The sequence below is a fragment of the Oribacterium sp. HCP3S3_B9 genome (assembly GCF_052064255.1).
Lineage (GTDB): Bacteria > Bacillota > Clostridia > Lachnospirales > Lachnospiraceae > Oribacterium.
Genome location: NZ_JBQHVY010000001.1, coordinates 230,686 through 288,356, shown reverse-complemented (window position 1 = coordinate 288,356; position 57,671 = coordinate 230,686). Strand labels below are relative to the sequence as shown.

46 protein-coding genes (2 of these 46 only partly in view) are annotated in these 57,671 nt (G+C 54.4%); 39 read left to right on the top strand and 7 right to left on the bottom strand.

What is annotated here, in order from left to right; genetic code table 11:
• On the bottom strand, positions 1-788 hold the 5' portion of the coding sequence (locus tag ACTNC3_RS01225; RefSeq protein ID WP_410042364.1) for a LysR family transcriptional regulator. The gene continues 199 nt to the left of window position 1, outside the view; the window shows 788 of its 987 coding nt (coding positions 1-788); its start codon is at positions 786-788; its stop codon lies beyond the left edge, outside the window.
• Between the two features lie 192 nt (positions 789-980).
• On the opposite strand from ACTNC3_RS01225, the gene ACTNC3_RS01220 reads away from it, so the two are divergent.
• Genes ACTNC3_RS01220 through ACTNC3_RS01210 form a run of 3 tightly spaced genes read left to right on the top strand, consistent with a single transcriptional unit; the run spans position 981 to position 4,096 of the window.
• A complete protein-coding gene (locus tag ACTNC3_RS01220; protein WP_441226198.1) occupies positions 981-2,279 on the top strand; it encodes an SLC13 family permease in 1,299 nt (432 codons plus the stop codon).
• 13 nt (positions 2,280-2,292) lie between these two features.
• A complete protein-coding gene (locus tag ACTNC3_RS01215; RefSeq protein WP_410042366.1) occupies positions 2,293-3,204 on the top strand; it encodes an alpha/beta hydrolase in 912 nt (303 codons plus the stop codon).
• Positions 3,197-4,096 carry an alpha/beta hydrolase gene (locus ACTNC3_RS01210; RefSeq protein ID WP_441226197.1) on the top strand — a complete coding sequence of 300 codons (900 nt, stop codon included), beginning with the start codon at positions 3,197-3,199 and terminating at the stop codon, positions 4,094-4,096. The genes ACTNC3_RS01215 and ACTNC3_RS01210 overlap by 8 nt, the downstream gene beginning before the upstream one ends.
• A 29-nt stretch (positions 4,097-4,125) precedes the next feature.
• On the opposite strand, the gene ACTNC3_RS01205 is transcribed toward ACTNC3_RS01210, so the two are convergent.
• Entirely contained in the window at positions 4,126-5,055 is a 930-nt protein-coding gene (locus ACTNC3_RS01205) for a LysR family transcriptional regulator (RefSeq protein WP_410042368.1), read from the bottom strand.
• A 289-nt stretch (positions 5,056-5,344) separates the two neighbouring features.
• Here ACTNC3_RS01205 and ACTNC3_RS01200 point away from each other — a divergent pair, with 289 nt between their 5' ends.
• The 14 genes from ACTNC3_RS01200 to add all read left to right on the top strand — a co-directional run bounded on the left by ACTNC3_RS01200 (position 5,345) and on the right by add (position 22,120).
• Entirely contained in the window at positions 5,345-6,676 is a 1,332-nt protein-coding gene (locus ACTNC3_RS01200; RefSeq protein WP_410042369.1) for an enolase C-terminal domain-like protein, read from the top strand.
• A gap of 462 nt (positions 6,677-7,138) precedes the next feature.
• Positions 7,139-7,633, top strand: coding sequence for a tripartite tricarboxylate transporter TctB family protein (locus ACTNC3_RS01195; RefSeq protein WP_441226196.1), 495 nt, complete (start codon positions 7,139-7,141; stop codon positions 7,631-7,633).
• A 16-nt stretch (positions 7,634-7,649) separates the two neighbouring features.
• On the top strand, positions 7,650-9,152 hold the full coding sequence (locus ACTNC3_RS01190; protein WP_441226195.1) for a tripartite tricarboxylate transporter permease: 1,503 nt from the start codon (positions 7,650-7,652) through the stop codon (positions 9,150-9,152).
• Between the two features lie 89 nt (positions 9,153-9,241).
• The gene (locus ACTNC3_RS01185; RefSeq protein WP_441226194.1) at positions 9,242-10,306 is read left to right on the top strand and encodes a tripartite tricarboxylate transporter substrate binding protein; all 1,065 of its coding nucleotides are present in this window, start codon (positions 9,242-9,244) and stop codon (positions 10,304-10,306) included.
• 204 nt (positions 10,307-10,510) lie between these two features.
• Entirely contained in the window at positions 10,511-11,377 is an 867-nt protein-coding gene (locus ACTNC3_RS01180) for a hypothetical protein (RefSeq protein ID WP_441226193.1), read from the top strand.
• A 122-nt stretch (positions 11,378-11,499) separates the two neighbouring features.
• Positions 11,500-12,849, top strand: coding sequence for an enolase C-terminal domain-like protein (locus ACTNC3_RS01175; RefSeq protein ID WP_441226192.1), 1,350 nt, complete (start codon positions 11,500-11,502; stop codon positions 12,847-12,849).
• Positions 12,850-13,130: 281 nt separating this feature from the next.
• Entirely contained in the window at positions 13,131-14,018 is an 888-nt protein-coding gene (gene garR, locus ACTNC3_RS01170) for a 2-hydroxy-3-oxopropionate reductase (protein WP_441226191.1), read from the top strand.
• 217 nt (positions 14,019-14,235) lie between these two features.
• Positions 14,236-15,135: a dihydrodipicolinate synthase family protein gene (locus ACTNC3_RS01165; RefSeq protein ID WP_410042376.1), complete on the top strand. Its 900-nt coding sequence runs from the start codon at positions 14,236-14,238 to the stop codon at positions 15,133-15,135.
• Positions 15,135-15,989: an aldo/keto reductase gene (locus ACTNC3_RS01160; protein WP_441226190.1), complete on the top strand. Its 855-nt coding sequence runs from the start codon at positions 15,135-15,137 to the stop codon at positions 15,987-15,989. Before ACTNC3_RS01165 ends, ACTNC3_RS01160 begins: the two co-directional genes overlap by 1 nt.
• A gap of 237 nt (positions 15,990-16,226) precedes the next feature.
• On the top strand, positions 16,227-17,828 hold the full coding sequence (locus tag ACTNC3_RS01155; RefSeq protein WP_441226189.1) for a PrpR N-terminal domain-containing protein: 1,602 nt from the start codon (positions 16,227-16,229) through the stop codon (positions 17,826-17,828).
• Positions 17,829-17,845: 17 nt separating this feature from the next.
• A complete protein-coding gene (locus ACTNC3_RS01150; protein WP_410042379.1) occupies positions 17,846-18,319 on the top strand; it encodes a PPC domain-containing DNA-binding protein in 474 nt (157 codons plus the stop codon).
• A 1-nt stretch (position 18,320) separates the two neighbouring features.
• Entirely contained in the window at positions 18,321-19,466 is a 1,146-nt protein-coding gene (locus ACTNC3_RS01145) for a glycerate kinase family protein (RefSeq protein WP_441226188.1), read from the top strand.
• Between the two features lie 297 nt (positions 19,467-19,763).
• A complete protein-coding gene (locus tag ACTNC3_RS01140) occupies positions 19,764-20,999 on the top strand; it encodes an NAD(P)-dependent oxidoreductase (protein WP_410042381.1) in 1,236 nt (411 codons plus the stop codon).
• A 107-nt stretch (positions 21,000-21,106) separates the two neighbouring features.
• Positions 21,107-22,120 (top strand): adenosine deaminase, encoded by a 1,014-nt coding sequence (gene add, locus ACTNC3_RS01135; protein WP_441226187.1) that lies wholly within the window; start codon positions 21,107-21,109, stop codon positions 22,118-22,120.
• 204 nt (positions 22,121-22,324) lie between these two features.
• Here the strand turns inward: add and ACTNC3_RS01130 are convergent, their stop codons facing one another.
• A complete protein-coding gene (locus ACTNC3_RS01130; protein WP_441226186.1) occupies positions 22,325-22,906 on the bottom strand; it encodes an ECF transporter S component in 582 nt (193 codons plus the stop codon).
• Between the two features lie 480 nt (positions 22,907-23,386).
• On the opposite strand from ACTNC3_RS01130, the gene ACTNC3_RS01125 reads away from it, so the two are divergent.
• The 3 genes from ACTNC3_RS01125 to addA all read left to right on the top strand — a co-directional run bounded on the left by ACTNC3_RS01125 (position 23,387) and on the right by addA (position 32,087).
• On the top strand, positions 23,387-24,700 hold the full coding sequence (locus ACTNC3_RS01125) for an O-acetylhomoserine aminocarboxypropyltransferase/cysteine synthase family protein (protein WP_441226185.1): 1,314 nt from the start codon (positions 23,387-23,389) through the stop codon (positions 24,698-24,700).
• 216 nt (positions 24,701-24,916) lie between these two features.
• Positions 24,917-28,477, top strand: coding sequence for a PD-(D/E)XK nuclease family protein (locus tag ACTNC3_RS01120; RefSeq protein WP_441226184.1), 3,561 nt, complete (start codon positions 24,917-24,919; stop codon positions 28,475-28,477).
• Positions 28,461-32,087 carry a helicase-exonuclease AddAB subunit AddA gene (addA, locus tag ACTNC3_RS01115; RefSeq protein ID WP_441226183.1) on the top strand — a complete coding sequence of 1,209 codons (3,627 nt, stop codon included), beginning with the start codon at positions 28,461-28,463 and terminating at the stop codon, positions 32,085-32,087. Before ACTNC3_RS01120 ends, addA begins: the two co-directional genes overlap by 17 nt.
• Positions 32,088-32,170: 83 nt before the next feature.
• Here the strand turns inward: addA and ACTNC3_RS01110 are convergent, their stop codons facing one another.
• Positions 32,171-32,815, bottom strand: a complete 645-nt coding sequence (locus ACTNC3_RS01110; RefSeq protein WP_410042388.1) for a hypothetical protein — start codon at positions 32,813-32,815, stop codon at positions 32,171-32,173.
• Between the two features lie 392 nt (positions 32,816-33,207).
• On the opposite strand from ACTNC3_RS01110, the gene ACTNC3_RS01105 reads away from it, so the two are divergent.
• The gene (locus ACTNC3_RS01105; RefSeq protein WP_410042389.1) at positions 33,208-34,425 is read left to right on the top strand and encodes an iron-containing alcohol dehydrogenase; all 1,218 of its coding nucleotides are present in this window, start codon (positions 33,208-33,210) and stop codon (positions 34,423-34,425) included.
• 141 nt (positions 34,426-34,566) lie between these two features.
• Here ACTNC3_RS01105 and mgtE read toward each other — a convergent pair whose 3' ends face one another.
• Positions 34,567-36,159, bottom strand: a complete 1,593-nt coding sequence (mgtE, locus tag ACTNC3_RS01100) for a magnesium transporter (RefSeq protein WP_410042390.1) — start codon at positions 36,157-36,159, stop codon at positions 34,567-34,569.
• A 383-nt stretch (positions 36,160-36,542) separates the two neighbouring features.
• Between mgtE and ACTNC3_RS01095 the strand changes: the two genes are divergently transcribed.
• From ACTNC3_RS01095 to ACTNC3_RS01070, 6 genes are all read left to right on the top strand, one after another.
• On the top strand, positions 36,543-37,424 hold the full coding sequence (locus tag ACTNC3_RS01095) for a sulfide/dihydroorotate dehydrogenase-like FAD/NAD-binding protein (protein ID WP_410042391.1): 882 nt from the start codon (positions 36,543-36,545) through the stop codon (positions 37,422-37,424).
• 14 nt (positions 37,425-37,438) lie between these two features.
• Entirely contained in the window at positions 37,439-38,833 is a 1,395-nt protein-coding gene (gltA, locus tag ACTNC3_RS01090; protein WP_441226182.1) for an NADPH-dependent glutamate synthase, read from the top strand.
• A gap of 171 nt (positions 38,834-39,004) precedes the next feature.
• Entirely contained in the window at positions 39,005-39,697 is a 693-nt protein-coding gene (locus ACTNC3_RS01085) for an iron-sulfur cluster assembly scaffold protein (RefSeq protein WP_410042393.1), read from the top strand.
• Positions 39,698-39,721: 24 nt separating this feature from the next.
• The gene (locus ACTNC3_RS01080; RefSeq protein WP_410042394.1) at positions 39,722-40,732 is read left to right on the top strand and encodes a GGGtGRT protein; all 1,011 of its coding nucleotides are present in this window, start codon (positions 39,722-39,724) and stop codon (positions 40,730-40,732) included.
• Positions 40,733-40,813: 81 nt separating this feature from the next.
• Entirely contained in the window at positions 40,814-42,388 is a 1,575-nt protein-coding gene (gene cls, locus ACTNC3_RS01075) for a cardiolipin synthase (RefSeq protein WP_441226181.1), read from the top strand.
• A gap of 17 nt (positions 42,389-42,405) precedes the next feature.
• Positions 42,406-43,005: a manganese efflux pump MntP gene (locus ACTNC3_RS01070; protein WP_441226180.1), complete on the top strand. Its 600-nt coding sequence runs from the start codon at positions 42,406-42,408 to the stop codon at positions 43,003-43,005.
• A gap of 130 nt (positions 43,006-43,135) precedes the next feature.
• On the opposite strand, the gene ACTNC3_RS01065 is transcribed toward ACTNC3_RS01070, so the two are convergent.
• Together ACTNC3_RS01065 and pdxR are read right to left on the bottom strand one after the other, a co-directional pair.
• Positions 43,136-43,663 (bottom strand): signal peptidase II, encoded by a 528-nt coding sequence (locus ACTNC3_RS01065; RefSeq protein WP_410042397.1) that lies wholly within the window; start codon positions 43,661-43,663, stop codon positions 43,136-43,138.
• 25 nt (positions 43,664-43,688) lie between these two features.
• Positions 43,689-44,918, bottom strand: coding sequence for a MocR-like pyridoxine biosynthesis transcription factor PdxR (gene pdxR / locus ACTNC3_RS01060; protein WP_441226179.1), 1,230 nt, complete (start codon positions 44,916-44,918; stop codon positions 43,689-43,691).
• Between the two features lie 123 nt (positions 44,919-45,041).
• On the opposite strand from pdxR, the gene ACTNC3_RS01055 reads away from it, so the two are divergent.
• The 12 genes from ACTNC3_RS01055 to ACTNC3_RS01000 all read left to right on the top strand — a co-directional run.
• On the top strand, positions 45,042-46,238 hold the full coding sequence (locus ACTNC3_RS01055) for an A/G-specific adenine glycosylase (RefSeq protein WP_441226178.1): 1,197 nt from the start codon (positions 45,042-45,044) through the stop codon (positions 46,236-46,238).
• Between the two features lie 222 nt (positions 46,239-46,460).
• Positions 46,461-48,656, top strand: coding sequence for a protein translocase subunit SecD (secD, locus tag ACTNC3_RS01050; protein WP_441226177.1), 2,196 nt, complete (start codon positions 46,461-46,463; stop codon positions 48,654-48,656).
• Positions 48,657-48,945: 289 nt separating this feature from the next.
• A complete protein-coding gene (gene tgt / locus ACTNC3_RS01045; RefSeq protein WP_441226176.1) occupies positions 48,946-50,127 on the top strand; it encodes a tRNA guanosine(34) transglycosylase Tgt in 1,182 nt (393 codons plus the stop codon).
• A 136-nt stretch (positions 50,128-50,263) separates the two neighbouring features.
• Positions 50,264-51,154 (top strand): helix-turn-helix transcriptional regulator, encoded by an 891-nt coding sequence (locus tag ACTNC3_RS01040; protein ID WP_441226175.1) that lies wholly within the window; start codon positions 50,264-50,266, stop codon positions 51,152-51,154.
• A gap of 3 nt (positions 51,155-51,157) precedes the next feature.
• A complete protein-coding gene (locus tag ACTNC3_RS01035; protein WP_410042403.1) occupies positions 51,158-51,430 on the top strand; it encodes a type II toxin-antitoxin system HicB family antitoxin in 273 nt (90 codons plus the stop codon).
• 325 nt (positions 51,431-51,755) lie between these two features.
• The gene (locus tag ACTNC3_RS01030) at positions 51,756-53,081 is read left to right on the top strand and encodes a dihydroorotase (RefSeq protein ID WP_441226174.1); all 1,326 of its coding nucleotides are present in this window, start codon (positions 51,756-51,758) and stop codon (positions 53,079-53,081) included.
• A 141-nt stretch (positions 53,082-53,222) separates the two neighbouring features.
• On the top strand, positions 53,223-53,948 hold the full coding sequence (locus ACTNC3_RS01025; protein WP_410042405.1) for a dihydroorotate dehydrogenase electron transfer subunit: 726 nt from the start codon (positions 53,223-53,225) through the stop codon (positions 53,946-53,948).
• Positions 53,942-54,853 carry a dihydroorotate dehydrogenase gene (locus ACTNC3_RS01020; protein ID WP_441226173.1) on the top strand — a complete coding sequence of 304 codons (912 nt, stop codon included), beginning with the start codon at positions 53,942-53,944 and terminating at the stop codon, positions 54,851-54,853. The genes ACTNC3_RS01025 and ACTNC3_RS01020 overlap by 7 nt, the downstream gene beginning before the upstream one ends.
• Positions 54,854-54,877: 24 nt before the next feature.
• Positions 54,878-55,576 (top strand): orotidine-5'-phosphate decarboxylase, encoded by a 699-nt coding sequence (gene pyrF, locus ACTNC3_RS01015; protein WP_410042407.1) that lies wholly within the window; start codon positions 54,878-54,880, stop codon positions 55,574-55,576.
• Between the two features lie 123 nt (positions 55,577-55,699).
• Entirely contained in the window at positions 55,700-56,344 is a 645-nt protein-coding gene (gene pyrE, locus ACTNC3_RS01010; protein WP_410042408.1) for an orotate phosphoribosyltransferase, read from the top strand.
• A gap of 54 nt (positions 56,345-56,398) precedes the next feature.
• Positions 56,399-57,316: an aspartate carbamoyltransferase gene (gene pyrB, locus ACTNC3_RS01005; protein WP_410042409.1), complete on the top strand. Its 918-nt coding sequence runs from the start codon at positions 56,399-56,401 to the stop codon at positions 57,314-57,316.
• 11 nt (positions 57,317-57,327) lie between these two features.
• A protein-coding gene (locus ACTNC3_RS01000; protein WP_410042410.1) for an aspartate carbamoyltransferase regulatory subunit crosses the window boundary here: on the top strand, positions 57,328-57,671 show its 5' portion. The gene runs 88 nt beyond the window's last position; only the first 344 of its 432 coding nucleotides appear in the window; its start codon is at positions 57,328-57,330; its stop codon lies off the right edge, out of view.

Here is a 57,671-nt window from a genome sequence, read left to right as displayed (position 1 = left end):
AGTCCTGAAATATGGGTGGCACTTTCTTCATCGACAAAGCCGGCGTAGTTTCCTTCCATGAGTAGCTGATGATTGGTCAGTCGGTTCGACGTTTGAAGCTGAATATTCAGCTGAATCTGATGGCTTTTCAGGAAGTGATTCACGCACCGTCCGATGACCGTCAGTTCATCAGGAAGAATGAAGGGGGCATCTTTCATTAAAGCGAAATCCTCTATAGATAAAACGGAAGGTGCGGTGGCCGTTCCGCCCTGTACATACAGGGCATGGAAGCTGGGAATCCCCATCAGAATTCGTTTTTTTTCCAGTGGCAAAAAGTGAACATCCAAAGGCTTCAGGTCCATCCTGTCTTCGGTCATCAGAAGGATGAAATCGAGCTCTCCCGCCAGTAGCTTCTGATAAAGCAGGGTTGATCTCTCGTTGATGACCGAAACGTGCAGCGATGGATAGCGCTCAAGCATATGGGGATAAATATAGGCCAGAGAAGCACCGCCACGGATGGGTGGGATGCCAAAGCGAAGAAGATTTGGGGTGCGTGCACCGTTCAGTTTCTGATGAAGCTGCGACTGAAGGAATTGAATCTTTCGAGCACTTTTCAAGTAGAGGGTACCGGCTTCTGTCAGCTCATAGCTTCCGGAGGCGGTAGCAAAAAGACGAATACCGGTATCCGTTTCCAGATTCTGAAGGTATCTGCTGAGTACAGACTGCGATACATGAAGCGCATGTGCAGCCTGCGTCAGGGTCTTGTTCTCTGCTATAGCGATAAAATAATCATAGTGAAGAATATTCATGTAGATCGTCCTGTCTCGTAAAAAGCCTTATGCTTTTTCCTTATAGTTATATGTTCAGTATATATTAGAATCAGAAGTGCATCAAGCGTACCATAGGAGCATAGAGTAGCCGTGAAAACAACGGCTGGAATGTGAGCCGGGCCTGGAAGTCGCATCCTATATATGCAGTTCATTTATTGTCAAGGAGGTCAAATGAACATGAATGTACAATTGGTGATCACACTGGCGGTACTGGCGTTTATGGCGGTATCGTTTATGATGAGAAAAATATCCTATGGAATGACAGGCATGATTTGTATGCTGGTACTGGCCATGACAGGTATTGTCGACTTGCCCACCGCTTTTTCGGGTTTTTCAAATAAAACCACGATTCTCGTGGCAACCATGATGCTGGTTGCAGGTTCGATCGGAAAGACCAGTCTCGTCAGCGTTATCCGTGGACATATGTCTACCATTCAGAAGAAAAGTGGTTTGCTGCTTCTGCTTGCCATCTTCGGATTCACGATTCTTTTGACACAGCTGATCGGCATGACGGCGCTTATGTCGGTTATGGTTATGCTGGTGGTCACCCTGGATGATACAACGGATCTGTCGCAGTCTCGTGTCTTTTTTCTGATTGCAGCCATCAACATCGCCTGGTTCGGCCGTTTTCCGGTCGGCATGGGAGCGGCGCTTCCACTTATGCAGAATGCTTATTATGAAGGTCTTGTGGAGAGCAATCCAGAGTATCTTTTAACTGTGTTTGACTATATGAAGGCCGGTATGATTCCATCGATCGTACTTACACTGTACTGCCTGTTTGCCTGGAAACTGATTCCGAAAACAAAGATGGATATGGATGCCATGCAGCAGCAGGGCGGCAGAGAGCAGGCATCCAAAATGACAAAGCGCCAGGAGCAGATTATATTTGTAGTATTTATCATCATCATGCTTGCGTTTATTTTCTCTACACAGCTTGGAAATCTGATTTATCTTCTGCCGATTGCCGGCTGTATCGTACTGATATTAACAAAGGTCGTATCTCAGCAGGAGGCGTCCTGCATACTGGCTGGTGATATGGTTTTCTGCGTTGCAGGTGTTCTTGTGGTTTCTTCAGCATTAAGCTCCTCTGGTGCGGGTCAGATGATCGGTGATTTCGTGCTGAGACTTTTAGGAAGTAACCCGTCAAGTGTTATGGTCATTACGGTTTTCTGTGTGGTGACAGTCGTGATGACGACGTTCCTCAGTAATAACGGTACGGTGGCAATAATGACACCGATTGCGGCATCGACGGCCCTGGCTGGTGGTATGAATAAAGCGGTTGTTTTAGTGGTTTTCCTATCTTCTTGTCTTGCAATTGCGTTTCCAACCGGCTGTGCGGCATCCATGATGGCATACTCCATCGGAAATCACAATCCGGTAAAGCTTCTTCGCTTTACGATTCCGTACCTGATACTGGGGTGTATCTCTGTGATTATTTCAGCAAGTATTTTCTACCCAGTGTATGGTTGATAAGGAGGCGATGATGTTAAGTGAAGAACAGGTGAAGGAACAGCTCGAAATTCTGGATCGCACAAATATGCATAAAAATGCAGCTAAGGAGCGGGTGATTCCGGAGGATTATCTGGAGTATCAGACGAAAGTAGAGCGGACGGAGAGAATGCTGGAAAGTGTTTCGACAGGTGTGGCCGTACGATGCGTTTTCACCAAAGCAGTGGACTGTCTGAAATCGATGCCGATTTTTATCAACCTCCATGGAGGCGGCTTCATCCATCCGCAGGATTCGGATGATGATCTGCTCTGTGCACATATTGCCAATGCAATACAGGGACTGGTAATCGATGTGGATTATGCTGTAACTCCGGATTATGTATTTCCGACCGCGTTTGAGCAGGTATGGGATGTAGCGGAGTGGGTGTTTGCACATGCAGAGGAACTGAAAGCGGATTCGACACGGATTTCGATCGGCGGGCATAGTGCTGGTGGAGCGCTGGCTGCGGCAGTATGCCTTCGTGCTGCGAAGAGCGGGCACATGCACTTCGCGCTGCAAATACTTGATTATGCTGCTCTGGATAATGCGATGGCATTTGAAACGGCCGGAAATGAAAGAAGCAGGGCATTCTCTACCCTCTATTGTGGCGGAAACATTCGCCTTTTAAGCAGTCCATACTGTTCACCGGTGTTTGCTTCCGATGAAATGCTGAAGAACCAGCCACGCACCTTAGTGATCAATGCAGAGTTTTGCCCGTTCCGTAAGATTACAGAACGTTATGGTCAGAGACTGGCGCAGGCAGGAAATGAGGTCGCTTTTAAATCGTATCGAGGAAGTGCACATGGTTTTACGGTTCGCATGACCGGTGCATGGCAGGATGCGCAGGAGCTGATGATTCGCTATCTTCGCAATAGCAAAGTCAGAGAGGTGCAGGAAAATGACTGAAGAGAGAAAACAGGAAATACTGAACATTATTAAAAAGACGAATCGCAGGCCTGCTTCAGCCGCGCCATCCTATCCAGAAGAAATTCGTGCATATCTGGAGCGATGCGAAGCGATTCGGTCTATCACCAGAACCGTCGATGGTTTTTTGTATCGAATGGACATTTTAAATGCGAAAAACAGATCTGCAGACTGTCCGGTTTTTATAAATATCCATGGTGGCGGATTTATAGGACCGCATCGTGAAAATGACAGCTATTACAGTGCATATGTGGCGGATCAGATTCGCGGAATCACAGTGGATATCGATTATACACTTTCGGATACGGCACCTTATCCGGTCGCTCTGTACCAGTGTATGGATGCGCTGGATTATGTAGTGAGCCATGTAGAGGAGTGGGGAGCATCGAAAGAAAACATCACGGTGGCTGGATACAGCGCGGGTGCTTCTCTGACCGCGGCGATGGGAATTTGCTGTGCAGAGCGAGAAGGATTCATGCCGAAGCTTTTAATTCTTGCGTATCCGCCACTGGAATACAGGATTCCGGATCAGTACAAGATTGATTCCTATGATCGCCAGATCGGCATGGAACGCTCGAAAGCTTTTGCGGATCTGTACTTCGATGATAAGAAAGAGAACTTCGAAGATTATCATAATTCGCCACTCTATGCACCGACAGAATTACTTGCCAGACAGCCGAAAACGCTGATTATTTCAGCTGGGCTTTGTAATTTCCGCTATGAAGATGAAGATTATGCGCTTTGCCTGGCGGAAGCTGGAGTAGAGGTGATTCTGAAACGCTTCCCTGGAAAATCGCATGGCTTCATTCCGCACTTTATGGAGGGCTGGCAAGAAGCTACAGAGCTTATGGTGCGCGAAATCACAGAAGACTGATAGTGCGACGGGTTCGATATTCTGGCTGTTTAGTTATTCTGCACCGGTGTCAGGTGCTCAGTCCAGTACGCGCGTACCATGGCGATGAAATCCTTCGCGGCGTCGGTGAGGTATGCCCCTTTTCGATATGTGATACAGAGATCCCAGGTCGGGTGATTCGGTAATACGAAGCATCCGATCTTGGGATTTTTTTCGTCTGCGTAGTAGCGCGGCACGATCGCACAGCAGAGACTGGCTTCCACCAGGGTCGGAAGACTGGCGGTCGAGTTTGTTTCCATGAGGATCATCGGCTCGAAGCCGGCATTCCGAAAGATATCATCGGTGATCTGGCGATTCGTCGATGCATGGGAGAGCACGACGAATGGCTCGTACTGCAGGTCTCGGAGATCGATGACCGGAAGCTCCGGGCCGCTGAAGGAGTAGCGATCGCAGAGAGGATGCGTTTTCGGCACCAGCACGCACATCTCTTCGGAACCGACGGTCAGATAATCGTCGCTGGTCCGCTGATCCTTCCGCAGTGTGACGAAGCCGAGATCGATGTTTCCGGCATTCAGTTCCTTCTGAAGATTCGACACGCTCATTTCCTGCGGACTGATGCGCAGCTCGTCGTACTTCTGGTGGAGCGCAGGATATATTTCTGTGAACATGCGGATACCACGATTGGTTGTAAGACCGATCCTCAGCTCGGATTTTCCGGAGTGTGTGATATTGTAGATTTTCTTATAGGTATCCTGCTTGATCAGGAGGGCTTTGCGCGCGCCCTGCAGATAGGCTTCCCCGGCTTCGGTCGGATGCCAGTCGGTACGGGAACGCACGAAGAGCTGCGTACCTAACTCCTTTTCCAGCTTGAGAAGCTGTTGATTCAGGGCAGACTGGGAGATGAAGAGATTTCTCGCAGCCTTCGTTATATTGTTTTCCTTCGCAATTTCAACCATATACTCACATTCCCGGAAATCCATGTGTTCCTCCTTATAAAAAGATCGTTACATATCGATGATTCAACGTAAGTTTTCCTAATGCTTCCATAAGTAAAGCTAAAAGCAAAACTTATTGAAAATGCAAAGAACCATAAGTTGTGCTTAGTATACCATAAGAGTTACGCGCTTTACTAAAAAAGCTGAAAAATCTATAATTTCTATATAAGCAATCGAGTATTTCTGCAGAGCACTGTGGTGTGTGGACAGCTTCTGAACTGCAGAAACGATGTACACAAGCGTGTGTGCATGATTCATGTAAGGAGGATAGAACATGATTCCAGTAGTAGAAAAGATGGAAGTATTTCCAGTTGCCGGCTTCGATTCCATGGAGCTGAACCTTTCCGGTGCGCATGCACCATACTTCACCAGAAACATCGTCATCCTGACCGATTCAAACGGTGTAGAGGGTATCGGCGAGGTTCCGGGCGGTCAGAAGATCACAAACGCACTGGAGGCGGTAAAGGATCTCGTCATCGGCACGAAGATTTCAGATTATAAGAATACCTTAAATCGTGTACGTGCATGGCTCGATGCAAACATCAAGGATGATGTCAGAGGACTTCAGACCTTCGACCTTCGTACCGGTGTACATGTTGTAACGGCGATCGAAGCTCCGCTTCTCGACCTGATGGGTAAGTTCCTCGAGGTTCCGGCGGCTTCTCTCATGGGTGATGGCCTTCAGAGAACGTCCGTACGTTTCCTTTCTTACCTTTTCTATGTCGGTGATCGTAAGAAGACCACGCTTCCATACATGGATGAGTCCGACTCAGACTGTGAGTGGTACAGACTTCGTAACGAAGAAGCGATGGACCCGGAGCACATCGTCGCACTTGCGAAGGCAACGGCGGAGAAGTACGGCTTCGAGGATTTCAAGCTGAAGGGCGGTGTGTTCGAGCCGGAAGAGGAGTATAAGGCAGTCGCTGCCATCAAGAAGGCATTCCCGAATGCACGTGTCGATCTCGATCCGAACGGCTGCTGGTCGCTCGAGAAGTCGCTCGAGATGGCACCGAAGTTTAAGGAGATCCTGGCATACATCGAGGATCCATGCGGCGCAGAAAATGGTTTCTCCGGCCGTGAGGTGATGGCGGAGTTCCGTCAGGAGTCCGGCATGTTTACCGCCACCAACATGATCGATACCGACTGGCGTCAGATGCGTCACTGCATCGAGCTGAAGGCAGTCGACATCCCGCTGGCAGATCCGCACTTCTGGACCATGGAGGGTTCGGTACGTGTCGGTCAGCTGTGCAACGACTTCGGTCTGATGTGGGGCTGCCACTCCAACAACCACTTCGATATTTCCCTCGCGATGGTTGCACAGTGTGCCGCTGCCATCCCTGGCCGTATGAACGGTATCGATACGCACTGGATTTGGCAGGAGGGCAGAAACCGTCTGACGAAGAACCCGATGCAGATCGAGGGTGGATGCATCCACAACATCGATAAGATGGTGGGCCTCGGTGTCGAGGTCGATCGTGAGCAGATCATGAAGGCAAACAAGCTCTATATGGATAACTGCCTCGGCGCACGTGATGATGCCATCGGCATGCAGTTCCTGGTACCGAATTGGAAGTTTGATAACAAGCGTCCTTGCATGGTTCGCTGATGTAGTGCGCACTTCCGGCATCCGTACCGGAGGCGTCCACGTTTTGAAAATGGGCTCTCTTTAAGGCGAACAGGAATCTATGGTTCCTGCCCACTTTAGAGGGAGCTTTTTTCTACCTGAAAGTGGATGCAGCAGCGGAGTGTCCGCCAGACTGAAACGCACAACTATTAATGAAAATGCACGTCTAAAATTTAACGTAAGTTTTTCTAATGCGCACATAAGCGAAGCTAAAAGTAAAACTTATCGAAAGATACATCGGTTATAAGTTTTTCTTAATTTCACATTAGAGTTACGAGCTTTACGAACGACATTGTGAATTTTATACTAATTATAACAAAGAAACACGAGACAACTTGTGGAGCATGAATTTTGTAGGCGGGGGCCTATGGAAGATAAAACCTCTGGAGTACACAGATTGCACAGAGGAGTGTCCGGGGGACGGACAGGAAAGGGGGAACTTCAATGTTCTTAAAGAAATATGGCGACATGATCGTCGGCATCTTCTACGCGGCATTAGGCATCGCACTGATCATCGGTGCCGGAAAGCTGCCGAAGTCGAAGGTAATGGAAATCGGTCCGGATTTCATGCCACGTCTGGTAGGTATCATCATTCTGGTACTGGCACTTTTGCTTCTGTTCTGGACTGTCAAGGGACTGAAGAAGCATGTCACGGAGGTGGAAGCATCCGGTTATAAGGATACATCCGATTATAAGAGAGTACTCGGAAGTCTCGTATCCGCAATCGTGTATGTGAACATCCTCGAACCGATCGGCTTCATCATCAGTACGCTGCTCTATCTGTTCATTCAGATCACGATCCTCGCACCGGATGCACATCGTACGAAAAAGGATCTTATTCAGTACCTTGTGATCGATGTGATATTTACATTTATCGTCTACTTCCTGTTCCGCTACGGATTCAAGATCGTCCTTCCGGCAGGAATCTTTGCACTGTAATAAAGGAGGAAACAGAATGAACGCATTAGCACAGTTAGGTGCCGGTATCGTTTCAGTTTGCCAGCCGGTTTCCTTACTTTTCATGATCGCCGGTGTGGCGATCGGTATCGTCTTCGGATCGATTCCTGGTCTTTCCGCATCCATGGCCGTCGCCCTGATGCTCCCGCTGACCTTCAGCATGGAAGCCTCCCTCGGTATGAACACCCTGGTTGCTGTTTACATCGGAGGTATCTCCGGCGGACTGATCTCCGCGATCCTCCTCAACATGCCGGGTACCGCTTCTTCCATCGCGACCACCTTCGATGGCTACCCGATGGCGCAGAAGGGTGAAGCGATGAAGGCACTTGGTGTCGGCATCGTCTTCTCCTTCCTCGGATCACTGTTTTCGTTCTTTATCCTGTCCTTCTTCGCACCGATGCTTGCAGATGTTGCGCTGAAGTTCACTCCGGTTGAGAACTTCGGTATCTGCTTTTTCGCTCTTACGATGGTGGCGATCCTCTCCTCAGGAAATATGATCAAGGGTCTCCTCGCAGGCCTCTTCGGACTGGTGTTCTGCTTCATCGGTATGGCACCAATCGACGGTACGGCACGTTTTACCTTCGGCAATGCGAATCTTCTTGCCGGCTTCAACCAGCTGACCACCCTCATCGGTATCTTCGCTGTTGCGGATATTCTGAAGTCCGCAGAGGAGATGAATGCGAAGGGCGTACAGACCATCCCGACTTCAAAGGTGAAGGGCTTCGGTTTCTCCATGAAGGAGTTCGTTTCCTGGCTTCCGGGCGCACTGAGAGCAGCCCTCATCGGAACTGGTATCGGTATCCTTCCGGGTATCGGCGGTTCTACCTCCGGTATGCTGGCTTACGTTACGGCAAAGAACATGAGTAAGCATCCGGAAACCTTCGGTACAGGTGATCCGGAAGGTATCGTTGCAACCGAGTGTGCGAACAATGCAACGATCGGTGGTGCGATGATTCCGCTTCTCGTTCTCGGTATCCCGGGCGACGGTGTTACCGCGATGATGCTTGGCGGCTTCCTGATTCACGGCCTGTCCGCCGGTCCGCTCCTCTTCGTAAAGAACGCCGACGTCGTATACGGCATCTTCGCTGCATGTATGGTCTGTGACCTTATCATGCTGATCGTTGAGTGGACATGTATCAAGGGCTTCGTACAGATTCTGAAGGTTCCGAAGCACATTCTGATGCCATTGATCCTCGTACTCTGCGCAGTCGGTGCATATGCAACCAACAACCGTGTCTTCGATGTGCAGTCCATCATCGTCTTCGGTGTGGTCGGCTACATCTATCACAAGCTTAGTCTTCCGACGACACCGTTCGTCCTTTGCTTCCTGGTCGGCTCGATGACGGAGACCTACCTCCGTCGAGGCATCATGAGCTACAAGAGCTTCGGCGCATTCTTCACACATCCGATCTTCGATGTATTCTTCTTCATCGCCTGCGGCGTTCTCCTCTGGTCTATGTTTAAGGAGCTCAAGCACGGTGGCAAGAAAGTCGATGACTAAGTGAAAACAAAAACTGTACTAAACTTCCGCGAGACGGAAGAAGTAATAAATCATGGGCGCCGGGGGGCGCCCCGAAAAAGGAGAAAACTATGAAAAAAAGAATCTTATCCGCACTTCTTGCAGGTAGCATGGCACTCGGCCTCGCTGCATGTGGCTCTTCCTCAACCGGTAGCACCACCGCTGCTGCACCAGCAGAGACGAAGGCTGCAGAGAGCGCTGCATCCGGAGATGCAGCTGAAAGCACCACCGCAGCTGCAAACACCACCGCAGGTGACTGGCAGCCATCCGGTCCGATTTCCCTGGTTCTTCCGGCAGGTGCAGGTGGAGACACCGACCTTTCTGCTCGTATCTTCGCACAGTATGCGAAGGAAGCAACCGGCGTTGACTTCGTCGTTGTAAATGCAAGTGGTGCATCCGGATCCGTTGCTGCAAATCAGGTTCTGTCCGCAGCCAACGATGGCCAGACCGTTCTGTATGGTCACAACCTCGTAAATGTGGCTAATGTTGCCGGCATCACCGATTATGACTACACCGCATTTACACTCGGACCAACCTTCGCAAAGAATGATGCACAGGGTCTCTATGTAAATCCGGATAAGTATAAGGACCTCAATGAGTTCATCGAGGCTGCCAAGGCAAATCCTGGTCAGCTGAAGGCTTGTACCGAGGTGGGTGCATATACCTACTACGAGCTCCTCAAGTTTGAGCAGGTAGCTGGTATCGATCTCGACCTCGTAGACGTAGGATCTAACTCTGATAAGGTAACGGCGATGCTTTCCGGTCAGGTAGATATGATGCCGGGTGCATTCGTAAATACCAAGGATTATCTTGATGCAGGTCAGTTTGTATGTGTAGGTATCCCTACAGAAGAGAGATCCGCACTGATGCCGGATGTTCCTACTCTGAAGGAGCAGGGCATCGACATCGTTTACCCTGACCTTGACTACTCTTTCTACTTCCCGGCTGGAACCGATGATGCTGTCATCGCATGGTTTGAGAACACCACCAAGGCTGTTACGGAGAACGAGAAGTGCCAGGAAGACCTCAAGAACATGGAGATCAATCCGTACTATCTCTCTGCTGCAGATTCTGTAGAGAACGATAAGAACTACCTTGCAACCTTCAAGGAGATTGCTGAGTCTGTTGAAAAGTAAAAACGTAATCTTCTCCATATAACTTCCTTTAGCCCGGTTCCGGCAGTCTGCCGGAACCGGAATTTAAAAGAATCAGAGATCATCGGATGAGGAATCATATGGTGATCTATGACCCTTTTACATCATCTATATACAGGGCATCACGGGAAACCCCGCGTTTTCAGCCGGCACTCCCTGCGTGCTCATCACAGGAAAGAGGTACTTATGGCAGTCAGAAAAACGCAGGATCAGTACGTACAGGAGCTGGCGCAGGAGAACAAGCGCATTCATTACATGGCGTATGCGCTGATCGTTCTGCTCATCGCCGTCATCGTGGTTTCCGTCTTAAAGCAGTTTATGCTCACCTCCATCCTTCTGGTGGTCGCCATCCTGTATCAGATTTTCGTCGTACGAAAGCAGCAGCGCGCCTATCTTAAAAAGTGTGAAAACACGAATCTCGAGCTGAGCACACTGAAGGATTTCAGCGATACCGAAATCGAAGAAAAGGGAACGCAGCTTTCCGAGCAGGATCTGGAAGCCGCCGGACTTCTGCCGTTTGTGCCGAAAACCGCGAGCTTTTTCAAATCCATTCATGGAACGAAGGGAAAGCTCGAGATCCGCTCGACGGACTGCTCCGTCGCACAGCACCAGCATGAAAAGGGCGTTGCCGCTGACATCAATACCGGCAACTGGATCCGTATTCGACTCCCGAAATCCACCGGACTGAATGTACGCATCCTTGAGGATGGCGTGTTCCCGGTAGAATTTCAGACAGACTTCTATAAAAAACAGCAGCTTGACGAAGCAGCACGTCCGGAGGGCGTCCCTTCGTCGATGCATCTCTATACCGCTGATCAGGACGCGAAGCTTCCGAGCAGTGCCTTCCTACAGAAGCTTCGCGCCTTTTCAGAATATACACCTGGAAAAATCTCCGTAAGCATCGAGGACGATGTTCTCGACGTCTATATCCGAAATCGCTTTTTAAGCGCCGGTTTTTCTGTTCGCGAAGCGGTTACGAAGCAGGAACTCACGAGAGATCCATATCCGGAGCTCCATCACGTTCTCGAGCTCGTCTCATTTTTAATTCGATAATTTCAGTAGCTTCGCTGCTGCTTTTATAAGCACCTTTACTGCAGAAAAGGTGAGCATACGATTTGTGTTGGAAGATTCATTTTTCCGACGCTTATGCACCATAGAAGAAAAGAGGTATGAAAATGGCAGATACACCTATTATTAAGAAGATGCAGGTCATCCCGGTGGCCGGCTACGACAGTATGCTGATGACTCTGTCGGGCTGTCATGCACCGGCATTTACAAGAAATCTGGTGATTCTCGAGGATAGTGCGGGACATCAGGGCATCGGTGAGATTCATGGTGGAGATTACACCTGTGAGTGTCTGAACGCAGTAAAGCCACTCGTAGAGGGACAGCCGATCGCGAAGTATCGTCAGATCCTCCAGAAGATCCATAAGCTGGCGAACCCTGCCGCAGAGGACGATGGCGAGGGTATCCAGACGCTGGATATCTCGAAGCTGAAGTTTGTCGTAAAGAGTGAGTGGGCACTGGAGTGTGCGATGCTCGATCTGATGGGCCAGTTCCTGGGCGTACCGATGTGTGATCTTCTCGGTGAGGGACAGCAGCGAAAGGAAGTCGAGATGCTCGGCTATCTCTTCTATGTATCCGATAAGAAGAAAGTACCGGCAGGCGAGATGCAGTATCTCGATGAGAGCGACAGCTCGGATCCATGGTTCCGTCTGCGCCGTGAGGAAATTCTGACACCGGAGAGAGTGGTCGAAGAGGCGGAGGCGCTGACCGAAAAGTACGGTTTCCGCAACTTCAAGCTGAAGGGCGGTGTACTGAAGGGCTCCGAGGAGATGGATGCGATGCGCGCACTGAAGAAGCGTTTTCCGGATGCACGTATCAACATTGACCCGAATGGCGCATGGAGCCTGAAGGAGGCCATCGAGCTCTGCAAGGATATGCATGGAATCATCACCTACATGGAGGATCCATGCGGACCAGAGGCCGGTTATTCCAGCCGTGAGATCATGCGTGAGTTTAAGAATGCGACGCAGTTCCAGGTGGCGACGAACATGATCGCAACCGACTGGCGTCAGTTCTATCACACCGTAAGCCTTAATGCCTGCGATATCATCCTCGCAGATCCGCACTTCTGGGGCTTCGATGGTGCGATCCGTATGTCACAGCTTCTCAACTCCTGGGGTCTTACCTGGGGTGTACACTCGAACAACCACTTCGACATCACACTGGCAGCCTTTGCACAGGTGGGTGCCGCTGCGGTCGGCGATCCGGCACCACTGGATACTCACTGGATCTGGCAGGACGGTCAGAATCTCCTCGATGATACGCCACAGATCATCGGCGGCAAGCTGCAGGTTCCGGATGCACCGGGACTCGGCGTACATCTCAACATGGAGAAGGTCATGAAGGCAAATAAGCTTTACAACAGCCTGCCATCCCATGATCGTGATGATGCGAAGGCGATGCAGTATCTGATTCCGGGCTGGAAGTATGATCACAAGAAACCGGCACTGGTGAGATAAGTGCGGCTTCTATAGATAGTCGAAGCTCATAGAAGCATTTTGAAACATATCTGAATCAGATGAAACGGAGCGTTGCAGCAAAGGAATAAATACGAATTAAAATGAAATGATATGAAATGAATAACAGAGATTTGACGAATCGGGCAGAAAATAAATTATCTTTGGTCAGTTTCATTCTAGTTTTACATTTACCGTTTCAGTAAGATAACAGCGTGAGATGCGAAAGCACTCCACTACATAAGTACATAAACATTTTTTTATTAAGAAAGTGAGGAATAAACATGAAGGTTGGATTTTTAGGACTTGGTATCATGGGTAGACCGATGGCGAAGAACCTGCTCAAGGCTGGTCACGAGCTGATGGTATTTGACTTCAACCAGGCTGCAGTTGATGAGCTGGTAGCTGCTGGCGCAAAGGCTGGTACCTGCGGTAAGGATCTTGCAGAGTTCGCAGATGTTGTCATCACCATGGTTCCGAACTCCCCACACGTACGTGCCGCTGTATTTAACGAGAAGGGCCTCGCAGAGGGCTTCCGCAAGGGTGAGTCCGTACTCATCGATATGTCTTCCATCGACCCGGTTGAGTCCAAGAAGATCGGTGCTGACCTCGAGAAGATCGGCGTAGACATGCTCGATGCTCCTGTATCCGGTGGTGAGCCAAAGGCCATCGACGGCACACTTTCTGTCATGGTTGGTGGTAAGAAGGAGACCTTCGATAAGTACTATGACATGCTCATGGTGATGGCTGGTTCTGTCGTATATGTCGGACCTCTGGGCTCCGGTAACGTTGCAAAGCTTGCAAACCAGATGATCGTAGCTGCCAACATTGGCATCGTTGCAGAGGCACTGACCTTCGCTAAGAAGGCTGGAACTGATCCTGAGCTCGTATACCAGGCAATCCGTGGCGGTCTCGCTGGTTCCACCGTTCTCGATGCAAAGGCTCCGATGATGCTTTCCGGCAACTACAACCCAGGCTTCAGAATCGACCTTCACATCAAGGATCTTACGAACGCCCTCAATGCTTCCCATGCCATCAACATGCCGGTTCCGATGACCGCACACATGATGGAGGTTATGCAGGAGCTGAAGAACCACGACGAGGGTGCCTGCGATCACGACGACATCGTTCGCTACTATGAGAGAATGACTGGCGTATCCATCGCAAAGTAATCTTACAAATTAGTGTTATAGCTTCATACTGATCTGAAGCCCGGCACCGAGCGCTTTTCCCTTCCATTTTAACGCCGGTTGCCGGGCTTTTTGTATTCGGAAATATCCAGCCGGATAGGGTCTGGACTGAAGCTTTACCATAGGATAAGAAATCATTCGTCCAGAATGAAAAGCAGTCAATCAATATTATGATTATAGAATCAGAAAGAGGATTTTCATGAATACAGAGTTTATCAAGGGTGTAGTTGTTCCGATTATTACCGTCATCGATCAGGATGAGAAGATCGATGAGGCCGGCATGCGGAAGCAGGTGGATTATGTCATCGATGGAGGCCTTCAGGGCATCCTGGCGTTCGGTTCCAACGGCGAGTTCTATCAGCTCGAGGAGGACGAGATGGAGCGCGGTCTCAAGATCATGGTGGATCAGGCCGCTGGTCGTGTGCCGGTTTACTTCGGCATCGGTGCCATCAATACGAAGAAGTGCATCCGCCTCGCCAAGATGGCCGTCGCAAACGGCGCATCCTGCGTTTCCATCCTTCAGCCGATGTTCCTGAAGCCGACCCATGACGAGCTCTATCGTCATTTCAAAGCCATCGCGGATGCGATTCCGGAGACGCCGGTGCTTCTCTACAACAACCCTGGCCGTGTAGGTTATGGCCTCAGTGCAGATATCGTGACTGAGCTTGCACATGACGTCGCAAACATCGTCGGCATGAAGGATACCTCCGGCGACATCACCCTCACCGAGGAGTGCGTACGCAGAAACCGTGACGTCGACTTCAAGGTCTTCGGTGGCAAGGACACCCTTCTCTTCGCATCGCTCTGCGTCGGCGCGGTCGGCGGCGTATGCACCGCTGGTAACTTCATGCCGGAGCTGATCGGTGATGTCTATAAGAAGTACACCGAGGGCGATTTCGAGGGTTCCCGTGAGGCACAGTTCAAGCTGAATCCGGTACGTCTTGCGATGGATAAGGCATCCTTCCCGGTAGCTGCGAAGGATATGGCAGCGATCCGCGGCCTCGAGGTCGGTGATCCGTACCTTCCATCCCTTCCGACCACAAACGAAGCTACCCTTGAACACTTTAAGAAGGTGATGAAGGAGGCAGGTCTGATCTGATGAAGCACACAGTCACACTCGCAAACGGTGCCGTCGTTCCGGCACTCGGCCAGGGGACCTGGTACCTCGGCGAGAACCGGGCGCAGCGTCAGCAGGAAATCGAGGGCATCCGCCAGGGCATCGCGGCCGGCATGACCCTCATCGATACCGCGGAGATGTACGGCAGTGGTGCTGCAGAGGATATGCTCGGAGAGGCGCTCAGCACGGAGGATCGCTCGAAGCTTTACCTCGTGTCGAAGGTGCTTCCGGGCAATGCCGGCGGCAAGCGTATGCGCCGCGCTCTGATGGGCAGCCTCGAGCGCATGGGGCAGCAGTACCTCGACCTCTATCTCTACCACTGGCGGGGCAACTACTCTCTGGAGGAGACGGTGAGCTGCCTCGAGGAGCTGCGCGCCGAGGGCCTGATCCGGGCCTGGGGCGTCTCCAACTTCGACATCGATGATATGGAGGAGCTCTGGGCGATCCCGGAGGGCCGGAACTGCCAGGTGAACCAGGTGCTCTACCATACCGGCTCCCGTGGCATCGAGTATTCCCTCCTTCCGTGGATGCGGGAGCATCAGGTGGCCCTCATGGCCTACTGTCCGCTCGCGCAGGCCGGTTCACTCCGGAGTGGCCTCTTCTCAAACAAGACCCTGCAGAGCATCGCCGAGGCGCATCATGCGACGGTGCCGCAGATTCTGCTCGCCTGGAACATCCGTGACGGACACACCATTGCGATTCCACGCAGCTCCCGTGCGGAGCATACGCTGGCCAATGCAGGCGCCGATCAGATCACACTGAGCCCGGAGGAGCTGCAGGCCATCGACCGCGTGTATCCGAAGCCGACGCACAAAGAGTATTTAGACATGCAGTAAATACGAAAACGGACAGGGCACTCCGCACTCACTCAGTTCAAAGTACAGAACCACAGCGGAGTGTCCGTGTCCGATCTGACAGAACGCGTTCTGCATATCGGACGCGGACACTCCACTGGAACCTGTTCTTTGAATTCGCAATTTAGCGGAGTGCCCTGCTCCGTTTTCTTACATTATGGCCACGACTATGGTATGATGGAATAAGTTGAAATGTATTGAAATAAAACGAGGTGTACCATGGCCAACATTGCACTGCTGGTTCCGAATGATGAGCTGTTCCGTCTGACGCATGATGTGCTGCAGGAGCAGCAGAAGCGTCTGTTTCTGATGAAGGTCATCGAGTCGGAGCGGGCGGTGATGGAGGCGCGGCAGGCCATTAACCAGGGGGCCGATATCATCATCGCGCGTGGTCTGCAGGCGACGATCATCAAGCAGTACACGGACATTCCGGTGGTGGAGATCGTGCTGACCAGGCAGGGTGTGATCGACATGCTCGAGCGTGCGAAGCGGGTCGTGCATAAGTCCCATCCGCATATCGCGATCGTGACCTTCAAGAACATGGCCTGCGACATGTCTGGGCTCGATGAGCAGTGCGGGGTACATCTCCATGAGTACTTCGTGCAGAACCCGGAGCTGCTGCGACCGGCGGCCATGCAGGCGATCGAGGATAAGGTGGACCTCATCATCGGGGGACAGACGGTGCTGACCGTCGCGGATGATGCGGGGATTCCATCGATTTTTATCACGAATACGGAGGATGCCGTCGAGGCAGCGATCCGGGAGGCCTTTCAGCTGGCAGCAACCTTCGATGGAAATGGCGGGCTTCCGGAGGCGAAATACCGGAAGCCGGAAATGGGCGGAAAGGCTTCGTCCTTCGTGAATTTCCCATACAGCAGTGCGCGTATGCAGGCGGCGGTGACGCTGGCGGAGCAGCTGGCCGCGACAGACTGTCCGAAGCTTCTGATCGAGCCGGTGGGGCGTCTCTACCGTGCCTTTGCCAATGCCATGCACAACAAGTCGAAGCATTCGCAGGAGAAGCTCGTGGAGTACGACTGCATCGCTGGAGAGTCTGCCTATGAGGCGCTGTTCGGGCGTCTCGGAAAGATGAACGATGCCGCGAAGGGCACCCTTCAGATCAACTTTATCGAGCATCTGGATCTGCGTTCGCAGAAGAAGCTGCTGGAGATCCTGATGTTCCGGAACGTCATCGTCGTGACGAAGAAGACGGACCTTCGACCGTATCTGCTGCCGGAGCTCTATGAGCGTCTGATCGCGTTTGCGATTCGCATTCCGATGCTTATGGAAACGCCGGAAGAGATTCCGTTTCTTGCGGATCTCTATATGCGGCGGCTTGCGGAGCAGTATGGGCGCTACCATGTACTGACGAAGGATGCGATGAAAACGATCGCGGCGCTTCCATGGAATGGCGGACGTATCCAGCTGGAGAGCTTCCTCGAGCGTCTCGTCATCACGGCGGATCATCGAAGTATCCGCCCGGACGACATCACGAAGCTGTACGCGACGATCTACGGGGCAGAGACATTGGCCTCCGGAACAGAAGCGGACAGAAGCACTGACGGCGGCGCGATGAACGCCGGTGGACAGCACGAGGACGCTGAGCTTTCGGTCGGGGGAAGGGCAGAAAGCGATGCAGCGTGCTCTGATGCGGAAGCAGATCGTGCACGCCATACGCCGGTCACATCCGTACAGGCGATGGAGCGGGAGCGCATCGTCCGGGTGCTCTCTGAATGCATGGGCAGCCGGGAGAAAGCCGCTGCGAAGCTCGGTATCAGTAAGACGACCCTGTGGCGAAAGCTCCGACAGTATCAGATCATTTAAATTCTTAGGAGGTTGGCATGGATTACAGAAAATTCGGAAATCAGATCGTGTTACGTGTGGATCGTGATGAAGAGGTCATGACGGAGATTACAGCACTTTGTGAAAAGGAAAATGTACATCTTGCGTCCATCAGCGGACTGGGTGCGGCCGATCATCTCGTGATGGGGCTCTACGATGTGGAGGCGCAGAAATTCACGGAGACCGTGCTGGATCAGCCGCTCGAAATCACGTCCATCATCGGCAGCGTCACGGAGATGGATGGAAAGCCGTATCTCCATGTGCATATCACGGTTGCGGATGTGGATGGACATGCCTTCGGCGGACATCTGAAGTCCGTGCGCATCGGTGGAACGGCGGAGATCTTCCTCACGGTCATCGACGGGCAGGTCGGCCGGAAGAAGGACGAAATCACGGGGACCGGACTGAATCTTTTTGATTTCAGCAGTAAAAATGATCATATAATGACTGCCGAAGGGCAGCAGGAGGTATAACATGAAATTTCTTTTTGCTTCGGATTCCTTTAAAGGAACCCTCACGAGCGACCAGACCATCGAGCTCCTCACGAAGGCAGCCGAGGAGGTTTTCGGAAGCTGTGAGACGAGTGGTGTGCCGGTCGCAGACGGCGGTGAGGGTACCACTGATGCCGTGGTGAAGGCGAGAAGTGGCGAGATCATCACGGTGCCGGTACATGGCCCGCTGATGGAGATGGAGCAGGGCTTCTATGGCCGTCTGTCGGACACGGAGGCCATCCTCGAGATGGCGGCGGCATCCGGACTTCCAATGGTGCCGGAAGAGAAGCGGAATCCGCTGAACACCACCACCTATGGCACCGGTGAGCTGCTGAAGGCGGCGCTGGATACCGGCTACACGGAGATCGCGATCGCGATCGGAGGATCGGCGACCAATGATGGCGGCATGGGGTTTGCATCCGCCCTCGGTATTCGTTTCCTCGATCAGGAGGGAAATGTACTGGAAGGCCGTGGCGAGAACCTCGAGAAGGTGGCGCACATCGATATGAGCGGCCTCGATCCGGCGGTACAGAAGGCGCACTTCACCGTCATGTGTGATGTGACGAATCCACTCTGCGGTCCGAATGGCGCGACCTATACCTTCGGAAAGCAGAAGGGCGGCACACCGGAAATCCTCGACCGGCTCGAAAAGGGTATGCAGAACTACCGTGATGTCATCATCCGTGAATTCGGTATCAACCCGGATGAGATCCAGGGCAGTGGTGCGGCCGGTGGACTCGGTGCCGCACTGAAGGTGTTCCTGCACGCAGAGATGAAGTCCGGCATCGAGACCGTGCTTGATCTCATCGACTTCGATGCACGCCTCGAGGGTGTTGACCTCGTCGTGACCGGTGAGGGCCGAACCGACTGGCAGTCCTGCTTCGGCAAGGTGATGCAGGGTGTCGGTGATCGCAGTGCGAAGCACCAGGTACCGGTAGCGGCACTCTGCGGCGGACTCGGCCCGGACTATGAGAAGATCTATGCCCATGGGATCCGCTCGATCATGACGACCGTCGACGGCCCGATGCCACTGAAGGAGGCCCTGGACAACGCCAGCGAACTCTACTATAAGGGCGCGATCCGCATGTTCCGCTTCCTCCAGACCGGTATGCAGATGAACAGGCACTAATACTGGATAAATATATAATGAACATAAATTTATAGTCCGAAAGACGAAATAGAGTGTTTATTCGGACGAGTGAAATCTATTTTTACATCAGCGCAGATCGTTTTTGCATGACGATCTGCGCTGAAATTCGATTCGGGCACAGGTTATAAAATTAACGCGGAAGTCAGAAATTTAACGTTCTTTTCTTGTCAGATAAGTTATGTATTTAACGCATGACATTCGTGAAATCCTGTATTAGGATGGAGCGTGTTGAGTTTGAAAAAGTACAGATGATTCGATATCAGGGGAGGTTTGAAGATGCCCATTCATGTTTTGGAGGAAGCCAATCGCTGTCTGCAGTGTAAGAATCCACAGTGCCGAAAGGGCTGCCCGATCAACACCAACATTCCGGAGATGATTCGTCTCTTTAAGGAAAATGAGCTGGAGACCGCGGCCGCGATGCTGTTTGCGAACAATCCGCTTTCCGTCGTATGCTCACTCGTATGTAATCATGGAAAGCAGTGCGAGGGCCACTGTGTTCGCGGCATCAAGGGCTCCCCGGTTCATATTTCGTCCATCGAAAACTATATTTCCGATTCCTGCTTCGAGCGTATCAAGGTGAAGATGGCGGAGCCGAACGGCATGAAGGCAGCGGTCATCGGTGCCGGTCCGGCCGGCATCACCATCGCGATCCTGCTCGCCAGCAAGGGCTATAAGATCACCGTCTTCGAGAGCCGTGATAAGATCGGCGGTATCATGCGCTACGGTATCCCGGAGTTCCGCCTGCCGCACAGCATCCTTGACCGCTACTACACGAAGATGCGTGAGATGGGGATCCTCTTCCGTCCAAACTTTACCATCGGCGGAAACATCACCCTCGAGGATCTTTTCCACGATGGCTATCGCTCCATCTTTATCGGCACTGGTGCATGGCGTCCGCGCCGTATGCTGATTCCGGGTGAGACCTTCGGCAATGTGCATTATGCGATCAATTATCTTAATAATCCGGAGTCTGTCGACCTCGGCCAGTCTGTGGCGATCTTCGGTTCCGGAAACTCGGCGATGGATGTCGCACGTACCGCGATCCGTCAGGGCGTGAAGAACGTAACGGTATACGAGCGTCGTGATAAGGTGACCGCCTCCCCGGATGAGTTTGAGTTTGCGAAGCTTGATGGTGTGCAGTTCGAGTTCCACGAGACCGCTACCGCCATCAAGGATGATGGCGTGATGCTCTCCGAGACGGAGGTGCAGGAGGATGGCAAGGTCGTGACGAAGCCGGGAACGGAGCACTTCGTTCCGTGTGATTCCGTCGTGATCGCCGTTTCCCAGGTGCCGAAGCACCGTCTCGTCGAGCACAACTCCGGCCTCAAGCTGAACGAGCGTGGTACCCTCGCGACCGATGCCGAGGGTGAAACCACCATGCCGGGCGTCTTCGCCTCCGGCGACGTCGTGACCGGCGCAAAGACCGTCGTCGACGCCGTTCACGTATCGAAGATGATCGCGGAGGAGATGGACCAGTATATGCAGGCGCACAAGGACGATGTGAACGCCTAACACTGCGAAGCATCCGCCAGGTCTCCCTGTGACAGTCCACAGGGAGACCTGGCTCTGTCTATGAAACCATGCTAAAATAGAACTATCTATAGAAAGCAGGTGACACGATGAAACGACTGATTGATTTACATGTCCATCTGGATGGTTCGCTTCCGTACGAAACCGTCCATAAACTGATGAAGAAGGAAGGACTGCCGGCGAAGACAGATGCGGAGCTCTATCCGCTGCTTTCGGTGCCAGAGGACTGCCGGGATCTCAATGAATATCTGGAGAAGTTCGATTTTCCGCTTCAGCTCATGCAGAGCGCCGGAAACATTGAACAGATCGTGTATGATCTTCTGAACGTGCAGCGCGCGGAGGGCCTCGTGTATACGGAGATCCGTTTCGCACCGCAGCTCCACTGTCAGCAGGGGCTCACGCAGGCGGCGGTGGTCGAGGCGGCCGTGGCGGGGCTTCGTCGCTTCGAGAAGGAGCAGTACAGCTGTACCTGCACGGAGACGACGCCGGAGCTTCATGCCGGTCTCATCCTCTGTGCGATGCGTGGCGCTGGTAATGAGGAAGCAAATCTGGAGACCGTTCGAGTGGCTGCGAAGTACCTCGGAAAGGGCGTGGTGGCGCTCGATCTCGCAGGTGCGGAGGCCCTGTTCCCGACGCGGGATTTCGAGGATGTCTTCGCACTGGCTCGAGAGCTCGAGGTACCGTTTACGATCCATGCCGGGGAAGCCGCTGGACCAGACTCCATCCGCACCGCGCTTGCCTTCGGTGCCCGCCGGATCGGCCATGGTGTCCGCGCGCTCGAGGATGCCGCGCTCGTGAAGGAGCTCGCCGAAAAGCAGATTCCACTGGAGTGCTGCCCGACCTCGAATCTCAACACGAAGATGTTCCCGGACATGGCACATTATCCGATCCGTGCGCTGCTCGAAGCCGGCGTGAAGGCCACGGTCAACACCGACAACATGACCGTTTCCGATACCACGGAGTCGAAGGAGTTCGCGAAGCTCGAGCAGGCCATCGGCCTGACCGCAGCCGAGGAAAAGCAACTTCTGCTCAATGCAGCCGACGCAATCTTCGGTGGCGAGGATGAAAAAGCACGGCTCCGGAAGCTGATCGCCGAGATGTGATCGTTTTAAACTGATTTCCTGAAATGGAAAAGTGGCACTGCAGGCAGTATCAATCTTGCCTGCAGTGCCACTTTTTATACTTTATGTTTACTTTTTTCTTCCGAAGTTCTCATGCTCCTGCTCGCGGAACTTCTTATTCTTATGAAGATAGGACTGGAAGGCCTGTCCGGTATGGGTCCATTCTCTCTGTTTCCTGTGCTGCCATCAGTGCGTAAGCTTCATGAAGAAGCCGGCCTTCTGAAGTGCCGGGCGCAGTGCCGCATACACGGCCACAGATACGACGAGGGATACGACCGCGTTGATCGTGGTGGCGACGAAGTTGATCTTCAGGGACAGATCCGCTGCCGGCTTTCCGAGGATGAGAATTTTATACCAGTAGCCGATGATCGGGTCTGCAAACATGTTGAAGATCAGACCGCAGGCAGCGGCGATGATGGTCCAGCGAAGGATGTGCTTCGGATCATCGGTCGTCGTGATGCCGCCGATTCTGTGTGCGACGAAGCCGGTGATGAGACCGATGAGCAGCTTGCAGAACAGTGTCTTCGGTACGAGCGGTGCATAGACCGGATCCAGCAGATCACCGATGCTCATGCCGATCGCACCGGCGATACCCCCAAGCGGACCACCGATGATGAACGCACCGAGTACCACGACGGCATTTCCGAGGTGGATGGATGTCATATCCGCACCGACCGGAATCTTGATCTGCAGGAAGGTGAAGACTGCATAGGAAAGCGCTGCGAACAGAGCGGCAAGCGCGAGCTGATAGGTTTTCGAGTTTTTCATAGTGTTGCCTCCTCAGGTGTGTTCAGGCATCTGCCTGTTCTGCCCTGCATTATAGGTTACAGCTGGCGATATCGTAACTACCAGATAATATTTATTTTATATAACCAGATGGCTGGATGAGACCACATCTGCTATAGAATAGACAATGGATCGTCTGGGAGCCGCAGGAGACCTGGCTTAGATTTTGCCGGCGGCGGAGTTCTGTGCTTCTGTTACCGGTCCCCTGCGTCTTCTCTTCGACATTGATATAAAGCCGATTTATATCTGACTCCAAACAGCAAGTATTATACAATAGCAGATACGGGTGCTATGATTTCACCATCAGCTGAAGGAAATCACTTAAGAAACTGATGAACGTAAAGATGAAAACATCGGAATGAAAACACCGATGCAGACTGCAGAAGCCACCTGAATCATAGAGGAGAGTTTGGGCGCCTCGCAGATAGGAACGCGCAGCCGGAGCTGCAGAAGGAGAACATCATGCCGAAGAAGCCATATGTAGACAGAAATTACGGATTTGATACCAAGGCCATCCATGTAGGACAGGAAAACCCGGATCCAGCCACCGGTGCGAGAGCGGTTCCGATCTACCAGACCAGCGCATTCGTATTTAACGATGCGGATCATGCAGCCGCCCGTTTCGCGCTGAAGGATGCAGGTAACATCTATGCGCGACTGACGAACCCGACTGAGGATGTCTTCGAGCAGAGAGTCGCCGCCCTCGAGGGTGGTGTCGCCGCCCTCGGTGTTGCATCCGGTGCAGCTGCGGTTACCTACGCATTTAAGGCCGTTGCGCATGCCGGTGACCACATCGTTTCCGCGAAGAACATCTACGGCGGAACCTACAATTACCTCGCCCATACCTTTACCGACTACGGCGTAACGACCACGTTCGTCGATCCGTACAATTACGAGGAGGTAGAGGCAGCCATCCAGCCGAACACGAAGGCCCTCTATGCCGAGACCCTCGGTAACCCGAACGGTGAGGTCCTCGACCTCGACAAGTGGGTAGAGATCGCTCACAAGCATGACCTCCCGCTCATCATCGATAACACCTTCGCAACCCCGGTACAGATCCGTCCGATCGAGCACGGTGCCGACATCGTCGTTCATTCGGCGACGAAGTTCATCGGTGGTCACGGAACCACCATCGGCGGCGTCATCGTCGATGCCGGCAAGTTCAACTGGAACCAGCCGGAGAAGTGGCCATGGCTTGCCACGAAGAACGAGTCCTACCATGGTGTGACCTTCGCTACCGACTGCGCACCGGCCACCATCGCTACCTATCTTCGTGCCATCATTCTGCGTGACGAGGGCGCAACCCTTGCACCGCTCAATGCATGGCTGCTCCTGCAGGGCATCGAGACCCTGGCGCTCCGCGTAGAGCGTCATACCGAGAATGCACTGAAGGTCGTCGATTACCTGTCGAAGAATCCGCATGTGGCCTACGTTTCTCATCCGGCTGCCTCGAAGGATCCGGTACAGCAGGCCCTCTATCAGAAGTACTATCCGAACGGTGCCGGCTCCATCTTTACCTTCGACATCGACGGTGACGAGCAGAAGGCGAAGGACTTCATTGATAATCTCGAGCTCTTCTCACTGCTGGCCAATGTTGCCGACGTGAAGTCTCTCGTCGTACACCCTGCAACCACGACCCACGCAGAGTGCAATGACGCCGAGCTCGCTGACCAGGGCATCAAACGGAATACCATCCGTCTCTCCATCGGTATCGAGAACGTCGAGGACATCATCGCCGACCTCGACCGCGCATTCAAGGCCGTCTTCGGAGACTGATAAAATTTCATAACACAGATCATCTCGTAAACCGGAAGCCCCAGGCTTCCGGTTTTTTCGTCCATTATTTGAAGGATATGCTGACATCTACAGTCTGCTGTGCTGCCAGAAAATTGTGCAACAGTCTGTTGCACAATTTTTATTTCAACCAATGTGCTGAAAAATGTACCTGCCCCTGTGCTATCATAGAGCTATCAGAAAAAAGGCAGGTAGCTTATGAGCTTACGTTTCATTTTCGGCGCGAGTGGCGCTGGTAAAACCGAATATCTTTTACAGTACTTCTTGAAGCACGCCCCGGAGAATTTCCGTAAGAACTGGTTCCTGATCGTGCCGGAGCAGGATACCCTGGCGATGCAGAAGAAGATCCTCGCGCATCCGGCGAATCCGGGCGGCGGCATCCTGAACATCGATGTGCTGAGCTTTAACCGTCTGGCCTATCGTGTCTTCGAGGAGCTCAGTCTTCAGGCGATGACCATCATCGACGATACCGGAAAGATCATGATCCTCCGCTCCGTAACGGAGAAAGTCAGGGGGAAACTGCGCCTGTACCAGCGTGAGCTCAACAAGCCGGGCTTCCTCGAGAGTCTGAAGTCTCAGATCTCTGAGTTCTATCAGTACCACATTACGCCGGAGATGCTGGACCTCGCTGCAGAACGCGCCGAGTCGCAGTATACCCGGAGTAAGCTCCAGGATATCGCGCTGATCTATGAGCATTTTCAGCAGTACATGGAGGAGCACGGCTATCATACGCAGGAGGAAATCCTCGACCAGCTGTATGCGCACCTTCCAGAGTCTCAGCTGCTGCGGGATGCGGTCGTGGCATTCGATGGCTTCACCGGCTTCACACCGATCCAGCTTCGTATTCTCGAGGAGATCCTGCCGGTGACAGCGGAGACCCTCGTGAGCTGCGAGGTGAGTCTCGATGCACACGACTCGATCTATGAGCTGCGCGGTCCGGAGGACCTCTTCTATCTCTCACGGCAGACCGTGGCGAAGCTGACGAAGATGGCCTCCGATCTGAAGCTTCTGGTGGAGGCACCGATCGATGTGAACCGCTTCGATGCGCGCACCGGAGAGCCGCGACCGGCGGGTGCGGTACTGCCGCGCTTCGTGAAGGCACCGGCGCTCTCCACGATCGAGGCACGCCTCTACCGCTTCGATGCAGCGAGTGAGAAAGCAGCCCCGGACAGCTCCCTCGTGATCCGCGAAGCGGCGGATCTCCGTCAGGAGGTCGAGGCGATGGCCACCAGTATCGAGGAGGCCGTACGTCGGGATGGTCTCCGCTACCAGGACATCGGCATCATCCTGACGAATCCGGAGAGCTACCGGGACATCGTCTATAAGGTATTTTCCGAGGCGGACATTCCGTACTTCTTCGATGACCCGGCAAGTCTGCTTGATTCTCCATACACGGAGCTCATGCGGGCGGCACTGGAGGCCGTCGACCGGAATTTCAGCTTCGATGCGGTCCTTCGTTTCCTGCGTGCCCTGCCGTCTGTAACACCGGAGAAGGAGCAGCATATCGACCGGCTCGATAATATCCTGCGGGCCACCGGTATCCGTGGTGCTTCGAAATATGACGCGGTATGGACGGAAGCAGATGGTAGTGTGGGCGAGCGGGAGGCCCTCCGTCAGGAGCTGATCCTGCCGTTGCTGCATCTTCGCACGCGGTCCGGCGAGCGTGGTGCGAGCGTGGCGACCCGCGTGGAAGCACTGGAGGCGCTGATGCATGAAATTGCGGCCCCAGAGGCCATCGCAGCGCTGGTAGCTGCACTCCGAGCGGCCGGTGATCAGAACCGTGCGGAGGCGCTCGAGGAGAGTGTGACGGCGATCGATGCGGTGCTCCGGCAGCTTCGCTCGCTGCTGGGGGAGACCTCGGTATCCCGCGCAGAGTTCCGGGACGTGCTCGATGCTGGCCTTCGTCAGGCCTCGGTGCGCGTGATTCCGGCGACCCTCGACCAGGTCGTGATCGGTGATCTCACGCGCTCGCGCTTCTCGAATCCACGCCTCTTTTTCGTGGCCGGACTGACGGCGGATGAGGTGCCGAAGGCAGAGCCCGACACGAAGCTGCTGACCGACCGGGACCGCCATCTGTTCAGGGACTTAGACATTGAACTCGCCCCGGACCGGGTGGAGAGTGCGCTCGTGCAGCGCTTCTATATCTACCGTGCACTGCTGAATCCGTCGGAGCGCCTGGTGCTGAGCTATGCCCTGAAGGGGCGTGACGGCAAGGGCTGCCGTGCGTCCGGTCTGATCAAGGAGATTCGCGATATGTTCACGGAGCTTCCGGTGGAGAAGCTGCGTGATCGTGCGCCACGCGCCTACACGATGAAGGAGGCCGAGCGTCTGATCGCCGGCGCGATGCAGGAGCTCGAGACACTGGCCGCGCAGGACGCAGGGCCAATGCTGACGCCGGAAGCACAGAGGACGGCGCAGGACACGGCGGCGGGCACCAGGACAGGGGATGCGGCAGCTTCACAGAATCATCGTGCGAAGGCGCAGCAACAGGAGACGGCGAAGCTGACACGTCTGCTGGAGTATCTCGCCATCCTCGACCGGGATCCGGCACAGCATGCGAAGGCGCAGCAGCTGATGGCAGCGGCGTTCACGCATTACGAGGAGGATATGCTGTCCCGGAAGGTCGCTGAGGAGCTCTATGGCGGACGGATCCTCGGTTCCATCACGCGCCTCGAGCGCTACAGCCAGTGCGCGTACCAGCATTTCCTCCGCTATGGTCTTAAGCTGCAGGAGAGGGAGAGCTTCGATCTTCAGATGTATGATATCGGAAATCTCTACCACGGAGCGATCGAGCAGAGCTTCCGGCGTACGCTGGAGGCGGAGAAAAAGCTGGAGACGCTCAGCGAGGAGGAGCTCGGTACACTCGCGGAGGAGAGCGTTACACAGGTGTCCGCGAGCTACAATCATGGACTTATGATGGATACGGCGCGCAACCAGTACCTCGTACGGAAGGCGACGGCCATCACGCGGACGACGCTGTGGGCGCTGGCAGAGCAGCTGCGCCGTGGCGAGTTTCATGTGGACGGACTCGAGAAGAACTTCGACTACATCCGCGACGGCATGCGTCTCACCGGGCGGATTGATCGTGTCGATGTCGCCCAGGACGAGGGCCATGTCTACGTAAAGGTCATCGACTACAAGTCCGGAAAGACGAGCTTCGATTTAAGCCGCGTCTACAACGGAACGCAGCTGCAGCTCACGACCTATATGAATGTTGCGATGAACGCGTATCAGCTGCGCTATCCGGAGAAAGAGATCGTGCCGGCGGCGATGTTCTACTATCGCATCGACGATCCGGTGCTCGATTATGATGCGGCAGCCAGTGCGGAGGACCGTGAACGTGCACGTCTCCGGAAGCTGATGGTTGACGGCCTCGTGAACACAGAGCTGTCGGTCGTACAGAAGCTGGATACGGGTATCGAGAAGGCGTCGGATATCCTGCCGGTGACGATTCGGGCGGGTGCCGTCGATGCGACGAAGAAAAATGTCGCCTCGACGAAGCGCTTCCGGGACCTCGGACGCTTCGTCGACCGGAAGATGCAGGGCTTCGCACAGGAGATCCGCGATGGCCGCATCCGCGTCGACCCGATCCGGATCAGTACGGATACGACGGCCTGCAGCTGGTGTCCGTATCATAGTATCTGTCGCTTCGACCCGCGGATCGACGGCTACGCCTACCGGAGCGGAGAGAAGCTTTCGGCAGAGGAAATCTGGAACGAGATTTCACCAGAGGAGAAGAGTGATGCAGTGGACGACTGAACAGGAAAGTGTAATCAATCATACAGCGGGTGATCTGCTGGTCGCCGCAGCGGCGGGCTCCGGCAAGACGGCGGTGCTCGTGCAGCATGTGATTTCCCGGATCATGGACCCGGTGGATCCGGTGAAGCTGTCCGAGATGGTGATCATGACCTTCACAGAGGCGGCGGCACAGGAGATGCGGGACCGGATCAAGACGGCGCTTGAGGAGAAGCTCCGGGAGCATCCGGACAGCGCAGAGCTGATCCGCGAGGCCGGCAGTATACAGAATGCGAGCATCTCCACCATCGATGCCTTCTGTAAGCATTTCATCACGGAAAACTATGCGGCGATCGACCTCGACCCGGGCTTCCGCATGGGCGACCAGGGAGAGCTCCGGCTGCTGCAGGGCGATATCCTCGAGGATCTGCTGGAGGAGGAGTATGCGGCCGGCGAAGCGGATTTCCTTCACTTCGTCGACACCTTCGCGCAGGGAAAGACCGACGCGGGCATCGCAGAGCTGATCCAGAAGCTGTACGAGAGCGCGGCCTCCCACCCATGGCCGGAGGAGTACCTCGAGGACTGTCTCGCGGCGGAATCCGCGGATGGAAAGAAGTTTCTGCTGGAGCAGCTCGCAGCGCGTCTTCGCGATGATGCGGAGCGGATGGGCTATGCGCTGTCCATCTGTGCTGAGCCGGATGGACCGGAAAGCTATCTTACGAATGTGGCGCAGGAAAAGCAGGCCCTCCAGTATGCGGCCGCAGCGGAGGATCTTTCAGAGCTGGTTCTCCGAACGCAGGCGATCCGTTATGACCGCCTGAAGCCGACGAAATCCGCACTGAAGACACGCGTGACGGCGATCCGTGATGAGGTGAAGAAGGATACGAAGGACATCGCCGGGCTGCCGGTCGCCCTGGATCCGGAGGCGGAGGAGAAGATGGAGGCGGGCATCGAGTGCAGCCTGCGTGGCCTCGTACGTCTCACGAAGAAGTTCAGTGCGCGCTACCAGGAGGAGAAGGAAAAGCGGCATGTACTGGATTTCAGTGATCTCGAGCATAAGGCGCTGGAGATCCTCTATACCACGGATGCAGAGGGCGTCCGCCACCCGTCGGCGATCGCGGATGATGTCGCACAGCAGTATCGTGAGATCCTGGTGGACGAGTACCAGGACTCGAACTTCGTGCAGGAGGAGCTGATCCGTGCCCTTTCGGCGGCACGCTTCGGTCGTCCGGATGTCTTCCAGGTCGGTGACGTGAAGCAGTCCATCTACAGCTTCCGTCAGGCGCGCCCGGATCTTTTCCTCATGAAATACCAGGATCCGGACTATCCGAAGATCGAGCTGAGCCGGAACTTCCGAAGCCGCAACGAGGTAGTGCGGGCGGTCAACCGCGTGTTCCACCGCGTGATGCGCCCGATGCTGGGCGGCATCGACTACAACGAGAAGGTGGCGCTTCACTATGGTTATCCGAAGGCACCGGAAAGTGAGGACATCGATCCGCGCTATCAGACAGAGCTTCTGCTGCTCGAGGTCTCGAAGGAGACGTCAGAGGAGCTGTTCGGTGCACAGATGTCGAAGGAAGAGGCGGAGTCCCATATGATTGCGGAGCGCATCCAGCGCCTCCATGCGGATGGTGTGAAGTACCGTGATATGGTGATCCTGCTTCGCTCCCCGGGCTCCTGGGCGGATACCCTCGTGGAGATCCTCGGTGCGGATGGCGTCCCGGCCTACTGCACCAGCAACGAGGGCTATTTCGATACCGTCGAGGTGGAGACTGTGCTGGCGCTGCTCGATGTCATCGATAACCCGCAGCAGGACATCCCGCTGGCGGCCGTCCTCCACTCGCCGATCTACCGGTTTACGGACGAGGAGCTGGCAGCGCTCGTCGCACATTTCGGATCCCTGCAGGCCGCGCTGCCGCAGGTATCTGAGGCCAATGCTGCCGACGGTACAGCCGATGGCAGTGCGGATGTGAGCGACTGCGGAAGAGCGGAGGCCGACGCGGTCGACGGCCCATCCGCGGAAAACGAGGCGAAGCCTCCGCTTGCACCGGCACTGCAGGCGAAGCTCGACCACTTCTGTGCAGACCTCGCGCGCTACCGCGCCATGGCCCACTACCTGTCGATTCATGAGCTTCTGTACCGGATCTTCGACGAGACCGGCTACGATCACTATGTCTCGGCGATGCCGGCGGGTCGGCGTCGAAAGGCGAACCTCGACGCGATGATCGATATGGCGCTTTCCTTCGAGAAGACCTCGTACAAGGGCCTCTTCGACTACATCCGCTATATCGAAAAGCTGAAGAAGTACGACAGTGACCAGGGCGAGGCGACGGTGTTCTCCGATCAGGATGACCTCGTACGCATTATGTCGATCCATAAGTCGAAGGGCCTGCAGTTCCCGGTGGTCTTCCTCTCCGGTATGAGCCGGAAGTTCAACACACGCTCGCTGAACGAAGCGGTGCTGGTGGATGCGGAGCTGGGCATCGGCTGTGATTATGTGGACCTCGAAAATAAAGTGAAGATTCCGTCCCTGAAGCGGGCGGCGATTCGGAAAAAGCTGGAGACCGACCAGCTCGGCGAGGAGCTTCGCGTGCTCTATGTTGCGATGACACGCGCCGAGGAGAAGCTGATCCTGACCGCTACGACGGGCGACATCGAAAAGCTTCTCCAGAAGTATCCGGATGCGGATGCACCGCTCTCCGGGGCGGCGCTCGAGAGCGCCCGCTGCTATCTCGACTGGATCATGATGGCCGAGGGTGCTGAAAAGCTGCAGCGGGTCGGTGCAACGCGGGATGTCATCGAGCTCTTCGATTATACCCTGCACGATATCCATCTCGCCGCGGAGCAGACGGCACTGAACCGTCTTCGCCAGGCAGAGAAGCTGCAGCAGGCCGTCGCCGCAGTGGACCCGGGCGCGGCATCCTATGTGGAGGCCATGGCGGATCTTTCCTATCACTATCCGCATGCGGCGGCGACCCGGCTCTATCCGAAGCACTCCGTCTCCGAAATCAAGGAAACGGCGATGGAGGCCTTCGAGGAAGCCCACGCACGTGCCGGCCGGGAGCATTGGCAGATCAAGGTGGATCACAGCGAGACCGATCCGTCCGGCAGGACCCAGGAAAAGCCGGTGCACTACCAGGAAAAGGCGGGCGCAGATGTCGGCGATGCCTATCATCATGCGCTGGAGAAGTACGATTATCTTGATACGGCGGATTTCATGGCGCAGCTCGAGAAGAAGCTGCCGGAAGCGGAATATAAGCTCGTAAATCCGAAACGTTTTCAGGCCTTTCTGCAGTCACCGCTCGCGGCACGCTTCCGAAAGGCGCAGGCGGCGGATACACTCTACCGTGAGCAGCATTTCATGAAGCAGGTGCCGAATGATTATCTCTTCCCGGGCAGTGACACGTCGGAGCCGGTCATCCTGCAGGGCATCATCGACGCCTTCTTCATCGAAGACGGTGAGATCGTTCTCGTGGACTACAAGTCCGACCATGTCCGGGAGGCGGAGACGCTGATCGGACGCTACCAGAAGCAGCTCGAGCTCTACGCGGAGGCCCTCGAGAAGATCACCGGGCTCCGGGTGAAGGAAAAGCTTATCTACTCCATCATCCTCGAGCGGACGATTCCGGTATGATATTTCATAAGTATATAAAAAGACCAGGCGGGCAGTCGCTCGTCTGGTCTTTTACTAGGCATCTATGTGCGCTGTGCGTGGTCTCAGGCCTCCGGTTCCGCGTTTTCCGTCTCCGCGAGGATGATCTCCTTCGCGTAGGGGAGGGTCTCGATCCAGTGGCAGAAGGTATGCCACTCGTCGAGCTTATGATTCTTCCGTGCGAAGTAGATGTTGATCAGCGTCTCATAGTTCAGGGAGATGGTGCGCATCTGGTTGTAGGACTCCGGGAGCATCTCGATGAGATCATACCAGTCGGCCTTATCCTTCCCGTTCTCCATATAGCGGAGGCGGATCTTCTCGATCTCCGCGATGTAATTCTTCATGATCTCGAGTGCATCGTCGGTCAGATGATCATGCGAGAAATCCTCGAGCTCGATCGGCTTACTGTGGATTTTATGCATGGTTGAGGTAGAGTTTGCGACGGTCGCCACCTTATAGGTATCGTACTCCTTCCACCAGTAGAGCGGTGCTGTGACATCACAGCAGACGAAGATCTGGCGGACATACTTCCGGTGATCGGAGCCGGCGAGACGGAGACGCTTTGCGAGGGAGAGATCATTCGGTCCCAGCACATAGTTTCCATCCTCATCGTAGTAGCTGTCGGAGCGTGCCCAGGAGTTCAGCGGATTCCGGGCACCGCGCATCGCGTTTTCCAGATTCATCACGGATGTTCTTTCGACTTTTAACATGTATACCTCTTTCTTATGTGTATCGATTTTTCGATCAGGTTTGGGTCAATGCCTCTATATTAACAGATATCGCAGGGAAACGGAATACAGATCAGGCATGGGCCGGAGATCAGGTAGCGGAACGGTTACGCAGAAGGGACCTCTCCGTAGGGCTTCTGCTGCCTGCGCTCCGGGCTTCCTGACGAATCCGCAGTGGCTTCAACTTTCGTCTACTTTGTCAAAAAAATGCGAATAATTTGTTGAAATTATACTAAATCACTTAATCACCATTGCTATTGACTGAGCAAAATGCTATAATGTCTTTGAATGTTAAAGAAATAACAAACCTCGGCGGGCGGACACATCGTTCGTGATGCGACAGAGGCTTGTCAAAAAGAAAGAAGGAATATACTATGGCTAGATTCTGTTTACCAAGAGACATTTATCACGGTAAGGGCGCATTAGCAGAGCTCAAGAACTTCAAGGGTAAGAAGGCGATGATCTGCGTCGGTGGTGGATCCATGAAGCGTTTCGGTTTCCTCCAGAGAGCAGAGGAGTACCTGAAGGAGGCTGGATTTGAGGTTCAGCTTTACGAGGGTATCGAGCCGGATCCATCCGTTGAGACCGTTATGAAGGGCGCTGCAGCCATGATCGAGTTCCAGCCTGACTGGATCATCGCGATGGGCGGCGGATCACCGATCGATGCTGCGAAGGCAATGTGGATCAAGTATGAGTATCCAGATTGCACCTTCGAGGATATGTGTAAGGTATTCGGTATTCCGGAGCTTCGCCATAAGGCACACTTCTGTGCGATTTCCTCTACTTCCGGTACTGCAACCGAGGTAACTGCCTTCTCGATCATCACGGATTATCAGAAGGGCACCAAGTACCCGATCGCTGACTTCGAGATCACACCGGATGTTGCGATCGTTGATCCTGAGCTTGCAGAGACCATGCCGAAGAAGCTCGTTGCGCACACTGGTATGGATGCGATGACACATGCTATCGAGGCGTATGTTTCTACCGCAAACTGCAACTACACCGATCCGCTGGCAATCCATGCCATCGAGCTCATCCAGAACAACCTTGTAAAGTCCTACAACGAGGATATGGTTGCGCGTGATACCATGCATGATGCACAGTGCCTCGCTGGTATGGCATTCTCGAACGCACTGCTTGGTATCGTTCACTCTATGGCACACAAGACCGGTGCTGTATTCGCTGATTACGGCGCACACATCATCCACGGTGCCGCAAATGCTATGTACCTTCCGAAGGTTATCGCTTTCAACGCAAAGGACGAGACCGCAAAGAAGAGATATGGTGTCATCGCTGATTACATGCACCTCGAGGGCGCAAACGATGATGAGAAGGTTGCAAACCTCATCAAGTATCTCCGCAAGATGAACGATGAGCTGAACATCCCGCACTGCATCAAGAACTATGGCGCAGATTCCTATCCGACAGAGCAGGGCTTCGTACCTGAGGATGTATTCCTTGAGAGACTCCCTGGCATCGCAGAGAGAGCGATCGGTGATGCATGTACCGGTTCCAACCCTCGTCAGCCGTCTCAGGAAGAGATGGAGAAGCTGCTGAAGGCTTGCTACTATGACACAGAGGTAGATTTCTAATCAGACCTGATCTGATCCATACGAAAGCTTAGTCAATGACTTTTTCTCTTAAAAGGAGCGCCGCCCATCCGGGCGGCGCTCCTTTTTGGGTAAAACAATGGGCGCAGGGCCCTGGAGGCCCTGCGCCCATGAAGATTCAGATTATTCAAGATATGGGAGAAACGCGCTGGCGAGTCCGAGGAAGATGAAGAATCCGAGGACATCCGTCGCAGTTGTCACGAAGATACTCGACGCGAGGGCCGGGTCAGCATGCAGCTTCTCGAGCGTGAGCGGTACGAGGAAGCCGAAGATGCCGGAAACCACGAGGTTGCCGATCATCGCGAGGAAGATGATGAGTCCGAGATAGACATTGCCATAGAGAAGGGCGACCACGATGCCGGTAACGAGACCGGTAGCCGCACCATCGACGACGCCGAGCAGGATCTCCTTCACGAAGGGCTTCCAGTTCTCCTTAAACGTGATCTCGCCGTTTGCGAGCTCACGGACCATGACGGACATGGTCTGGGTGCCGGCATTGCCGCCCATACCGGAGACGATGGTCATCGTCGCGGAGAGGGCGACCACCTTCGCGATGGTCGATTCAAACATCTTGACGGTGAAGGACGCGAGGAATGCCGTCAGCAGGTTGATCAGCAGCCACGGCAGACGCATGCGTACCGATTCCCAGAGGGTCGTATCGAGACCCTCCTCTGCGGAGGTACCTCCTAAGTGCGCGATATCCTCATCGTGCTCCTCATTGATGACATCGATGATATCATCGACGGTGATGATGCCGAGGATGGAACCCTTACTGGACACGACGGGGATGGCCTGCAGATCATACTTCGATACGACCTGGGCGACCTCCTCCTGATCGACCTCCGGCTCGACGGACACGACCTGATCGTCCATGATCTCGGACAGCTTTGTGTTACGCGGAGAGCTCAGGAGATCTCTGAGGTCGACGGTGCCGACCAGCTTCTTCAGGCGCTCCTCGTCGGTGACATAGATCGTTTCGATGACCTCGGTCTTCGGACCGATGTCACGAATCGTGTCGAGTGCCTGGGCACAGGTACGGTCCTCACGCAGGGCGATGTACTCGGTGGTCATGATACCACCGGCACTGTCATCCGGATACTGCAGGAGGGTATGAATGATCCGACGGTCGCCGGACTTCATGCGGTTCAGCAGTCGCTTCTGATGAGCGATTTCCATCTCGCCCAGGATATCTACGATATCATCCTTCGACATGTCCTCGAACATGGCGAGCAGGGTATCATCATCGAGGTGCTCACTGATACGCTGACGCGTGTCATCATCTGCCTCCTCCATGATCTCGGTCAGCTGTTCGGTATTCAGGAACTTCGGGAGCTTCTGCAGGTCCTCATCATCGAGGTCATCGACCTCTTCGACGAAGTCGGCCGGCTGCATCTCCTCGTAGTACTCACTGATCTCTTCCTTATTCCCCTCGTCGATGAGCTCTTCGAGTTCGTCCTCACGTTCCGGTTCGTCTGCTCTGTCCTCATCGAAGTCATCGGTATCAGTATGGATCTGGCTTCGCTCATCATCGTCTGATTTTTTATCATCATCCGGGATGGACTCGAAAAGGTCGGTCAGGTTCGGGCGCGACTCCTCCGGAATCTCCGGTTCGTCGTCTTCCCATGAACGGGGATCGACATTCGAAACAGACTTTCCTGCAGCGCTTGTTTCCTGATTCAGCTTATGTTCTTCATCCTGCTGCTTCAGTTCATCCATGGCGCACCTCCTGATCTATGCATGAGGGCAGAAACCCCTGCATACCGTTTACTTCTCTTCCCATTTTAAAAATTCGGCTTCGATATGGCAACCTTTTTTTGAATTGTACGGACAGATAAGCATCCACCGTTTTCCTTATATATAGGAAGCGGCATCACTGACGATACAGAAGTGGCAGAAAACGTACTTTCTGCTGTGAAGCAGCCGGAGAATATATGAATGATATGTATAAAAGCCATAAAGAGATCGTTAAATAAACAGCAATCCTGTGAAACTTTTGTTGAGATTGCGATGGGAAATGTTATAATAAAAGTATTGTGATTCAGTCGCAGAAGTCGCTCTGCGTTCTGGAATCTCAGAGAACGAAGAACATGGAGGAAATCATGTACGAAATAACCAAAGTTGAGCACCTTGTTGACAAGGACTGGCTTATGGTCATCAAGGCACCATTTGTTGCCAAGAAGTGTGAGCCTGGTCAGTTTATGATTGCGAAGCTCGGAGAGCTGGGCGAGAGAATTCCGTTTACCATCGCAGATTACGATCGGGAGGCAGAGACCATCACCATCGTATTCCAGGTAGTCGGCGCTTCCACCGAGAAGATGAGCCACCTGAAGGCCGGTGATTCTTTCACGGATATCGTAGGACCGCTCGGCAGACCGTCCGAGATGATCGACACACCGATCGAGGAGCTGAAGAAGGAGTCATTTATCTTCATTGCCGGCGGTGTTGGTGCTGCGCCGGTTTATCCGCAGGTGAAGTGGCTGCATGAGCACGGCATCGAGGCGGATGTCATCCTCGGTGCGAGAAACAAGGATCTTCTGATTATGGAAGAGGATCTTCGCAAGGTGGCGGCCAATGTCTATGTATGTACAGATGATGGCTCCTACGGCGAGAAGGGTGTCGTAACCGACATTCTGAAGAAGCTGGTCAATGAAGACGGCAAGAAGTATACGAAGTGCGTAGCCATCGGACCAGTCATCATGATGAAGTTTGCCTGCCTCACCACAAAGGATCTCGGCATCCCGACCATCGTTTCCATGAACCCGATCATGATCGATGGTACCGGCATGTGCGGTGCCTGCCGTCTGATCGTCGGCGATAAGGTGAAGTTTGCCTGCGTGGATGGACCTGAGTTTGATGGACATCTCGTAGACTTCGACCTCGCGATGAAGCGTCAGAGACAGTACAAGGATGAAGAGGGAAGAGCGATGCTCGCATTACAGGAGGGTGCTACACACTCCGGCGGCTGCGAAGCAGATAAATAATCAGGAGGCAGAGAATGGACGTTAAGAATAGAATTCCTGTCCGCGAGCAGGATGCGAAGGTAAGAGCAACAAACTTCGAAGAGGTTTGTCTCGGATATAATGACGAAGAAGCACACCTTGAGGCGACCCGTTGCCTCGAGTGTAAGAACCCTATGTGCGTGAAGGGCTGCCCTGTTTCCATCAACATTCCGGGCTTCATCCATCACGTAAAGGAAGGCAATATCGAGGCAGCAGCAGATGTGATCGCACTGTCCTCTGCACTTCCAGCAGTATGCGGACGTGTCTGCCCTCAGGAGACACAGTGCGAGGGTAAGTGCGTACGTGGTATCAAGGGTGAGGCGATCTCCATCGGTAAGCTCGAGCGTTACGTAGCGGACTGGGCGAGAGAGCATGACTATGTGGCTGCGAAGCCGGGCACACCGAATGGCAAGAAGGTAGCCGTCATCGGTTCCGGTCCTTCCGGACTGACCTGCGCAGGCGATCTTGCAAAGCTCGGCTACGATGTAACCATCTTTGAGGCATTCCATCAGCCAGGTGGCGTTCTCGTATATGGTATTCCAGAGTTCCGTCTTCCGAAGGATCGTGTCGTAAAGCCGGAAATCGAGAACGTAAAGAAGCTCGGTGTAAAGATCGATACCAACGTTATCATCGGTCGTTCCCTGACCATCGATGACCTGCTCACAGAAGAGGGCTTCGATGCCGTATTTATCGGCTCCGGTGCAGGTCTTCCTCGCTTCATGAACATCCCGGGCGAGTCTGCAAACGGTGTTTACTCCGCAAATGAGTTCCTGACACGTAATAATCTTATGAAGGCTTATCGTGATGATTCCGATACGCCGATCAAGGTTGGTAAGAAGGTCGTCGTTGTCGGTGGTGGTAACGTAGCGATGGATGCTGCGAGAACCGCACTTCGTCTCGGCGCAGAGGTACATATCGTATACCGTCGTTCCGAGGAAGAGCTTCCGGCACGTCGTGAGGAGGTTCATCACGCGAAGGAGGAGGGTATCATCTTCGATCTCCTCGAGAATCCGATTCAGATCTATACCGATGAGAATGACTGGGTAAAGGGCGTTCAGATTCAGCGTATGCAGCTCGGTGAGCCGGATGCATCCGGTCGTCGTAGACCAGAAGCGATCCCTGGCGATGTATATGACATGGATTGCGATATGGTCATCATGTCCCTCGGTACCTCTCCGAACCCGCTCATCAAGGATACAACCGCTGGTCTCGACACCAACTCGCATGGCTGTATCATCGCGAAGGAGGAGAACGGACAGACTTCGAAGACCGCCGTTTATGCCGGTGGTGATGCTGTAACCGGCGCTGCAACCGTTATCCTTGCGATGGGTGCCGGTAAGGCTGCTGCAAAGGGCATCGATGATTATCTCATGGGCCGCACCACAGAGTAATCATAAAAGAATTTTGTATACATGAAATTTTCGGCGTGTATTCACTTGAATACACGCCTTCTTTGTGAGAAAATAGACAAAGTTTCCAAGACAGTGTTTTATGCTGTGGAAATTTGAATTTTGCGTCGTTCACGTTTTCGAATTTGCGTGGATTGTTGAAAGGAGATTCATATGACCTATACAAATGAGGTTGAGAACATGTGCCCTATTGCACAGGGTGTTCATCATGGTGCTGCTCCTATTCCTGAAGAGGGAAAGTGGGTACAGTCCAAGGAAGTAAAGGATATTTCCGGATTCACACACGGTGTAGGCTGGTGTGCACCACAGCAGGGTGCCTGCAAGCTTTCTCTGAATATTAAGGAAGGTATCATCCAGGAGGCACTTGTCGAGACCATCGGCTGCTCTGGTATGACGCATTCTGCTGCGATGGCTGCAGAGATTCTTCCGGGTCTTACCGTTCTCGAGGCATTAAACACCGACCTCGTATGTGATGCAATCAACACAGCCATGAGAGAGCTGTTCCTCCAGATTGCATATGGCCGTTCTCAGTCTGCATTCTCCGATGACGGACTTGCCGTAGGTGCAGGTCTTGAGGACCTTGGTAAGGGCCTCCGCTCCCAGGTTGGTACCATGTACGGTACACTGAAGAAGGGACCTCGTTACCTTGAGATGGCTGAGGGTTATGTAACTGACATCGCACTGGATAAGGATGATCAGATTATCGGTTACAAGTATGTTAACCTCGGTAAGATGACAGACTTCATCAAGAAGGGTGATGATCCTACCACAGCATGGGAGAAGGCAAAGGGCCAGTACGGTCGTATCGACGATGCTGTTAAGTTCATCGATCCACGTAAGCAGTGATAAGCTCAGAAGGAGGAAATTAAGATGGCATTATTTGAGGGATACGAGAGACGTATCAAGCAGATCAATGAAGCTTTAAATAAGTACGGTATCGCTGATATCGAAGAAGCTCGTAAGATTACAGAAGACGCTGGCCTCGATGTTTACAACATGGTAAAGGGCGTTCAGACCATTTGCTTCGAGAATGCTTGCTGGGCTTACATCGTAGGTGCTGCAATCGCAATCAAGAAGAACTGCAGAAACGCAGCTGACGCTGCCGCTGCAATCGGTGAGGGACTTCAGTCCTTCTGCATCCCTGGTTCCGTAGCAGACAACCGTAAGGTAGGTCTCGGCCATGGTAACCTGGGCAAGATGCTCCTTTCTGAGGAAACCGAGTGCTTCTGCTTCCTCGCAGGTCACGAGTCCTTCGCAGCCGCTGAGGGTGCGATCGGTATCGCAAACAACGCAAACAAGGTTCGTGTGAAGCCGCTTCGTGTTATCCTGAACGGCCTCGGCAAGGACGCTGCGAAGATCATCTCCAGAATCAACGGATTCACCTTCGTTGAGACTGAGTATGATCCATATACCAACACCGTCACCGAGACAGAGCGCATCGCTTATTCCGATGGCCCAAGAGCGAAGGTTAACTGCTATGGCGCAAACTCTGTTCCAGAGGGCGTAGCCATCATGTGGAAGGAGAACGTAGACGTTTCCATCACTGGTAACTCTACCAACCCGACCAGATTCCAGCACCCGGTTGCAGGCACCTACAAGAAGGAGCGCCTCGAGGCTGGTAAGAAGTACTTCTCCGTAGCATCAGGCGGAGGAACCGGACGTACACTTCACCCGGATAACATGGCAGCAGGTCCTGCTTCCTACGGTATGACCGATACACTCGGCCGTATGCACAGTGATGCACAGTTCGCTGGCTCATCTTCTGTACCTGCACACGTAGAGATGATGGGTCTGATCGGCATGGGCAACAACCCTATGGTTGGCGCTACTGTATCCGTTGCCGTAGCGGTTGCTGAGGCTGCAAAGGCTGGCAAGTTCTAAAGGATTTTTCCACAATTATACGAACGAGGGGTTATCGCTTCGATAGCCCCTCGTTTTTAAAAATCGAAAGGATGTGAATATATGGCAGATTTCAGCACGGAAGAAGGAAAGGCAGCGAATAAAAACGGTATATTGCGGGCACTTTTCGTCGGGCTGGCACTGATCATTCAGATTCTTCTGATCATCTCCTTTTTTACGAGACTGAGCCGGTACGCGGAGTGGGTACAGAATGTGACGGAGGTGATCGCACTGCTCATGGTGCTTGTCATCTACGGGCAGCATAAGACGAGCTCGATGAAGATGCCGTGGATCATCCTCATCATGGCGTTTCCGGTGTTCGGTATCGTCCTGTACTTCCTCATCGGTCTCGATGTGTCGACACGGAAGATGCGGGAGCGTTACCAGAAAATCGATCATGTGCTGTTCCCGGCACTGAAGGATACTGCGGATCCGGCGGATCTGGAAGCGTTGAAAAAGGAGAATCCGGCAGCGGCCTCCATCGCACAGTATCTTCAGAATTATGCCTCCTACCCGGTTTACCGGAACACGGATGTCGAGTATTACGATGATGCCGCGAAGGGCCTGGAGGCGCAGCTTCGCGACCTTCGGAAGGCGAAGCAGTTCATCTTCATGGAGTACCATGCCATCGAGGATAAGGAGTCCTGGTGGCGTATCGAGGAGGTGCTCGTCGAGCGTGTGAAGGCCGGCGTCCATGTGCGTGTGTTCTATGATGATATGGGTTCCATCGGCTTCATCACGACGGATTTCGTGAAGAAGATGGAGCGACTCGGGATTCACTGCCGTGTATTTAATCCGTTCGCACCAGGCGCAAACCTCTTCCTGAATTACCGTGATCACCGAAAGATCACCGTCATCGATAACCGTGTCGGCTTCACCGGTGGCTATAATCTCGCCAATGAGTATTTCAATGTGACACACCCATACGGGCAGTGGAAGGACAGCGGTATCCGCATCGAGGGACCAGCGGTGCAGAGCATGACCCTCACCTTCCTCGAGATGTGGAATGCTGTCCGCGCGACCGACTGGGACGACCCGGATGCGCTTCGTTTCCTGAAGAGCTATCACTATACCGCGAAGGAGCCGACGGGCTTCATCCAGCCGTATGCCGACAGTCCGATGGATGACGAGCAGGTCGGGGAGAATGTCTACATCAGTATGGCGAACAAAGCAGAGAAGTACTGCTACTTCATCACACCGTATCTGATCATCACGGATGAGATGAATCATGCACTCGGACTCGCGGCGAAGCGAGGTGTGGATGTGCGGATCATCACGCCGGGTATCCCGGATAAGCGGATGGTCTACGGTGTCACTCGCTCCTTCTATAACGGCCTCGTGCGGAATGGTGTCCGCATCTTCGAGTGGACGCCGGGCTTCTGCCATGCGAAGATGAGCGTGGCCGATGATCGGATGGCGACCTGCGGTACCATCAACCTTGACTATCGTTCCCTGTATCACCACTTCGAGAACGGCTGCTTCCTGGCGGACTGCTCCGCGGTACAGGAGATCAAGGCGGACTTCGACCGTACATTTAAGGAGTGCCGTGAGGTGACGGATGAATACCGCATCGGCCGCCGAGGCACCTTTAAGCGACTGTGGCAGCTCTTCCTTCGCCTCTTTGCAGAGCTGATGTGATGCTGGAGAACAGGTATATGGGAATTTCTTTTGTAGTAAACAGCGTGCTGCTCGGCGTCGGTCTGGCGATGGATGCCTTTTCCGTATCGATGGCGGATGGGCTCTCGAATCCGAAGATGCCGCGCGCGGAGATGGTCCGGATCGCCGGCTGCTTCGCGTTCTTCCAGTGGCTTATGCCGATGCTCGGCTGGGTGCTGGTCCACACGATCGTGCTGTACTTTCAGGCCTTTCAGAAGTTGATTCCATGGATCGCGCTGATTCTTCTCTGCTATATCGGTGGCAGCATGCTGCTGGAGGGGATTCGGAACCCGGAGGGAGAGGAGTGTGGCATCGAAGAGACGGATGCGAAGCTTCCGCTCGGGAAGCTCGCGATGCAGGGCGTCGCTACCTCGATCGATGCACTTTCGGTCGGCTTCACGATTTCGGAGTACCACCTGATGGAAGCATTGGCCGCGACCATCCTCATCGCGGTCGTGACCTTTGTGATCTGTAGCGGCGGACTCCAGATCGGACGCGTGGCCGGCACGAAGCTGAGCGGTAAGGCGGCCATCCTCGGCGGTGTGATCCTGATCGGCATCGGGATCGAGATTTTCGTCAGCGGTCTGTTTTTCGGATGAGCTGCTCACCAGCGGTATCTGCCGATCATGACAGAATAGTCGTACGTATGATAACAGCCAGTGGCCTTTCGACCGCTGGCTGTTCTTATAGGCATGAGTGAAGCACACGTGGCGCGGCGTCTTCTGTGAATCAGTCGTCTCTCCCAAAAAGCGAAGCGAGTGCATACAGCGCGCCGCCGAGGCAGATCGCGATGTCACCGATGTTCACGATGATCTTTTTCAGGCTTCCGATGCGGATGTTCAGGTAGTCCGTGACTTCGCCATGCATTCCGCGGTCGAGAACGTTACTGAGCGCACCGCCGATCACGATGGACATGCCGAGCTTCCGGAGCTTATAGCGCTTCGGGAAGTAGGCGGTCATATACTGGAGTCCACCGGCGAGGAAGCCGACCGCGGCCATGGAGCTCAGCTTTACGAACTCCGGATATTCCTTGAGATGCCCCTTCGAGAAGCCCGGATTATGTGCGCGCATGATCTGCACATAGCCCTTCGTGCCTGGCATCTCGCGAGGGAAGTTCTCCTCCGGCTCGGTATCGATCGCTGTCTTAAACATCTGGTCGATGGAGCAGATGAGGCTCGCAATCGCCGTATAGTGCATGAACTCACCTGAAATCGTCCAGATCAGATGTGTGGTCTTCATATTCTTGATCAGTCCCATAAGGCACCTCCTTTTATAAACTATATTATATCAGTTTTTTTCGATCCTGACGACGTTTCCGGCGCACCCGGTTGATATATCGCTCGAAGGCACCGCTGTTCAGATACTCCGCGAGCACATACTGATCATAGGTCGGAACAGTGCAGGAGTAGAAGCTGATCTTTGCCTTCAGCTCCGCCGCCCACTTCTTCGGGAGCAGCATATAACCGGTTCGGATCGCCGGGGAGATGGTTTTCGTGAAGGTGTTCATATAGATGACCGTCTCCTCTGGTGCCAGCGAAAAGAGCGTGTCCTCCGATTTCGTCGAGGGTGAGAATTCGGAGGCGTAATCATCCTCGATGATCATAGCCTGGCGCTGCTTCGCCCAGGAGATGTACTCCTGTCGCTTGCCGGCCGTCGCCGTCACACCGCTCGGATAGGAGTCGAAGGGTGTCACATGCAGTACGCCTGCGTTCGAACGCCGGAGCTCACTCGAGTGAATGCCGTGATGGCCGAGCTTCAGAAGCTCGCAGTGCGCACCGTTCGCCTCATACACCCTCCGTATCTTTTCGTAGGAAGGATCCTCCAGCGCATAGACCCGCTCACGCCCGAGCATCTGTACGATCAGGCTGTAGAGGTACTCGGATCCGGCTCCCACGATGATCTGCGAAACATCGACATGGATGCCTCGGCTCCGCTGCAGGTAGCGCGCGATGCTCTCGCGGAAGTAGAGTGTTCCCTCGTTCGGTGAGCGCTGCATGCACTCCTCCGCATATTCCGACAGTACGCGCCGCATCGTCCGTGCGAAGCCCGCGAAGGAAAGCTCTGTGGCGGCTGCCTCGTACTGATCCGTCGCCGGTACGCCTTCTGCCTGGGTCAATGCAGAGATCATGGTTCCGCCCGCTGCTTCTGCTGAAGCTCGGAAGGTCATATTCTCTGCCGGCCGACTGTCTCCGGTGGCGACGAAAGAGCCGGAAGGCGTGCCATCTGCGTGCCGGCCGTCTGCATCGTCCGAAGCATCCCCGACGGGGAAGGCATCCTCTGAGCGGTAGCAGACGAAGTAACCGCTGCGCTCGCGCGCCTCGATGTAGCCCTCGTCGATGAGGAGATTATAAGCGTGCTCCACCGTGATGACCGAGGTATCGGTCTGCTCCGCCATCGTCCGCTTCGACGGTACGCGCTCACCGAGCGCATAGGCGCCACTCGTGATGTCGCCGCGGAGTGCTTCGTAAATCTTCAGATAGGCTGGTCGTTTCGTTTCATCTGCTGGTCGCATAACTTCTCTTTTCTGACGTGAAAATCTATAATCAGATTATAACATGAAAATTTCGATGTGCGAAATCGGCATCAGCGTATATACTATAGCTTCAGAACCAACAGGACATATAGGAATCAAATGATGGAAATATCAGAACAGATGACACAGAAGCTGATCGAGTGGTATGCGGAGAAGCGCCGGATCCTCCCGTGGCGTGAGAATCCGACCCCGTACCATGTGTGGATCTCCGAGATCATGCTGCAGCAGACCCGGGTAGATACCGTGAAGGGCTACTATGCACGCTTTCTCGCGAGCTGCCCGGATATCCGTGCGCTGGCAGAGGCCCCGGAGGACGTCTACATGAAGCTCTGGGAGGGGCTCGGCTACTACTCCCGCGTGCGGAATATGCATAAGGCGGCAGAGGAGATTATGACAGCGTATGGCGGGGAGATGCCGGGAAGCTATGAGAAGCTTCTCGGGATCACAGGCATCGGACCGTATACCGCGGCGGCCATCGCCTCCATCGCCTTCGGGGAGAAAGTACCGGCGGTCGATGGAAACCTCCTGCGCGTATTCGCCCGGCTCAGCGCGTATCCGGAGAATATCAAGACGGAGAAGGCACGAAAGGTGGCTGCCGAATACTACCTTCGCTGGATGCCGGAGGGCGTACGCACCACGCAGGGTACGGCGTCAGCAGAAAAATGTCTTGAGACAGCGCGTCTGTCACTGACGGATACGGGGGCGGGCGTTCCGGATGCAGACCGTGTTGCAGAGCGGGCGACGTGTGCTGCTCACGGTTTCTACACACCGGGCAGCTTTAACCAGGCCCTCATGGATCTTGGGGCGACGATCTGCCTCCCGAACCGTGCACCGCTCTGCACAGACTGCCCGCTCCGGGACTTCTGCACGGCGCACGCCCGTGGAGAAGAGACCGCCTACCCTGTCATGCCAGAGAAGAAGGCACGTCGCATCGAGGACCGCACGGTTTTTCTGATTCATGACGCAGGAAGAATCGTCATCGGCAAGCGACCGCCGAAAGGCCTGCTCGCAAGCCTCTATGAGTTTCCGAACACCGAAGGCCACCTCTCCGAAGCGGACGCCCTCCGGTATGTGGCCGGCCTCGGCATCCAGGCGCTCCGCATCCGCCCGCTGCCGGCCGCGAAGCACATCTTCAGCCACATCGAGTGGCACATGATCGGCTACGCCATCACCGTTGACGAACTCGCCCCCTTCGACAGCGATCAGCTCCTCCTCGTCTCTCTGAAGGAGCTCGCCGAAACCTACTCGATCCCTTCCGCCTTCGCCGCCTATCGCAGCCTGCTCCCGGAAGAGGGATGAGAAGCAGGAAAGCCCGGAGTACTGTGCTTCTGGTGGCAGCCCTCCGGGCGCTCCTGTCCTGGTCACACGAGACCGGAAAGCCCGGAAAACACAGGTCTTTTCGCAGAAACCTTGCTAGTCATACCGCGTTTTGTTATAATATCGTTTGCCATTGCCCTCAGGTGAGGTCTCTGTACACGCCCGGGAGCCGGCAAATTTTATATAATAAAGGAAGATTTTCCAATGAACAAGAAGATGAAGGGTGCACTGGGACTTCTGGCAGTGCTGGCGATTACCGTCGGTTTCTGCTTCCTCGGAGTTCATGGTGCGAAGGACATTAAGCTGGGCCTGGATCTGAACGGCGGTGTTTCCATCACCTACCAGACCACCGAAGACAACCCGACCTCTGAGCAGATGTCGGATACCGTCTATAAGCTCCAGCTGAAGGCACAGGGCTACTCGACCGAGGCCCAGGTTTACCAGGAGGGAAGCAATCGTATCAACATCGATATCCCTGGTGCAACCGATGCAAATGAAATTCTCGAGGAGCTCGGTGAGCCGGGTACACTCCAGTTCGCAGATTCGCAGGGCCAGGTGCTCCTGACCGGTGATGATGTAAAGAACGCAAGTGCGGGTATGACGGATCAGAACGGATCCCGTCAGTATATCATCCAGCTTCAGTTTAACGAGGCCGGTGCGAAGAAGTTTGCAGATGCAACTGCTGCCAATGTCGGTAAGCCACTCTACATCATCTATAACGATCAGATCATCTCCGCACCGAACGTACAGGAAGCTATCACGGGTGGACAGGCCTCCATTACCGGTATTACCGACTACGATGAGGCGACCCGTATCGCCTCCACGATCCGTATCGGTGCACTTCCGGTACAGCTCACGGAGCTTCGTTCGAACGTGATCGGTGCAACCCTCGGACAGGAAGCGATTTCGACCTCCCTTCGTGCAGGTCTCGTCGGCCTCGTCCTCGTTATGCTCTTTATGATCGCGGTATACAGACTGCCGGGCTTCGTAGCATCCCTTGCGCTGATCATGTATACCGGCCTCGAGCTCGTGCTTCTGCAGGCCTTTGAGGTCACCCTGACACTCCCGGGTATCGCCGGTATCATCCTTTCTGTCGGTATGGCAGTGGATGCCAATGTCATCATCTTCACACGTATGAAGGAAGAGCTGGGCGCCGGCCGCACGATCGAGCAGGCCGTGAAGGCGGGTTACAGCAAGGCACTTTCTGCCATCATCGATGGTAATGTTACGACCCTCATCGCAGCAGCCGTTCTCTACCTGAGAGGCTCCGGAACCGTCAAGGGCTTCGCAACGACCCTGGCGATCGGTATCGTGATCTCCCTGATCACGGCACTTTTCGTTACGAGAGCACTCCTTGCATGCTTTATCAGCTTCGGCTGCACGAGCCCGGCACTCTATGGTGTACGTAAGGATGTGAAGATCCTTGATTTCATCAAGTTCCGTAAGATCGCCTACACCATCTCCGCGGTGGTTATCATCGCAGGCTTCCTGTTCATGGGCATGAATAAGGCTTCTCTCGGAAACCTGTTCAACTATGACCTCGATTTCCAGGGTGGTTCTTCTACGAACGTCACCTTCAACGAGGACATGTCCCTTGAGGAGATCGATGCGAAGGTTGCACCGATCTTCAAGAACATCACGGGTGGCACCGCTTCCGTACAGGCTTCGAAGGTTGCCGGCACGAACGAGGTCATCATCAAGACCAGAACACTGACGACTGAGGAGCGTACCGAGCTCTATAAGGATCTCGTCGACGAGTTCCAGGTAGATGAAGCGAAGATTACGACCGAGAACATCTCCGGTGCCGTATCGAAGGAGATGAAGGCGGATGCCGTCTGGGCATTCCTGATCGCCATCGTCTGCATGCTGATCTACATCTGGATCCGTTTCAAGGATATCAAGTTTGCATCCGCAGCGGTTATGGCACTGACGCACGATGTTCTGATCACGACCGCGTTCTATGCAGCACTGAAGTGGGCCGTGGGTTCTACGTTTATCGCCTGCATCCTGACCATCGTGGGTTATTCGATCAATGCAACCATCGTTGTATTCGACCGTATCCGTGAGAATCTCGAGGATCCGACGAAGCGTGGTGATCTGGCAAATGTTGTGAATGACGCAATCTCCCAGACCTTCACCCGTTCGATCAATACCTCCCTCACCACCTTCATCATGGTGCTGGTACTCTTCGTGATGGGTGTATCCTCCATCCGCGACTTCACCATGCCGCTGATGGTTGGTATCGTCTCCGGATGCTGGTCTTCCGTAACGATCGCAGGTCCGCTCTGGTATGACCTCAGCATGTACGCTGCGAAGAAGAAGGCAGCGAAGAAGGCCGCCGAGAAGGCAGCGAAGGCTGAAAAGAAGTCACAGAAGATGCAGAAGGGCCGGCAGGTTTAAGCCCCGCGGCTTTCGACAGAGCGCTTGACGTATCTGTAAATCTCCGTTACATTAGAGACCGGTCCATTTGGACCGGTCTTTTTGTAGCTATACATAACTGAAATCCTGGCCAAGGGGTCAGACCCCCTCTCGGAGGGATGCATCCCACTTACGCCTTTCAGAAAGGGGGTCTGACCCCCATATGTTATGGATTCTTCATGAGGGAAGCCCTATCAAAAAATGGAACTATGCGCGCCGGGCTGCTTTCCCGGTCTGCGTTTGAGAGAATCAAGCAATCGAGGTTCAGAGAATGAAGTATGAAATTGTCGCGACCAGCGGACGCGCGAAATCCGCTCACATGGAGACGGTACATGGAAACATCGAAACACCGGTCTTCATGAATGTCGGCACGGTCGCTGCCATCAAGGGCGGCGTGTCGACAGATGATCTTCGGGAGATCGGCACCCAGATCGAGCTTAGCAACACCTACCATCTCCACGTGCGTACCGGCGATCAGCTCATCAAGGAGTTCGGCGGTCTTCATCAGTTTATGAACTGGGATCGTCCGATCCTGACGGATTCCGGCGGATTCCAGGTATTTTCACTCGCCGGTACCGGACGAAAGATCAAGGAGGAGGGGGTCACCTTCCACAGTCACATCGACGGTCGCCGTATCTTTATGGGACCGGAGGAGTCGATGCAGATCCAGTCAAATCTCGGCTCGACCATCGCGATGGCCTTCGACGAGTGCCCGCCGGCCCTCGAGGACCGGAAGTACATCGTGCCATCCGTCGAGCGTACGACCCGCTGGCTGCAGCGCTGTAAGGATGAGATGGCCCGTCTCAACAGTCTGCCGGATACCGTGAATAAGGAGCAGCTCCTGTTCGCCATCAACCAGGGCGGTATCTTCGAGGACATCCGTACGGCGCATGCCGACACGATTTCTGCGATGAACCTCGACGGCTATGCCGTCGGTGGCCTCGCGGTCGGTGAGACCCACGAGCAGATGTACCACATCCTCGATGTCGTGGTGCCGCATCTGCCGAAGGAGAAGCCGACCTACCTCATGGGCGTCGGTACCCCGGCGAACATCATCGAAGCCGTGGACAGAGGCATTGACTTCTTCGACTGTGTATATCCGTCGAGAAACGGACGTCATGGTCATGTCTACACGCATAAGGGGAAAATCAATCTCTTCAACCAGAAGTATGAGCTCGACCATCGTCCGATCGAGGAGGGCTGCAAGTGTCCGGTATGTGCCGGACGGAAGCTTGCGGATGGCAGCTACACCGGCGGCTACAGCCGTGCGTACATCCGTCACCTCCTGAAGGCGAAGGAGATTCTCGGTATGCGTATGTGCGTACTGCATAATCTGTACTTCTACAACCACCTGACCGAGGAAATCCGCGGTGCGATCCGTGGAGGCTACTGGGACAGCTGGAAGGCGGAGGCCCTCGATAAGCTCGAGACCTACGACCGTGGCGAAGAATAATATACTGTTACCAAACTGATTTTTCGAAAAATCACCCCCACACAAAATGGTTTGATTGCGTAAAAAAATTATGCTATCATGACTTCATACTATTTTGGGAGAGTATAGACCGTCGATAATCGGAATCGGAGACAGGATGAACGCGATACTTTATGAGTCAATCAATACGGCAGAGGAGCAGCTGAAGGTCAGTCTGGACTGGCATGATGACCCGGAAATCATCTATTTTAAAAACGGGCACTACAAGCTGACCCTGAACCTCCGGGAGTATGAGATCCAGGATGAGTGCATCTGCATCGTGAACGCTGGCGTGCTGCGCAAGCTCGAGTCCATCGGGACGAAGGGCAATGCCTACTCCCTCCGCTTTCATCTCGCGGATCTCTGCTTCCGTCAGGCGGAGGACCCGGTCAATACCGCCCTGCTCGAGCCGCTCGCCGGCGGACAGCTCTGCTTTTCGGATTTTATCACCGTGTCAGATTTCGGCTTCCTGCAGATCCTGCGCCTGTTTAACGAGATGGTGCGCCGCTTCCGGGACTACGGAACGAAGACCGAGCAGGAGGACAGCAGTGTCCGGACCTACGCACTGCCGGCGGTCGCCGATCAGCTGATGATCATGGCCGACCTTCTGCGCCTCATCGCCATGTTCGATGCGAATGGCCTCGTTCACGAACGCGAGGAGAGCGACTCCGAGAAGCAGGTGCTCGCCATCAAGGAGACCATTCAGTACATCCGTGCGCACTACCAGGAGAAGATTTATGTCCGGAACCTCTCGGAGCTCACCGGACTCAACGAGCAGTACTTCATCCGCTTCTTCGGAAGCGTAACCGGCGAGTCTCCGCTCGATTATATCAATGCTTATCGCGTGGAGCAGGCGGCCCGACTCCTGAAGGACTCCGACACCCATGTCTATGAGATCGCGGAGCAGTGCGGCTTCCATAATATCGGAAACTTCATCAAGATCTTCCGGTCCTTCATGGGACAGACACCACATAAATATCGTAAACAGTTTGGAAGAGAGGACGATTAAACCATGACCTTATACTATCCTGCAATTATTCGTAATAAGACGAGCGAAGGCTATCGTGTCGATTTCCTGGACCTCGACGACTGCTACGGCGTCGGCCCGACCGAAGAGGAAGCCCTCGCCGATGCCCGCTATAACGCCATCAACTGGATCCAGCTCGAACTCGAGGACACCAACGACCTCCCACCACACACCGTACAGGCGGATGTTCACCTGGCACCAGGTGAGAAATTCATCGACATGATGATCATCATGCCGCGCGAAGGCTGGGATGAATAGAAGTTCTGTCAGAACTGTCAGAACGTCGGCAACTGAAGCCATACGAAGAGGTCGTGAAAAATCAAAATTGTCTCCCTTAGAACCAGTTGGTGTAATTTTTCCTTGACCCCCCGCGAAATGCAGCTGTTTTCATCAAGAAAACAGTTGCGATTGAGTGGGGCCTACTGGTTCTTAGGGGGACAATTTTAGAGTTTTCCGAGCTCGTAGTACTGTGCTTCAGTTGCCGACGCTCCGACAGTTTGAATGACCGATTTCGCCCCTTGCAAAGGGGTACTCCCTGTGCTATAGTATCTCGGAACTAAGGACCGCACGGATAGGAGGAACCATGTCTACTCTTCTTAAAAATGCATCGATTTTCACGAAACAGGGCTTTCGAAAGCAGGACGTTCTGATCTCTGATCATAGAGTACTGTTTACAGATTCCATTGATAATTTAACAGCTGATACCATTGATACCGTTTATGATTTAAACGGTTTGTTCATGATTCCGGGCTTCGTTGATGTACATGTACATTTACGTGAGCCCGGTTTTTCGTATAAGGAAACGATCCGCACCGGCACGGATGCTGCGGCGCACGGCGGCTATACCGCGGTCTGCGCGATGCCGAATCTGAAGCCGGCACCATCGAGTCTCGAGAACCTGCAGCCGGAGCTTGAGGCGATCCGGAAGGATGCACTGGTGCATGTGTATCCGTATGGCACCATCACCGAGCAGCAGACCGGCCGCGGTGCTCTCGGAAAGATGGAGGAGATCGCGCCGTATGTGATCGCCTACTCCGATGACGGAAAGGGCATGCAGGACGAAGCCTCTATGCGGGAGGCGATGCAGCGGGCGAAGCGCCTCGACCGTATGATCGTCGCGCACTGCGAGGATGAGCGTGAGCTCGTACCGGGCGGCTGCATCCATGACGGTGAGTATGCACGTCTGCACCACCATATCGGCATCAACTCCGCGTCTGAGTGGAAGCAGGTTGAGCGCGATGTACGTCTCGCGGCAGAGACGGGTGTGCGTTACCATGTCTGCCATATTTCCACGAAGGAATCTGTGGATATCATCCGCGAAGCAAAGAAGGACGGCACCCACGTGACCGGTGAGACTGGCCCGCACTATCTGATGTTTACGGATATGGATCTTCAGGAGTCTGGCAGCTGGAAGATGAATCCGCCGATCCGCAGCGCGGAGGACCGTCATGCGCTCCTCGAGGGCATCAAGGACGGCACTATCGACTGCATCATCACGGACCATGCACCGCACAGTGCGGAGGAGAAGTCGAGAGGACTCGATCAGTCCTCCTTCGGTATCGTCGGACTGGAGACCTGCTTCCCGGCACTGTACCGGAATCTCGTGCTGCGTGACCCGGAGCATCCGGCATCCGGGAAGGGCGCGATCACACTGGAGAAGCTCATCGAGCTCATGTGCGTGAACCCGCGTCAGATCTTCGGTATCGCCGGCCCGCAGTACATCGAGGATGGCGTCGAAGCGGATCTCACGATCCTCGACCTCGATAAGGTATGGACCGTCGACAGTACGAAGTTCTACTCACAAGGACACAGCACCCTCTACGATGGTATGGAGGTGCAGGGTGAGGTCGTGAAGACCTTCGTCGGCGGCCGCGAGGTCTATGACCGCGAAAAGGGCATCGAGCGTTGACTGGCTGACCGAAATGGCATTGATCACAAAAACGCATCGTACGACCGCATACATGGTATCATTTGATTACCAGGCAGAGCCCGCAGGGCGCGGACGAAGCCTTTTTATCAGAATACAGAACAGGAGGAGAATCAGAGACCTATGAAGGACGTTGAATTTAAAGTACTGAGCAACGAAATGATCGCCCAGGACATCTTCCGTATGACGCTGGACGGCGACACCTCGGACATCACGAAGCCGGGGCAGTTCGTCGAAATCAAGATCCCGGGACGCTATCTCCGTCGCCCGATTTCCGTGTGTGACTGGAGCGAGGGGAAACTGACCCTGATCTATAAGGTCGTCGGTGAGGGCACCGAGGATCTGAGCTTCATGGAGCCGGGCGAGTACCTGACCGCACTGACCGGCCTCGGCAACGGCTATGACCTCCGGAATATCCCGAAGAACCCGGTCATCGCCGGCGGCGGTGTCGGTGTACCGCCGATGTACGCACTGGCGAAGGCACTGAAGCAGCAGGGCATCACCCCGTATGTAGCCCTCGGCTTCAACTCGAAGGACGATGTGTTCTATGAGCAGGAGTTCCGTGCGCTCGGGGTGCCGGTCAATGTCGCCACCGTCGATGGCAGTCACGGCGCGAAGGGCTTCGTCACCGACATCTTCGGTGATCACCACGACTACGCCTTCGCCTGCGGCCCGGAGCCGATGCTGAAGGCCGTATACAACAGCGTAAAGGATGGACAGTTCAGCTTCGAGGCACGCATGGGCTGCGGCTTCGGTGCCTGCATGGGCTGCAGCAAGAAGACGAAGCACGGCTTCAAGCGCGTCTGCAAGGATGGCCCTATTTTCACATGGGAGGAGATCGTATGGTAGATATCACGACAGAGCTTTCTGGCATCAAACTGACAAACCCAGTTCTTCCGGCCTCTGGAACCTTCGGCTACGGAAAGGAATACTGGGATCTCTATGATCTCGATATCCTCGGCTCCATCTCCTTCAAGGGAACGACGGTCGAGGAGCGTTACGGCAACGAGCTTCCGCGTATCGCTGAGTGCCCGTCCGGTATGATCAACTCCGTCGGCCTCCAGAATCCAGGCATGCACGAGGTCATCGAGAAGGAGCTTCCGGAGCTTCGGGAGCACTTCCACAAGCCACTCGTAGCGAACATCTCCGGCTTCAGTATCCCGGAGTACGTACAGCTCGCGGAGGCCATGAGTGAGGTGCCGGAGGTCGGTATCCTCGAGGTCAATGTCTCCTGCCCGAACGTACATGGCGGTGGCATGGCCTTCGGTACCAGCGCAGAAAACGTGGCGGCGGTCACCCGTGAGGTGAAGAAGGTCGCGAAGAAGCCGGTGTATATCAAGCTGAGCCCGAACGTCACCGACATCGTATCGATCGCGAAGGCGGCAGAAGAGGCCGGTGCAGACGGTCTCGCCCTCATCAACACCCTGCTCGGCATGCGTATCGACATCCGTCATCGCCAGCCGGTGATCAAGAACAGGATGGGCGGCTTCTCCGGTCCGGCGATCTTCCCGGTTGCGGTCCGTATGGTCTACCAGGTATCGCACGCGGTGAAGCTTCCAGTCATCGGTATGGGCGGTGTCTCCACGGCGAAGGACGTCATCGAGATGATGATGGCCGGTGCCAGTGCGGTCGAGGTCGGCGCTGCGAACCTCGTGAATCCGTATGTCTGCCGTGACATCATCGAGGACCTGCCGGAGGTATGCGCGGAGCTCGGCATCGAGCGCCTCAGCGACATCATCGGCTGCGTGGAATAAATATTTAATATATAGGAGGAATATATGGGTAAGGACGTAATTATTGCACTGGATTTTCCGAGCGCGGAGGAAACCTACCGCTTTCTCGATCAGTTCACCGGCCGCAAGCCGTTCGTAAAGATCGGTATGGAGCTTTTCTATGCCGAGGGACCACAGATCGTGCGTGAGATCAAAAAGCGCGGTCACAAGGTCTTCCTCGATCTGAAGCTCCACGATATCCCGAACACCGTGAAGGGCGGCATGCAGTCCCTGCGTGATCTCGGCGTCGACATGACGAACGTACATGCGAGCGGCGGTATCCGCATGATGAAGGCGGCGGTCGAGGGACTCACCAGAGAGGATGGCACCCGTCCGATCCTGATCGCGGTGACACAGCTCACCTCTACCTCCCAGGAGACCATGACCGAGGAGCTGCTCATCGATCGTCCGATCGCAGACGTCGTCGTACAGTATGCGAAGAACGCGCAGGCAGCCGGACTCGAGGGCGTCGTATGCTCGCCGCTCGAGGCAGGTCGTATCCATGAGGAGGTCGGTGCAGACTTCCAGACCATCACCCCGGGTATCCGTTTCGCAGGCGATGCGGTCGGTGATCAGGCACGTGTGACGACCCCGGCGAAGGCACGTGAGATCGGCTCTGATTACATCGTGGTCGGCCGCTCCATCACGGCAGCCGCCGATCCGGTCGCGGCGTACGAGCGCGCGATGGCGGATTTCGTCGGCTGAGACGCTGTGGCGCTTCGTGATGATGTGAAGCCGGAAGCATTGGACGCAGGAACATAAGAACAGAAGAAACAGATCGGTGTCCGAAGCACGGCCGCTGATCCGCTTAGAATAAGGAGTATGACTATGGCAACGAAGGAAGATATCGCAAGAGGTCTGTTATCGATTAAGGCAGTATTTTTAAAGCCGGACGATCCATTTACCTGGGCGTCGGGCATCAAGTCCCCGATCTACTGTGACAACCGTCTGGTACTGAGCTACCCGGAGGTTCGTTCCCTCGTAGAGCATGCCATCGCCGATAAGGTGAAGGAGCTCTACCCGGAGGCAGAGGCACTCGAGGGCACCAGCACCGCGGGTATCGCACATGCAGCGATCGCAGCGGACATCCTCGGACTCCCGATGGGCTATGTGCGTGGTTCTGCGAAGGATCACGGCCGCAAGAACCAGATCGAGGGAAGACTCGAGAAGGGTGAGAAGGTCGTCGTGATCGAGGATCTGATCTCCACCGGTGGTTCCGTGCTCGACTGCGTGGAGCCACTTCGTGAGGCCGGCGCAGAGGTGCTCGGCATCGTGTCCATCTTCACCTATGGCATGCAGAAGGGCATCGACCGCCTGAGTGCAGCGAACGTGGTGAACACCTCGCTCTGCGACCTCGACACGCTCGTCAAGGTAGCGGTTGAAGAGAACTACATCAAGCCGGAGGATGAGGCGAAGCTGCTCAAGTTCCGTGATAATCCTTCCGACGAATCCTGGATGACCCACAAGGGATAAAACATACATACATGAGACATTGGCACAAGATATAAGGCTGAAGGAGGCTTTCTGATGGCAAGAAGTATTGTAAATATTCTGGATCTTTCAGTAGATGAGATTCATCATCTGCTGGATCTCGCCGATGATATCGACCAGCACCCGGAGAAGTATCAGGATCGATGCGCACATAAGCAGCTCGCGACACTGTTTTTCGAGCCGTCCACGCGTACGAGACTGAGCTTCGAGTCCGCGATGCTCGCACTAGGGGGACAGACCCTGGGCTTCGCCGGTGCATCGAACACGAGTGCGTCGAAGGGTGAGTCGGTGGCCGATACGATCGAGGTGATATCGAACTATGTTGACATCATCGCGATGCGTCATCCGAAGGAGGGCGCGCCGGTCGTGGCAGCGATGCACACCAGTGTTCCTCTGGTCAATGCAGGCGATGGCGGACACTTCCATCCGACCCAGACACTCGCGGATCTTCTTACGATCCGTCGTACGAAGGGCACCGTCGAGGGCCTGACCATCGGTTTCTGCGGCGACCTCAAGTTCGGCCGTACCGTGCACTCCCTCATCGATGCGATGCTCCGCTATCCGAATAACCGCTACATCCTGATCTCCCCGGAGGAGCTTCGTCTTCCGGAGTATGAGATCGATAAGCTGAAGGAGGCGGGTGCTGAGTTCGTCGAGACGAAATCCCTCGAGGAGGCGATGCCGGAGCTCGATATCCTCTACATGACCCGCGTGCAGAAGGAGCGTTTCTTCAACGAGGAGGATTACCTTCGTCTGAAGGATATCTATATCCTGACCCCGGAGAAGCTGAAGACCGCGAAGGCGGATATGGCCATCCTTCATCCGCTCCCTAGAGTCAACGAGATCTCCGTTGCGGTGGACCAGGATCCGCGTGCGAAGTACTTCTACCAGACCCGCTGCGGCAAGCAGATGCGTATGGCACTGATTCTGTATCTTTTAGGACTGGATAAGTAAGGAGGCATGACATGAAGGTAGATGGAATTGAGAATGGTATCGTACTCGACCATATCACAGCTGGAAAGGGGATGCTGGTGTACAAGTACCTGCACCTCGATCGCCTCACGTCACAGGTGGCGCTGATCCAGAACTGCAGCTCCGGAAAGATGGGACGGAAGGACATCGTGAAGATCTCTGAGGATCTCGATATCGACCTCGATGTCCTCGGCTACATCGATCCGGGTATCACCGTAAACTACATCAAGAACGGTGCACGTGTGGAGAAGAAGGCACTGAGCCTGCCGGAGACCCTCACAAACGTGCTGACCTGCAAGAATCCGCGCTGCATCAGCTCGACCGAGCAGGAGCTTCC

What these genes read in the sequence shown, in the direction of transcription:
- pyrE (WP_410042408.1), top strand. Translation starts at nt 55,700, where the DNA reads ATGGCAACGAAGGAAGATATCGCAAGAGGTCTGTTATCGATTAAGGCA.
- pdxR (WP_441226179.1), bottom strand. Translation starts at nt 44,918, where the DNA reads ATGCGACCAGCAGATGAAACGAAACGACCAGCCTATCTGAAGATTTAC.
- ACTNC3_RS01020 (WP_441226173.1), top strand. Translation starts at nt 53,942, where the DNA reads ATGGTAGATATCACGACAGAGCTTTCTGGCATCAAACTGACAAACCCA.
- ACTNC3_RS01150 (WP_410042379.1), top strand. Translation starts at nt 17,846, where the DNA reads ATGGATTACAGAAAATTCGGAAATCAGATCGTGTTACGTGTGGATCGT.
- ACTNC3_RS01165 (WP_410042376.1), top strand. Translation starts at nt 14,236, where the DNA reads ATGAATACAGAGTTTATCAAGGGTGTAGTTGTTCCGATTATTACCGTC.
- ACTNC3_RS01205 (WP_410042368.1), bottom strand. Translation starts at nt 5,055, where the DNA reads ATGGATTTCCGGGAATGTGAGTATATGGTTGAAATTGCGAAGGAAAAC.
- ACTNC3_RS01190 (WP_441226195.1), top strand. Translation starts at nt 7,650, where the DNA reads ATGAACGCATTAGCACAGTTAGGTGCCGGTATCGTTTCAGTTTGCCAG.
- ACTNC3_RS01215 (WP_410042366.1), top strand. Translation starts at nt 2,293, where the DNA reads ATGTTAAGTGAAGAACAGGTGAAGGAACAGCTCGAAATTCTGGATCGC.
- pyrF (WP_410042407.1), top strand. Translation starts at nt 54,878, where the DNA reads ATGGGTAAGGACGTAATTATTGCACTGGATTTTCCGAGCGCGGAGGAA.
- ACTNC3_RS01125 (WP_441226185.1), top strand. Translation starts at nt 23,387, where the DNA reads ATGCCGAAGAAGCCATATGTAGACAGAAATTACGGATTTGATACCAAG.
- ACTNC3_RS01200 (WP_410042369.1), top strand. Translation starts at nt 5,345, where the DNA reads ATGATTCCAGTAGTAGAAAAGATGGAAGTATTTCCAGTTGCCGGCTTC.
- ACTNC3_RS01140 (WP_410042381.1), top strand. Translation starts at nt 19,764, where the DNA reads ATGCCCATTCATGTTTTGGAGGAAGCCAATCGCTGTCTGCAGTGTAAG.
- ACTNC3_RS01185 (WP_441226194.1), top strand. Translation starts at nt 9,242, where the DNA reads ATGAAAAAAAGAATCTTATCCGCACTTCTTGCAGGTAGCATGGCACTC.
- ACTNC3_RS01095 (WP_410042391.1), top strand. Translation starts at nt 36,543, where the DNA reads ATGTACGAAATAACCAAAGTTGAGCACCTTGTTGACAAGGACTGGCTT.
- ACTNC3_RS01030 (WP_441226174.1), top strand. Translation starts at nt 51,756, where the DNA reads ATGTCTACTCTTCTTAAAAATGCATCGATTTTCACGAAACAGGGCTTT.
- ACTNC3_RS01195 (WP_441226196.1), top strand. Translation starts at nt 7,139, where the DNA reads ATGTTCTTAAAGAAATATGGCGACATGATCGTCGGCATCTTCTACGCG.
- tgt (WP_441226176.1), top strand. Translation starts at nt 48,946, where the DNA reads ATGAAGTATGAAATTGTCGCGACCAGCGGACGCGCGAAATCCGCTCAC.
- ACTNC3_RS01025 (WP_410042405.1), top strand. Translation starts at nt 53,223, where the DNA reads ATGAAGGACGTTGAATTTAAAGTACTGAGCAACGAAATGATCGCCCAG.
- ACTNC3_RS01070 (WP_441226180.1), top strand. Translation starts at nt 42,406, where the DNA reads ATGGGAATTTCTTTTGTAGTAAACAGCGTGCTGCTCGGCGTCGGTCTG.
- addA (WP_441226183.1), top strand. Translation starts at nt 28,461, where the DNA reads ATGCAGTGGACGACTGAACAGGAAAGTGTAATCAATCATACAGCGGGT.
- mgtE (WP_410042390.1), bottom strand. Translation starts at nt 36,159, where the DNA reads ATGGATGAACTGAAGCAGCAGGATGAAGAACATAAGCTGAATCAGGAA.
- ACTNC3_RS01085 (WP_410042393.1), top strand. Translation starts at nt 39,005, where the DNA reads ATGACCTATACAAATGAGGTTGAGAACATGTGCCCTATTGCACAGGGT.
- ACTNC3_RS01175 (WP_441226192.1), top strand. Translation starts at nt 11,500, where the DNA reads ATGGCAGATACACCTATTATTAAGAAGATGCAGGTCATCCCGGTGGCC.
- ACTNC3_RS01220 (WP_441226198.1), top strand. Translation starts at nt 981, where the DNA reads ATGAACATGAATGTACAATTGGTGATCACACTGGCGGTACTGGCGTTT.
- add (WP_441226187.1), top strand. Translation starts at nt 21,107, where the DNA reads ATGAAACGACTGATTGATTTACATGTCCATCTGGATGGTTCGCTTCCG.
- ACTNC3_RS01155 (WP_441226189.1), top strand. Translation starts at nt 16,227, where the DNA reads ATGGCCAACATTGCACTGCTGGTTCCGAATGATGAGCTGTTCCGTCTG.
- ACTNC3_RS01180 (WP_441226193.1), top strand. Translation starts at nt 10,511, where the DNA reads ATGGCAGTCAGAAAAACGCAGGATCAGTACGTACAGGAGCTGGCGCAG.
- pyrB (WP_410042409.1), top strand. Translation starts at nt 56,399, where the DNA reads ATGGCAAGAAGTATTGTAAATATTCTGGATCTTTCAGTAGATGAGATT.
- ACTNC3_RS01160 (WP_441226190.1), top strand. Translation starts at nt 15,135, where the DNA reads ATGAAGCACACAGTCACACTCGCAAACGGTGCCGTCGTTCCGGCACTC.
- ACTNC3_RS01145 (WP_441226188.1), top strand. Translation starts at nt 18,321, where the DNA reads ATGAAATTTCTTTTTGCTTCGGATTCCTTTAAAGGAACCCTCACGAGC.
- gltA (WP_441226182.1), top strand. Translation starts at nt 37,439, where the DNA reads ATGGACGTTAAGAATAGAATTCCTGTCCGCGAGCAGGATGCGAAGGTA.
- ACTNC3_RS01120 (WP_441226184.1), top strand. Translation starts at nt 24,917, where the DNA reads ATGAGCTTACGTTTCATTTTCGGCGCGAGTGGCGCTGGTAAAACCGAA.
- ACTNC3_RS01040 (WP_441226175.1), top strand. Translation starts at nt 50,264, where the DNA reads ATGAACGCGATACTTTATGAGTCAATCAATACGGCAGAGGAGCAGCTG.
- ACTNC3_RS01035 (WP_410042403.1), top strand. Translation starts at nt 51,158, where the DNA reads ATGACCTTATACTATCCTGCAATTATTCGTAATAAGACGAGCGAAGGC.
- garR (WP_441226191.1), top strand. Translation starts at nt 13,131, where the DNA reads ATGAAGGTTGGATTTTTAGGACTTGGTATCATGGGTAGACCGATGGCG.
- ACTNC3_RS01055 (WP_441226178.1), top strand. Translation starts at nt 45,042, where the DNA reads ATGGAAATATCAGAACAGATGACACAGAAGCTGATCGAGTGGTATGCG.
- ACTNC3_RS01210 (WP_441226197.1), top strand. Translation starts at nt 3,197, where the DNA reads ATGACTGAAGAGAGAAAACAGGAAATACTGAACATTATTAAAAAGACG.
- ACTNC3_RS01080 (WP_410042394.1), top strand. Translation starts at nt 39,722, where the DNA reads ATGGCATTATTTGAGGGATACGAGAGACGTATCAAGCAGATCAATGAA.
- cls (WP_441226181.1), top strand. Translation starts at nt 40,814, where the DNA reads ATGGCAGATTTCAGCACGGAAGAAGGAAAGGCAGCGAATAAAAACGGT.
- ACTNC3_RS01065 (WP_410042397.1), bottom strand. Translation starts at nt 43,663, where the DNA reads ATGGGACTGATCAAGAATATGAAGACCACACATCTGATCTGGACGATT.
- ACTNC3_RS01105 (WP_410042389.1), top strand. Translation starts at nt 33,208, where the DNA reads ATGGCTAGATTCTGTTTACCAAGAGACATTTATCACGGTAAGGGCGCA.
- ACTNC3_RS01130 (WP_441226186.1), bottom strand. Translation starts at nt 22,906, where the DNA reads ATGAAAAACTCGAAAACCTATCAGCTCGCGCTTGCCGCTCTGTTCGCA.
- secD (WP_441226177.1), top strand. Translation starts at nt 46,461, where the DNA reads ATGAACAAGAAGATGAAGGGTGCACTGGGACTTCTGGCAGTGCTGGCG.
- ACTNC3_RS01110 (WP_410042388.1), bottom strand. Translation starts at nt 32,815, where the DNA reads ATGTTAAAAGTCGAAAGAACATCCGTGATGAATCTGGAAAACGCGATG.